The 56,894-nt window shown below is 41.3% G+C and carries 47 protein-coding genes, 2 pseudogenes and 1 other annotated feature (1 of these 50 only partly in view); of the genes and pseudogenes, 19 read left to right on the top strand and 30 right to left on the bottom strand.

The features are described 5' to 3' along the window. Positions 1 to 224: 224 nt before the first annotated feature. From KDJ85_RS09790 to KDJ85_RS09760, 6 genes and pseudogenes are all read right to left on the bottom strand, one after another. Positions 225 to 2,381 (bottom strand): two-partner secretion domain-containing protein, encoded by a 2,157-nt coding sequence (locus KDJ85_RS09790; RefSeq protein WP_225819495.1) that lies wholly within the window; start codon positions 2,379 to 2,381, stop codon positions 225 to 227. Between the two features lie 504 nt (positions 2,382 to 2,885). After that, positions 2,886 to 3,692 (bottom strand): tryptophan synthase subunit alpha, encoded by an 807-nt coding sequence (gene trpA / locus KDJ85_RS09785; protein ID WP_225819494.1) that lies wholly within the window; start codon positions 3,690 to 3,692, stop codon positions 2,886 to 2,888. Next, positions 3,692 to 4,882: a tryptophan synthase subunit beta gene (gene trpB, locus KDJ85_RS09780; RefSeq protein ID WP_225819493.1), complete on the bottom strand. Its 1,191-nt coding sequence runs from the start codon at positions 4,880 to 4,882 to the stop codon at positions 3,692 to 3,694. The genes trpA and trpB overlap by 1 nt, the downstream gene beginning before the upstream one ends. A gap of 59 nt (positions 4,883 to 4,941) precedes the next feature. After that, complete coding sequence (trpCF, locus tag KDJ85_RS09775; RefSeq protein WP_225819492.1) at positions 4,942 to 6,318, bottom strand: bifunctional indole-3-glycerol-phosphate synthase TrpC/phosphoribosylanthranilate isomerase TrpF; 1,377 nt, start codon at positions 6,316 to 6,318, stop codon at positions 4,942 to 4,944. Between the two features lies 1 nt (position 6,319). After that, a pseudogene (gene trpD, locus KDJ85_RS19285) lies at positions 6,320 to 7,953 on the bottom strand (bifunctional anthranilate synthase glutamate amidotransferase component TrpG/anthranilate phosphoribosyltransferase TrpD). Next, positions 7,953 to 9,527, bottom strand: coding sequence for an anthranilate synthase component 1 (locus tag KDJ85_RS09760; RefSeq protein ID WP_225819490.1), 1,575 nt, complete (start codon positions 9,525 to 9,527; stop codon positions 7,953 to 7,955). The pseudogene trpD and the gene KDJ85_RS09760 overlap by 1 nt, the downstream one beginning before the upstream one ends. A gap of 27 nt (positions 9,528 to 9,554) precedes the next feature. Then, positions 9,555 to 9,657, bottom strand: a sequence feature (Trp leader region). Between the two features lie 141 nt (positions 9,658 to 9,798). Between KDJ85_RS09760 and rnm the strand changes: the two genes are divergently transcribed. The 4 genes from rnm to aphA all read left to right on the top strand — a co-directional run bounded on the left by rnm (position 9,799) and on the right by aphA (position 13,613). After that, positions 9,799 to 10,695 carry an RNase RNM gene (gene rnm / locus KDJ85_RS09755; protein ID WP_225819489.1) on the top strand — a complete coding sequence of 299 codons (897 nt, stop codon included), beginning with the start codon at positions 9,799 to 9,801 and terminating at the stop codon, positions 10,693 to 10,695. Between the two features lie 148 nt (positions 10,696 to 10,843). Continuing rightward, positions 10,844 to 11,464, top strand: coding sequence for an L-threonylcarbamoyladenylate synthase (locus KDJ85_RS09750; protein ID WP_206086105.1), 621 nt, complete (start codon positions 10,844 to 10,846; stop codon positions 11,462 to 11,464). 164 nt (positions 11,465 to 11,628) lie between these two features. After that, positions 11,629 to 12,546, top strand: a complete 918-nt coding sequence (gene rluB / locus KDJ85_RS09745) for a 23S rRNA pseudouridine(2605) synthase RluB (protein WP_225819488.1) — start codon at positions 11,629 to 11,631, stop codon at positions 12,544 to 12,546. A 353-nt stretch (positions 12,547 to 12,899) separates the two neighbouring features. After that, a complete protein-coding gene (aphA, locus tag KDJ85_RS09740; protein ID WP_225819487.1) occupies positions 12,900 to 13,613 on the top strand; it encodes an acid phosphatase AphA in 714 nt (237 codons plus the stop codon). Between the two features lie 61 nt (positions 13,614 to 13,674). Here the strand turns inward: aphA and KDJ85_RS09735 are convergent, their stop codons facing one another. The 3 genes from KDJ85_RS09735 to KDJ85_RS09725 form a co-directional block, all read right to left on the bottom strand. Continuing rightward, entirely contained in the window at positions 13,675 to 15,822 is a 2,148-nt protein-coding gene (locus tag KDJ85_RS09735; protein WP_225819486.1) for a two-partner secretion domain-containing protein, read from the bottom strand. A 481-nt stretch (positions 15,823 to 16,303) separates the two neighbouring features. Next, positions 16,304 to 16,894 carry a cob(I)yrinic acid a,c-diamide adenosyltransferase gene (cobO, locus tag KDJ85_RS09730; protein WP_225819485.1) on the bottom strand — a complete coding sequence of 197 codons (591 nt, stop codon included), beginning with the start codon at positions 16,892 to 16,894 and terminating at the stop codon, positions 16,304 to 16,306. 6 nt (positions 16,895 to 16,900) lie between these two features. Beyond that, positions 16,901 to 17,665 carry a YciK family oxidoreductase gene (locus tag KDJ85_RS09725; protein ID WP_225819484.1) on the bottom strand — a complete coding sequence of 255 codons (765 nt, stop codon included), beginning with the start codon at positions 17,663 to 17,665 and terminating at the stop codon, positions 16,901 to 16,903. A gap of 178 nt (positions 17,666 to 17,843) precedes the next feature. Between KDJ85_RS09725 and sohB the strand changes: the two genes are divergently transcribed. Beyond that, complete coding sequence (gene sohB / locus KDJ85_RS09720) at positions 17,844 to 18,890, top strand: protease SohB (RefSeq protein ID WP_225819483.1); 1,047 nt, start codon at positions 17,844 to 17,846, stop codon at positions 18,888 to 18,890. 92 nt (positions 18,891 to 18,982) lie between these two features. Here the strand turns inward: sohB and KDJ85_RS09715 are convergent, their stop codons facing one another. Continuing rightward, on the bottom strand, positions 18,983 to 19,240 hold the full coding sequence (locus KDJ85_RS09715; RefSeq protein ID WP_225819482.1) for a DUF2498 family protein: 258 nt from the start codon (positions 19,238 to 19,240) through the stop codon (positions 18,983 to 18,985). Between the two features lie 289 nt (positions 19,241 to 19,529). Between KDJ85_RS09715 and topA the strand changes: the two genes are divergently transcribed. After that, positions 19,530 to 22,136: a type I DNA topoisomerase gene (gene topA / locus KDJ85_RS09710; RefSeq protein WP_206086097.1), complete on the top strand. Its 2,607-nt coding sequence runs from the start codon at positions 19,530 to 19,532 to the stop codon at positions 22,134 to 22,136. Positions 22,137 to 22,205: 69 nt separating this feature from the next. On the opposite strand, the gene KDJ85_RS09705 is transcribed toward topA, so the two are convergent. Both KDJ85_RS09705 and KDJ85_RS09700 read right to left on the bottom strand, forming a co-directional pair. Then, positions 22,206 to 23,051, bottom strand: coding sequence for a phosphatidylinositol-specific phospholipase C domain-containing protein (locus KDJ85_RS09705; RefSeq protein WP_225819481.1), 846 nt, complete (start codon positions 23,049 to 23,051; stop codon positions 22,206 to 22,208). 77 nt (positions 23,052 to 23,128) lie between these two features. Beyond that, positions 23,129 to 24,481 carry an MFS transporter gene (locus KDJ85_RS09700; RefSeq protein WP_225819480.1) on the bottom strand — a complete coding sequence of 451 codons (1,353 nt, stop codon included), beginning with the start codon at positions 24,479 to 24,481 and terminating at the stop codon, positions 23,129 to 23,131. 512 nt (positions 24,482 to 24,993) lie between these two features. On the opposite strand from KDJ85_RS09700, the gene sodC reads away from it, so the two are divergent. Next, positions 24,994 to 25,518 (top strand): superoxide dismutase family protein, encoded by a 525-nt coding sequence (gene sodC, locus KDJ85_RS09695; RefSeq protein ID WP_225819479.1) that lies wholly within the window; start codon positions 24,994 to 24,996, stop codon positions 25,516 to 25,518. A 209-nt stretch (positions 25,519 to 25,727) separates the two neighbouring features. Here the strand turns inward: sodC and KDJ85_RS09690 are convergent, their stop codons facing one another. Continuing rightward, the gene (locus tag KDJ85_RS09690; RefSeq protein ID WP_225819478.1) at positions 25,728 to 27,761 is read right to left on the bottom strand and encodes a M13 family metallopeptidase; all 2,034 of its coding nucleotides are present in this window, start codon (positions 27,759 to 27,761) and stop codon (positions 25,728 to 25,730) included. 310 nt (positions 27,762 to 28,071) lie between these two features. Here KDJ85_RS09690 and cysB point away from each other — a divergent pair, with 310 nt between their 5' ends. The 5 genes from cysB (at position 28,072) to KDJ85_RS09665 (ending at position 33,638) form a co-directional block, all read left to right on the top strand. Next, positions 28,072 to 29,046 carry an HTH-type transcriptional regulator CysB gene (gene cysB, locus KDJ85_RS09685; RefSeq protein WP_206086092.1) on the top strand — a complete coding sequence of 325 codons (975 nt, stop codon included), beginning with the start codon at positions 28,072 to 28,074 and terminating at the stop codon, positions 29,044 to 29,046. Between the two features lie 182 nt (positions 29,047 to 29,228). Beyond that, positions 29,229 to 29,528: a type II toxin-antitoxin system TacA family antitoxin gene (locus KDJ85_RS09680; protein WP_225819477.1), complete on the top strand. Its 300-nt coding sequence runs from the start codon at positions 29,229 to 29,231 to the stop codon at positions 29,526 to 29,528. Next, positions 29,525 to 30,037, top strand: coding sequence for a GNAT family N-acetyltransferase (locus KDJ85_RS09675; RefSeq protein ID WP_225819476.1), 513 nt, complete (start codon positions 29,525 to 29,527; stop codon positions 30,035 to 30,037). The genes KDJ85_RS09680 and KDJ85_RS09675 overlap by 4 nt, the downstream gene beginning before the upstream one ends. Positions 30,038 to 30,251: 214 nt before the next feature. After that, positions 30,252 to 32,924 carry an aconitate hydratase AcnA gene (gene acnA, locus KDJ85_RS09670; RefSeq protein WP_225819475.1) on the top strand — a complete coding sequence of 891 codons (2,673 nt, stop codon included), beginning with the start codon at positions 30,252 to 30,254 and terminating at the stop codon, positions 32,922 to 32,924. A 270-nt stretch (positions 32,925 to 33,194) separates the two neighbouring features. Next, positions 33,195 to 33,638 carry a hypothetical protein gene (locus tag KDJ85_RS09665; protein ID WP_225819474.1) on the top strand — a complete coding sequence of 148 codons (444 nt, stop codon included), beginning with the start codon at positions 33,195 to 33,197 and terminating at the stop codon, positions 33,636 to 33,638. Between the two features lie 109 nt (positions 33,639 to 33,747). Here the strand turns inward: KDJ85_RS09665 and hemB are convergent, their stop codons facing one another. Continuing rightward, positions 33,748 to 34,725: a porphobilinogen synthase gene (gene hemB, locus KDJ85_RS09660; protein WP_206086087.1), complete on the bottom strand. Its 978-nt coding sequence runs from the start codon at positions 34,723 to 34,725 to the stop codon at positions 33,748 to 33,750. 182 nt (positions 34,726 to 34,907) lie between these two features. After that, positions 34,908 to 35,504: a GTP cyclohydrolase II gene (gene ribA / locus KDJ85_RS09655; RefSeq protein WP_206086203.1), complete on the bottom strand. Its 597-nt coding sequence runs from the start codon at positions 35,502 to 35,504 to the stop codon at positions 34,908 to 34,910. Between the two features lie 216 nt (positions 35,505 to 35,720). On the opposite strand from ribA, the gene KDJ85_RS09650 reads away from it, so the two are divergent. From KDJ85_RS09650 to yciH, 5 genes are all read left to right on the top strand, one after another. After that, positions 35,721 to 36,461, top strand: coding sequence for a phosphatase PAP2 family protein (locus tag KDJ85_RS09650; protein ID WP_225819473.1), 741 nt, complete (start codon positions 35,721 to 35,723; stop codon positions 36,459 to 36,461). Positions 36,462 to 36,588: 127 nt separating this feature from the next. Next, complete coding sequence (locus KDJ85_RS09645) at positions 36,589 to 36,906, top strand: LapA family protein (protein ID WP_225819472.1); 318 nt, start codon at positions 36,589 to 36,591, stop codon at positions 36,904 to 36,906. 6 nt (positions 36,907 to 36,912) lie between these two features. Further along, positions 36,913 to 38,085 carry a lipopolysaccharide assembly protein LapB gene (lapB, locus tag KDJ85_RS09640; protein ID WP_225819471.1) on the top strand — a complete coding sequence of 391 codons (1,173 nt, stop codon included), beginning with the start codon at positions 36,913 to 36,915 and terminating at the stop codon, positions 38,083 to 38,085. Positions 38,086 to 38,129: 44 nt separating this feature from the next. Further along, positions 38,130 to 38,855 (top strand): orotidine-5'-phosphate decarboxylase, encoded by a 726-nt coding sequence (pyrF, locus tag KDJ85_RS09635; RefSeq protein ID WP_225819470.1) that lies wholly within the window; start codon positions 38,130 to 38,132, stop codon positions 38,853 to 38,855. After that, a complete protein-coding gene (yciH, locus tag KDJ85_RS09630) occupies positions 38,852 to 39,178 on the top strand; it encodes a stress response translation initiation inhibitor YciH (RefSeq protein ID WP_225819469.1) in 327 nt (108 codons plus the stop codon). Before pyrF ends, yciH begins: the two co-directional genes overlap by 4 nt. 55 nt (positions 39,179 to 39,233) lie before the next feature. On the opposite strand, the gene nadS is transcribed toward yciH, so the two are convergent. From nadS to KDJ85_RS09570, 12 genes and pseudogenes are all read right to left on the bottom strand, one after another. Beyond that, the gene (gene nadS / locus KDJ85_RS09625; RefSeq protein ID WP_225819468.1) at positions 39,234 to 39,518 is read right to left on the bottom strand and encodes a NadS family protein; all 285 of its coding nucleotides are present in this window, start codon (positions 39,516 to 39,518) and stop codon (positions 39,234 to 39,236) included. Between the two features lies 1 nt (position 39,519). Next, positions 39,520 to 39,853: pseudogene (locus KDJ85_RS09620) on the bottom strand (type II toxin-antitoxin system RelE/ParE family toxin). Between the two features lie 155 nt (positions 39,854 to 40,008). Then, entirely contained in the window at positions 40,009 to 40,227 is a 219-nt protein-coding gene (osmB, locus tag KDJ85_RS09615) for an osmotically-inducible lipoprotein OsmB (protein WP_225819467.1), read from the bottom strand. Positions 40,228 to 40,427: 200 nt separating this feature from the next. Beyond that, entirely contained in the window at positions 40,428 to 42,371 is a 1,944-nt protein-coding gene (locus tag KDJ85_RS09610; protein WP_225819466.1) for an exoribonuclease II, read from the bottom strand. Between the two features lie 134 nt (positions 42,372 to 42,505). Then, positions 42,506 to 43,147, bottom strand: coding sequence for an endonuclease III (nth, locus tag KDJ85_RS09605; RefSeq protein ID WP_206086079.1), 642 nt, complete (start codon positions 43,145 to 43,147; stop codon positions 42,506 to 42,508). Positions 43,148 to 43,167: 20 nt separating this feature from the next. Continuing rightward, positions 43,168 to 43,881, bottom strand: a complete 714-nt coding sequence (locus tag KDJ85_RS09600; protein WP_206086078.1) for an electron transport complex subunit E — start codon at positions 43,879 to 43,881, stop codon at positions 43,168 to 43,170. Then, on the bottom strand, positions 43,881 to 44,510 hold the full coding sequence (gene rsxG / locus KDJ85_RS09595) for an electron transport complex subunit RsxG (protein WP_225819465.1): 630 nt from the start codon (positions 44,508 to 44,510) through the stop codon (positions 43,881 to 43,883). The genes KDJ85_RS09600 and rsxG overlap by 1 nt, the downstream gene beginning before the upstream one ends. Before the next feature lie 9 nt (positions 44,511 to 44,519). Then, positions 44,520 to 45,599, bottom strand: coding sequence for an electron transport complex subunit RsxD (gene rsxD / locus KDJ85_RS09590; protein WP_225819464.1), 1,080 nt, complete (start codon positions 45,597 to 45,599; stop codon positions 44,520 to 44,522). Between the two features lie 11 nt (positions 45,600 to 45,610). After that, positions 45,611 to 48,145, bottom strand: a complete 2,535-nt coding sequence (gene rsxC / locus KDJ85_RS09585; RefSeq protein WP_225819463.1) for an electron transport complex subunit RsxC — start codon at positions 48,143 to 48,145, stop codon at positions 45,611 to 45,613. Next, positions 48,138 to 48,752 (bottom strand): electron transport complex subunit RsxB, encoded by a 615-nt coding sequence (rsxB, locus tag KDJ85_RS09580; protein ID WP_047757294.1) that lies wholly within the window; start codon positions 48,750 to 48,752, stop codon positions 48,138 to 48,140. Before rsxB ends, rsxC begins: the two co-directional genes overlap by 8 nt. Then, the gene (gene rsxA / locus KDJ85_RS09575; RefSeq protein WP_219247833.1) at positions 48,752 to 49,333 is read right to left on the bottom strand and encodes an electron transport complex subunit RsxA; all 582 of its coding nucleotides are present in this window, start codon (positions 49,331 to 49,333) and stop codon (positions 48,752 to 48,754) included. Before rsxA ends, rsxB begins: the two co-directional genes overlap by 1 nt. Before the next feature lie 88 nt (positions 49,334 to 49,421). Further along, positions 49,422 to 49,862, bottom strand: coding sequence for a DUF2569 domain-containing protein (locus KDJ85_RS09570; RefSeq protein WP_225819462.1), 441 nt, complete (start codon positions 49,860 to 49,862; stop codon positions 49,422 to 49,424). Positions 49,863 to 50,255: 393 nt separating this feature from the next. Here KDJ85_RS09570 and KDJ85_RS09565 point away from each other — a divergent pair, with 393 nt between their 5' ends. After that, the gene (locus KDJ85_RS09565) at positions 50,256 to 51,230 is read left to right on the top strand and encodes a bile acid:sodium symporter family protein (protein WP_225819509.1); all 975 of its coding nucleotides are present in this window, start codon (positions 50,256 to 50,258) and stop codon (positions 51,228 to 51,230) included. 237 nt (positions 51,231 to 51,467) lie between these two features. Here the strand turns inward: KDJ85_RS09565 and add are convergent, their stop codons facing one another. The 3 genes from add to manA all read right to left on the bottom strand — a co-directional run bounded on the left by add (position 51,468) and on the right by manA (position 55,593). Beyond that, complete coding sequence (gene add, locus KDJ85_RS09560; protein ID WP_225819461.1) at positions 51,468 to 52,469, bottom strand: adenosine deaminase; 1,002 nt, start codon at positions 52,467 to 52,469, stop codon at positions 51,468 to 51,470. A gap of 191 nt (positions 52,470 to 52,660) precedes the next feature. Beyond that, a complete protein-coding gene (locus KDJ85_RS09555) occupies positions 52,661 to 54,307 on the bottom strand; it encodes a YdgA family protein (RefSeq protein WP_225819460.1) in 1,647 nt (548 codons plus the stop codon). Positions 54,308 to 54,417: 110 nt separating this feature from the next. Then, positions 54,418 to 55,593: a mannose-6-phosphate isomerase gene (gene manA, locus KDJ85_RS09550; protein WP_225819459.1), complete on the bottom strand. Its 1,176-nt coding sequence runs from the start codon at positions 55,591 to 55,593 to the stop codon at positions 54,418 to 54,420. 179 nt (positions 55,594 to 55,772) lie between these two features. Between manA and fumC the strand changes: the two genes are divergently transcribed. Beyond that, positions 55,773 to 56,894, top strand: partial view of a class II fumarate hydratase gene (gene fumC / locus KDJ85_RS09545; protein WP_206086067.1) — the 5' portion only. The gene runs 276 nt beyond the window's last position; only the first 1,122 of its 1,398 coding nucleotides appear in the window; the start codon lies at positions 55,773 to 55,775; its stop codon lies beyond the right edge, outside the window.

The raw sequence follows: 56,894 nt of genomic DNA, 5'->3' as shown, positions 1-56,894 counted from the left end.
AGATGTGTATAAGAGACAGAAATATTAACTAGATACAATAAATCCCAAAATGGTGTATTTAGGTGTTTTTACTTGTTTTTTGGGTTTTTTAATTATGATTTATTTCAATGAGATATTAAATAGTTTTAACTAAATTTATATAGAGTAAGGAATAACAACTAATTAGATTGAAAGCGGTAAATTTAATATGAAAAGGAGGCTAATTAGCCTCCTTTGTGCCCTAATTAGTAATAATTAGGTGTGTTTAAAATGATCATGGAGCCTAAGATTTGTCCGTATGGGCTGTTATAAATTACAGGGCTTGTAATTTTAGTGGTTCCCATAGAACTTAAACGGCCATTATTATTATCAACACGAGTAAATGCATCAATGATTAAATCTTTACCAGCATCTACTAAGCCTGAATAAGTATTATTTAACTTGTTAACATCAAGTTTGACAGTATTTGTACCTTGAATTTTACCGTAACGGTTATCTAAGTCATTTCTCAATTTAATATTGATATCGCCTTTGATTCCCGCTTTTTGAGATGCATCCGCAGCAATAATACCTGAGTAGTTGTTCAAGCTATTTGCGTTAATGTTAACCGCGCCGTCTTCAGCATAGATTCCGCCTGTTCTACCTGCAACACCGAACTTACTGGCATAAGCATTGAAGCCGCTTGCATAGCTGTTATCCAGAGAAGTTGTATTGATAACAACATCGTTGTCAGCGGTAATCAGGCCACGATTATTTGTTACATTCGTTGCTTTAATATCTAGATTAGTTCCTTTGATGTAACCATATTGGTTGGTTAAGCTATAAACATTAAATTTAGATTTTCCTGCGTTAGAAACTAAAGAACCTTGGTTTTGAAGGATATTAGCCGTAATGTTTAGTGCTTTACCGCTATCTATAGCTGCATAACCATTGTTTATTAGGTTGTGAGACAACGTAATATTCGTTTGTCCATTGGTGGTTTTGATCAGTGAATTGCTGTTTTGCAATGTCTCTGCATCTATATCAATACGACGTTTAGCCACAATCTCACTGCTGTTTTCATTAGCAATTAAAGTACGTGCATTAATCGCAATATCACGGCCTGAAATTGTTGAGTTACTATTGACAACTTTACCCGCATTGATAGTTACGTTGTTTCCTGAACGGATCCCACGGTTATCTGTATTAATGACGTTATTACGTAAGTTATAATAGTTTTCAATGGTTCCCGTAGAACGAATATCGATATCACCACGGTTAGTTTTGATTGAGCCGTTAGTGTTATGCAAGTTAGTTGATACCAGATTAATATTTTGTTGTGCATCAACAATACCACTTCGGTTATCAATGTTTGATCCTGTGGTTAATGTAACACTACCGCCATTGGATTTAATCTGGCCATTCACATTACTTAAAATGCCATTGTTAGTATTGATATCAATATCATTGTTACTCACGATTGTGGAGTTGTTGTACAATCCTGAGTTAGTTTTGATATTAATTTTACCGTTGGCATTCATTTTGGCGTTTTGATTATAAACTAGGCCTTTTGAATCAATATTGATACCGCCAGAGCCTGCAACCATGCTGCCATAGTTGGATACACCAGTACCACTCTCTGTTGAAACTAATGTAATTTTATCGGCATACATACCCCCTAATGCGGACACATCAATACCGACTCGAGCTGTTGAACCTACGCCTTGTACATTAGTGACATAGTTACCCTTTGCATCAACAAAGTTATTACCTGCAACAATATTAATTTCTTTTGCATTAATATCACCACGGATCACCGCCGAGCGCGCAATAATGTCTGTTGGAGAATCAGACTGTAAGCGGCTATTGATGATGATCTGGCCTTTTTCTACGTTATAGCCAAGTACTTCTCCACCCGCAACAATAGGTTTACCTGTTGTTAGGGTAACGCGGTCGGTATTAATAAAACCACAGTTATTACATGTAATCCCAGATGCGTTAGCGACAATGACTTGTGCTTTCTGGCCTGCCACTTCAACCATACCGTTGAGGGTACTTGCTTTTGTGGAGTTAACTTCATTGAGAATCACTTTTGCAGGGCCGTTACCATTATTTAGGTTGAGGTTCCCATTGATTTGACCACCCAGAGTGGTATTCGTATTGGTTGCACTGTTATTGAGAATAACGCCTTTCTGATCAACATCAAATTGGCTATAGATGTTATGAGAAACGCCTTTATCGCTTGCACCTTTGATATGAACGATAGTCGGGCCATTATTTTGGTTCATTACTCCAGCGCCATTAATATTGGTGATTGCGGCTTGGGAGACTGAAACTGATCCTAAAATAACGCATACACTTAAGAACAGAGGTTTAATCTTCAGCGTAGGCTGGCTGATAGATTTATGATTAAGTTGTTTCATAAATATCCCTAAAATTGACTATAGATAAAATTAAAAATAGCTAATTAAAATTCCATTAAAGCTTAGGGATTATGCTTTATTATTATTTGTAATAAAATTTAATTGTACTTAAGTTGATTGGGTGAAACATGATAAGAACAAAATAGCCCTATATTTTTAATAATGGTCTTAAATATTATTTAAAATAAAAAACATGTATTAATCATTTAATTACATTTACTCTGTAATGGATGTTATAAGGAGTATTACGCGGGTAGTAACACGTAATCATGATGTTGCTTTATAAATTAATAATTTAGAGTTATTTATGTTTATTAAGAAAAGGTACTTAATGATATTATTTAAGTTAATATATTAGATGGTAGAAGGAAACTTTTATTTAAAAAATATAACAAATAAAAACAAATTAGATAGATAAATAATCAGTTAACCCTAATATTGCGTAGTTAATAATTTTTAAAAAAAACCACCCAATAAAATTGGGTGGATAAAATTTAAAATATATTATTTTTGTGTGGCTACTTTCATTTTACTTACAAACTCAGTTAATGCTTTTAGCATGACATCTGGCTTATCGAGGTTATTTTCAATAATTTTAACCACAGCAGAGCCTGAAATGGCACCAGCGGCACCATTTTTAATTGCCTCGGTGACTTGTTCTGGTTCAGAAATACCAAACCCTTGGAGTGCAGGAGCGGCTTGATATTGCTTAAGCTTATCGACCAAATGCGTTAATGGCATTTGAGCGCGTTGTTCAGTACCCGTCACACCAGCTCTTGATAATAAGTAAGTATACCCACGGCTATGTTCGCCGATTTGTTGTAATAAACCATCATCACCATTAGGAGGACAAATAAAAATAGGAGCAATATTATGGGCAAGGGCGGCTTCACGAAAAGGCTTTGATTCACTCATGGGAACATCTGCAACTAATACAGAATCAACGCCTGCTTTGTGGCAACGGATATAGAAATTTTCAATTCCATTGGTAAACACGAGGTTTGCATATACCAATAAACCGATTGGCATGGTTGGGTGTTTTGCTCGGATACGGCTTAATAATTCAAAGCAAATTGTGGGTGTAATTTCACTTTTAAATGCTCGCAGGTTTGCATTTTGAATTGTCGGGCCATCTGCCAGAGGATCGGAAAAGGGAATACCAATCTCTAGCGCATCAGCGCCACCTTCAATTAAAGCATCAATAATTTTCAATGATGTTTCAGCATCGGGATCACCTAATGTCACAAAGGGAACGAAAGCACCTTGATTTAGGCTGTTTAGACGCTCAAAAAGTTGGTTATAACGTTCCATTAAATTTCCCCTTTGCTAACTAAAATATCATGCACAGTAAAAATATCTTTATCGCCGCGGCCTGATAAATTCACAATTAATAATTGTTCTTTATTGGGTTCTTGCTCTGCCATTTTTAACGCATAAGCTAAAGCATGAGAAGATTCTAATGCAGGTATAATGCCTTCCTTGCGTGATAAAAGTTTAAAGGCATTTAATGCTTCATCATCGGTAATAGAGACATATTCAGCACGCCCGATGCTATTTAAATGGGCATGCTGTGGCCCAACAGAAGGGAAGTCTAAACCTGCAGATATTGAATAAGATTCTTCTATTTGTCCCTCGCGAGTTTGCATCATTGGGGATTTCATTCCAAAGTAGATACCCACGCGTCCATGTTTTAATGGGGCTCCATGTTGCCCTGACTCGATACCTAAACCTGCAGGTTCAACGCCAATAAGATTGACATTTTCTTCAGGGATAAAAGACGCAAACATGCCAATGGCATTGGACCCACCACCAATACACGCAATCACGGCATCGGGTAAACGGCCTTCTTTTTCAAGAATCTGCTGTTTTGCTTCATCACCAATCATGCGTTGAAATTCACGCACGATGGTTGGGTAAGGGTGCGGGCCTGCTGCGGTACCCAGTAGGTAGTGCGCTTTATCGTAGCTGCCAGACCAGTCTCGCAGTGCTTCATTACAAGCATCTTTTAGGGTGGCGGAACCACTGTGGACAGGGATAACTTCTGCGCCCATCAGTTTCATGCGAAATACGTTAGGGGATTGACGTTCAACGTCTTTAGCACCCATATAAATACGGCATTTCATGTTGAGAAGTGCACAAGCTAATGCTGTCGCAACACCATGTTGCCCCGCACCTGTTTCAGCAATAATCTCTGTTTTGCCCATACGTTTAGCCAGTAGCGCTTGGCCTAAGACTTGGTTTGTTTTGTGCGCCCCGCCATGAAGCAGGTCTTCACGCTTTAAATACAACTTTGTTTTGGTGCCTGCGGTAAGGTTTTTGCAGAGAGTCAACGCCGTCGGACGACCGGCATAGTTTTTAAGTAGGTCATGGAATTCTTTGATAAATTCTGCATCATCTTGCGCGGCAATAAAGGCATCTTCTAATTGATTGAGTGCAGGGATTAAAATCTCTGGCACATATTGCCCACCAAACTCACCGAAATACGGATCTAATTTGCTCATTATTTGTTATCCATCTCATCAGTTAAAACGTAATTATTGTTTAGCCTTATCTTATTGCTTTATTGGACTGTTGATTCAGCCCGCAACGTTGATAACACTAACTTAATTTTTTGCTCACTCTTAATACCAGGCTCAATTTCGACACCAGAATTAAAATCAAGCCCATTACACAGCAATTTCGCGGCCTGAAGGCAGTTTTGAGGATTTAATCCGCCCGCTATCATTAGCTTTTGCTTTGCAGTTGCTGGAATGGCTGACCAATCGAAGCTCTTTCCTGTTCCGCCTTGCCCGTTATCGAGTAATAGAACATCAATATCTTGAGTTTCGTATTCAGCTACATTTGGTTGCGACATATCCAGCGCTTTCCACACTTCACAATAACTTGGTAATTGAGAGCGAACTTCTTGAATATATTGTCGGTCTTCATTACCGTGTAGCTGCACGGCAAAGAGCGCTAACTTTTTCGCAATATGCGCGACAAAATCGGCCGATTGGTTACGAAATACACCAACATATTTTAGCGGGGCGGAATGGACAATACGCTCAGCTTGTGACAGTGTCACTTTTCGAGGGGAGGATTCTGCAAAGATTAATCCACCAAAACAAGCTCCCGCGTCGAAAGCGGCTTTTGCATCTTGTTCACGGGTTAAGCCACACACTTTATGTTCACCAACGAGCAATTTTTGTAGTGCCTTTGCAAGGTCATCTTGTTCCATTAAAGCACTACCAATCAGAAAACCGTTAGCATATTGGCTAAGAGATTGAATATGCTGATGTAAATAAATACCTGATTCACTGATCACAATCGTTTCTGGCGCTAAACGCGGCGCTAATTCGCGGGTGCGATTTAAATCAATGGATAAATCACGCAAGTCCCGGTTATTAATGCCGACCACTTTAGACTTTAATTTTATGGCTCGTTCTAATTCCTCTTCGTTACTGACTTCCGTTAGAACACCCATATTTAATTGGTGTGCAACATCCGCTAAGGCCACATATTCTTCGTCATTTAATACCGATAACATCAATAAGATAGCATCCGCTTGATAATGACGTGCAAGGTATACTTGGTATGGATCGATAATAAAATCTTTACATAAAACAGGTTGCTTAACCGTGTTACTGACAATCGTCAGATAATCCATATTGCCCTGAAAATATTTTTCGTCAGTGAGGACGGAAATCGCAGATGCGTAGGGTGCATAGGTCTTCGCAATCACTTCAGGGTCGAAATTTTCTCGAATTAACCCTTTTGAAGGAGACGCCTTTTTACATTCTAAAATAAACACTGGGCGCTTAGTGCTTAATGCATCATAGAAGCTGCGTTGACTTGGCTGTAATGTGTCTATGAAACTGTCTAAGGGCTGTTTAGCCTTACGTTCAACAAGGTAAACGGCTTTGTCATCAACAATCTTTTGTAATACAGTCGCTTTCATTTTACTGGTTCCTTGCCGCGAGCGCAGTGACTCGGTCGAATGATTTACCGCTGCGAATAATTGAGAGAGCATGTTCGCTATTTTGTTTTAAATCTTCATGGCCATTAATCCGCATTAGCATTGCCACATTAGCCGCGACTGCAGCCTCGTGAGCTGCTTTACCCTGGCCTTGTAATAACTGGGTCAATAGAATGCGGTTTTCATCAGGGGTGCCGCCTTCCAAATCACGTAATTGGTACGGTGTTAAGCCAAAATCGTCGGCGGTTAATTGGTAATGATGTAACACACCGTCTTTTAATTCAGCAACTTGGGTTGTGGCATGAAGTGAAACTTCATCCATCCCTCCACTGTGTACCACAGCTGCACGGGTAAAACCAAGCATATCTAAGGTTTCAGCGACGGGTTTTACCAGCGCTTCTTGATAAACACCGATTAACGCGATAGGTGGGCGAGCTGGGTTGATTAATGGCCCAAGAACGTTAAATAATGTTCTTGTTTTCAGTTGTGAACGAACAGGTGCTGCATGGCGAAAACCACTATGGTACTGAGGGGCAAATAAGAAACACACGCCTAAATCATCCAAAATGTCCCGAGCACTTTGAGCGCTTAAATCAAGTGCAATACCAAAGGCCGCTAATAAATCTGATGATCCAGAACGACTAGATACGCTGCGATTGCCATGTTTAGCGACTTTAATTCCAGCTTCAGCGGCTACAAATGCGCTAGCCGTTGAAATGTTAATACTGTTTGCGCCATCTCCCCCGGTACCTACAATGTCACTGAATTGATAATCAGGTCGAGGGAATGGTTGGGCATTTTCTAAGCAGGCAAGGGCGGCACCTGCAATTTCTTGAGGTTGTTCACCACGCATTTTCATGCTGATGAGTACGGCTGCCAGTTGCGATTCAGTTAATTCACCTTGAATAATGGCATTAAATAAATACTGGCTTTCTTGTTGTGTCAGTGGCTGTGCTTTGAATAATTTATCATAAATATTTTGCATAATTGGCTCTCTATATCCCGTTAGTGCGAATGAGTTGTGGTGCTTGCGTTGGGTGTAGAAAGAGCCCATGCCACAGTATTTTCTAACAACTGTTTACCCTGAGTGGTTAAGATAGATTCAGGGTGAAATTGGAATCCACACACTTTGTCTTGCTCATTTCGCACAGCCATGACCATTCCGTTGGATTGCGCATTGATAGTCAGAGTTTCAGGAATTTGGCTACCCACTAAAGAGTGGTAGCGCGCGACTGAAACAGGGTTTTCGAGATTAGCAAACATCGCTTGCCCATCGTGGGTAGCAAGTGATGCCTTACCATGTAATATTTCCCCCGCGGAAGAGACAACACCACCGTAAGCCTCAACAATGGCCTGATGGCCTAAACAAATACCAATCACAGGAATTTTGCCGATAACCTGTTTTAAGACCTCAGGCATAGAGCCTGCTTCACTCGGTTTTCCTGGCCCTGGCGATAACACTAAAATTGGTGAGTTCATTTGGTTTAATACAGATAAAATATGCTCTGAGCTCACGGTATTACGGTAAATAACGACTTGGTGGCCATTGGCACGCAGTTGGTCGACCAAGTTGTAAGTGAAAGAATCCACATTATCGAGCAGTAAAATATTCGCCATTAGAATAACTCCTTCACTTGGTGGGCTTGGGCAATCGCACGGATCACGGCGCGTGCTTTATTGCGCGTTTCATCTGCTTCAGCTTGAGGTGATGAATCCAATACGACGCCACCACCAGCTTGTACAGTCGCAATGCCATCTTCTACATAAGCTGAGCGGATCACGATACAAGTATCGAAATCACCTCTGCCGTTGAAATAACCCACCGCACCGCCATAGGAGCCACGACGCTGTTGTTCATACTGTGCAATTAATTGCATGGCTTTCACTTTGGGGGCTCCCGTTAATGTGCCCATATTCATACAGGCTTGATAAGCATGAAAAATGTCTAAATCGTGACGTAATGTTCCCACAACATGGGAAACGAGATGCATCACAAAGGAATAACGATCGACTTTGGTTAAGTCAGCTACATAGCGGGTGCCTGCTTCACAGATACGGGCTAGGTCATTACGCGCAAGGTCAACAAGCATGATGTGCTCTGCTAGCTCTTTTTCATCTGTACGCATTGATAGTTCAATGCGACTGTCTAAATCGAGGTCGATATCCCCTTGAGCATCACGGCCGCGTGGGCGAGTACCCGCGATAGGGTAAATTTCCACCTTCCGGTCGCTGGTGGCATATTTCAATGCACTTTCGGGGGATGCACCAAATAGCGTAAAATCCTGATCTTGCATATAAAACATATAAGGGCTTGGGTTTTGTGCCTTAAGTTTTTGATAGGCAATCAGTGGATGTGAACAAGGCATGGTGAATTTTCGTGAGGGTACTACTTGGAAGATATCTCCACGATAAATCGCCTCTTTTAATGAGGTGACTATGGCGCCATATTCTTGGTCGTTTTTGCTCAGTGTAACTTGGAAGTTAGGCTCGCTTTGCAAAGGGAGTGCCGGTAAAAATGGGCGGCAAGATGCAATAATTTCATTGTGACGTTGTTTAACCGCATCCAGTGTTTGTTCGTTTTGACTGAAAATACAGCTTTTAATGCGAGCTGCTTGGTTTTGATGGTCGATCACTAAATAGTGTTCTGCGACGAAGAAACAATAATCAGGACACTGATTGACAGTTTTAACGTCAGGGATGGACTCAAAGTTTGCCACAAGGTCATAGGCAAATAAGCCGCCCACAAATACCGTTTCTGGCTTAGTCGAATAAGTTTGAGCTAAGACAGGTAATGCACGTAACACGTCTAAGCATGATGCCGCTTTTAAACGGCTGTCTTCATCTAACGCAGGGTTAGGTTGCTCGAAGGTAACAACTAATAATGCCGTTTCAATGGTATGGGTGGAAATTACCCCTGAAAGTTGCGCTAACAACAATGGCAGCAAGGCTTGGCCGTTTAATGTTAACGCTTCAATTTCGACGCGTTGGCCAAAAGCGCGAATGCGTAATGCGCTGTTAACAATCAATAAACTTTGTAAATTAGCTTTGTTATTGATTTCAGCGGACTCAAGCAACATTGTTGAGGGAATCGCATGGCATAAGTGGTTGAATAACAGCGTTGGATCTGGCTGATAGTTAATTGGGCTATCCAGATACGTAAAATGTGCTAATGTGGTGTTTTGTTTGTTCATTTTTGTTGCCTTACGCTAATTTTTGACATTAAAAAACCCGCCGTATGAAGGGCGGGTTTGGCACTGAGGCATGGTTTAACTATGCGCGTGCGGCTTCCGCCCAATTTGGGAAGTCACGCCACCAACGATTTGTTAAGTTAATTAAAGCCATAATGTGCCTCACTGGATAAACTGAATGTTATTGGCTGCAAGCCATCTTGCGTACTAGTAAACTGGATCGCATTTGAAGTGTCAAGTATTTTGTTAATTTATTAGGAAAAAATAGCTATTTATGGAAATTGGAGACGATATCACCTTGCAACCTGTGTCTACACCGCTACTGACTCGCTATGACTTACACAGCCATACGACAGCTTCTGATGGGGATTTAACGCCAGAAGAATTGATAGAGCGAGCCATTGAAAAAGGCGTCAATGTCCTAGCGATCACTGACCACGATACGTGTGATGGCTTAATGCAGGCAAGACAGTATGTACGCGATAACGAAAAGCCGATTGAGTTAGTGAATGGTGTTGAGATCTCAACACTTTGGGAAAATATTGAAATCCATATCGTCGGTTTAAATTTCACTTCTGAACACCCTGCAATGGTTGCATTACTTACGGAGCAATCGGCTCGTCGTGAAGCGCGGGGGATTGAGATAGGTCGTCGTTTACAAAAAGCGGGCATTGATGATGCGTGGGAGAACGCCCAAAGTATATCGGGTGGGGGGCAAGTTACCCGAGCGCATTTTGCGCAATATATCGTGAAAATAGGCAAAGAAAAAACCATCAATAATGTATTCAAACGCTATTTGTCTAAAGGCAAAACAGGTTATGTGCCCGCAACATGGTGTAGCATTGAAGCGTCCATTGCGGCGATTCATGCCGCTGGTGGCGTGGCTGTTTTAGCGCATCCATCTAAATATCAGCTTTCAAATAAATGGCTAAAACGTGTGATTGCTTATTTTAAAGAACATGGGGGCGATGCGATGGAGATTTCCCATTGCCAGCAACCTCCTAATGAAAAACAATATTTAGCTGAATTGGCTAAAATGGCGGATTTACGAACTTCTGTGGGGTCTGATTTTCACCGTCCTTGTTCTTGGATTGAATTGGGGCGAAACCTATGGTTACCAAATGATGAGCAAGCAGTTTGGACATTGTGGCAGGACGTAAAAAATCGCTAATTTATTGATGTATTGGTCGGTCGGTGTAAAATAATACTATATATAGAGTGATTAGATTAAAATCAATCATTCGATTGAGTAAAGAGATAGTGCCATTTTTAGGTATTTTGCCGGGTGATGCTGTCGATACCAAATTGTTGAGGTATATATGAGCCAGTTTTTTTATGTCCATCCGGATAACCCGCAAGCTCGGTTAATCAGTCAAAGTGTTGAAATTCTAAATAAAGGCGGTGTGGTTGTTTATCCTACTGATTCAGGGTATGCCATAGGATGTCGTTTAGAAGAAAAAGATGCATTGCAGCGAATTTGTCGTATCCGTCAGTTAGATACTAACCACAATTTTACATTAATGTGCCGTGATCTTTCTGAGCTTTCTAACTATGCACACGTAGATAATACGGTTTTTCGTTTAATTAAGAATAATACCCCAGGTAATTATACATTTATCTTAAAAGCCACCAAAGAAGTTCCTCGTCGTTTAATGAATGAAAAGCGTAAGACAATCGGCCTGCGCGTACCATCAAATCCAATTGCACGAGATTTACTTGAAGCGGTTGGTGAACCACTGATGTCAACGAGTTTAATTATGCCTGGTGATGATTTTACCCAATCTGATCCAGAAGAAATTCGTGATTTATTAGATAAACAAGTGGATTTAGTGATCCACGGTGGTTATATCGGACAGAAACCGACCACAGTCATTGATTTTACTGATGATACACCTGTTGTAGCCCGTGTTGGCACGGGGGATCCATCCCCCTTTGAATAAATAGGCTATTTAGGTATCGAATGTGCGATAAGGTGATAAAAGATAGGGGTTCAGGGGAAACCTGTGTATAATGCGCGGGTTTTCAAATTTATGACTTTTTGCACTTGTTTTTTTACTTGGTGAAAAGTTATTTGACGCCTGTGAAGGCGACAGTAGAGGGTTACATGAGCGCTAAACCGCAAAATACAGAGAAATTACAAAAAATCCTTGCTCGTTCAGGGCATGGTTCACGTCGTGAAATCGAAACCTTCCTGCAAGCAGGTCGGATCAGCGTAGACGGTAAAATCGCCACTTTGGGTGACCGTGTCGAAGTCAAAGCATCAACCAAAATTCGTTTAGATGGTCGTTTATTAGCGATTAAAGAAGCGGAAAAAGAAATTTGCCGTGTGATGGCCTATTACAAACCTGAAGGTGAATTGTGTACTCGCCACGATCCTGAAGGGCGTCCAACCGTTTTTACGCGTTTGCCAAAACTGACAGGGGCAAGGTGGATTGCAGTAGGTCGCCTTGATGTGAATACTAGTGGGTTACTGTTATTCACAACTGATGGTGAGTTAGCGAACCGTTTAATGCATCCAAGCCGTGAAGTTGAGCGTGAATACGCAGTGCGGGTTTTTGGTGAAATTAACGATGCAAAAATTCGCCAGTTGACCCAAGGCGTTCAACTTGAAGATGGTCCAGCGTCCTTTAAAACAGTCTCTTATCGTGGTGGTGAAGGGATGAACCAATGGTTCAATGTTACGTTAACAGAAGGGCGTAATCGTGAAGTCCGTCGTTTGTGGGAATCGGTTGGTGTACAAGTTAGCCGTTTGATCCGAGTGCGTTATGGTGATATCGATTTGCCAAAAGGGCTACCGCGCGGTGGTTGGACTGAGCTGGGTTTAGAGCAAACTAACTATTTGCGTGAATTAGTTGAGCTGCCAGCTGAAACAGAAAGTAAAGTGGCAGTTGAACGTGATCAACGTAGAATCAAAGCGAATCAAATTCGTCGTGCTGTGAAACGTCATACTCAAGTGGCATCACGTCCTGCATCTAAGCGCCAATCTTCAGGCCCGACAGCGAAGCGTCGTACACGCATCTAATTTACTGCATTATCATTATTTAATAAGCGATGGCATAACACCATCGCTTTTTTATTTCCTAAAAATTACAGCTTACTGTTTGTATGTGTCTGTGAATTGCGGGTTTAGGTCACAGAATCACAAAACCTATCTGTAATAGATAATTAAAATGAGATTTAAGTCTCATTTTAATGTAACAAAAAAACTTAACATCAAGCCCTATGTGGGATTTAACTCACATAATTGCTGCAAAATGTACTTATAAACAGCTAAACACGATAAGCAGCAACGTCTATTACTTACAGATAAAAATGTAGTTTATCCAAGTGAATAAAGAATGGTTTCTAAGTGGGTAAACTCGATAAGGATAAAAGATGAAAAAAATAACCCTGACGCTGAGTGCAGTTGCATTAGCTTTAACGTTTACGGCAACGTCTCAAGCCAAAATACCAATGCCAGAAACTGTCAGCCCAGGCGTTACCGTTGTTGAATTAGCGCAACAGCAACCTATTCATTGGGTTTCTATTGAACAAATTAAACAAAGTCTAGAAGGTAAAGCGCCAATGGCAGTTGGCTTTGATATCGATGATACAGTGTTATTTTCTAGCCCAGGTTTTTATCGCGGTAAACTCGAATTTTCCCCAAATGATTTTAGTTATTTGAAAAACCAGCAGTTTTGGGAAAAAATGAATAATGAGTGGGACAAATTCAGTATGCCAAAACAAGTGGGTATTGATTTAGTCAAAATGCACTTAGACCGAGGAGACACCGTTTATTTTATTACTGGCCGTACTAAAACGAAAACTGAAACTGTGACTAAGTACGTTCAAGAAGGCTTGGCGATCCCAGCCGATAAAATGCAACCTGTTATTTTTGCGGGTGATGAGCCTGGGCAAAATAATAAAGTAAGTTGGATGCGTGACCATAAATTAACTATTTATTATGGAGATGCAGATGCGGATATTGCAGCGGCTCATGAACTAGGTATTCGTGGCGTTCGTATTTTACGTGCAGCCAACTCATCTTACCAACCGCTGCCAAAAGCAGGGCGTTTTGGTGAAGAAGTGGTGATTAATTCTGAATTCTAATTGAATTTTGAATATGAAAAAGGCGACTTGAAGGTCGCCTTTTTTAATACATGAATGACAGTTAGTTATTTACAATTGCGTCAATAACAACACGGTTACCCGTGATAGAACCTGTTGTTCCACTTGTTACAATTGGACTAGTGACCTTCGTCGTATTGTTAGAGCTAATAGTTCCATATTGGTTATTCACGCGATTTTTAGCTTCAATGGTCATGTTTTTGCCAGATACCATTTTTCCTGCATAATTATCGAGTGTAGCAGTACTCACATTATGGTTATTAATCCCCGTAATTTGGCCATAATTATTGTTCAGTGTTGCTTTTGTTTTAATATCAATATCGCTGCGAGAGGCAACGTTATTATTCGCATTAGCTACGATTGAACCATATACGTTATAAAGGTTATCACTTTTAACTTTGATAGTACCATCATTGGTTTGCAAACCACCATTTTGGTCTGTTAAACCAAATTGTGCGTTTACGTTTTTAAAATCAGCACTATAGTTATTGTTTAAATGGCTAGTTTCAATATCTAAGTTGCTTTCAGCGTTAATTAAACCAGATTGGTTATCAATATTATGCGCAGTTATTGTTAAGTTTTTACCTTTAATATAACCAGAACGATTACTGAGTATATTGGATTTTATTTCTGTTTTGCCATTATCAGAAATAATCGAACCTGAGTTTGTTAATTGGTTTGCATTGATATTCAGTAATTTACCACTATGAATTTTTGAACGAGGGTCATTAGTCAATGCGACAGAAGCATCAAGATCCATACGGCCTTTAACAGCATTTAACTCTGAGTTAGATTGTGTTAAATACATGGTATTCACCTCAGCACGTCGCTGTGCCACAATCTTACTGTTAGCCATGTTTTCGATAGAGTTTTGCGCGTTTAAGGTGATATCACGACCCGCAGTGATGTTGGAGTTCTCATTCACAATACGAACGGCATCAATAGTGATATCTTGACCAGCAATAAAGCCTTTCGCTGGGTCATTTGGATTTCCCATATTATCGCGGTTATAGATCACATTGGTAGAATGGACGTTGAGGCTGCCTCGGGTAGCTTTAAATGATCCATTATCATTAACGATAGTATCAGATAACGTGGTCACATTTTGTTGGGCTTCAATGGTTCCGTTGTTATTTGACAAAGTACCTAATGTCGTTAAATTTACATCGTTATTCAGGGACGAAATGTGTCCACGGTCGTTATTAATTGCACCTGTGCCTGCAGCCTGAATGTTGACACTTTTTGCTGCGGAAATAGTGCCGCTATTTGTCAGCCCAGTCGCATTAATCGAGAGGGTATTTGCTGAGTGAATGTTGCCATTATTATTATTGACAGTGCCTGCGCTATCAATGGTAATTGCACCATTATGTGAAGCGATATCACCTGCGTTAGATACACCAACACCTGTTTCGGTCGCCATTAACGAAATTTTATTCGCATACATGCCGCCTAAGGCGGAAACGTCGATACCAATACTTGGTTTTGCACCAATGGCGGTTGTCGTACCAATAACATCACCAGCGGAATTCACACGGTTATTCCCTGCAACAACGTTTAGGCGTTGAGCTGTAACAGCGCCGTTAATCGCGACAGAGCGTGCAATTATATCAGTAGGGGAGTTTGCATTGAAACTACCATTGATGGCAATTTTTCCTTGTTGCACATTGTAGTCATTGACTAAGTTATTGCCATCTAAGGAAACTTTACCCGTAGTTAATGTGGTACGGTTGGTATTAATAAATCCGCAGTTATTACAGGTGATACCTGATGCATTTGCAACAATCACTTGTGCTTTACCGCCAGCGACCTCAATTATGCCATTTAATGTTGTTGCCGTATTGGAATTGACCTCATTTAGGATTACTTTTGCGCGGTTACCTGCGACATTGCCATTACCGCCAATTTTGCCCCCTATTGTGGTATTCGAAAGGCCAGCACTATTGTTTAAAATAACACCTTTTTGGTCAACATCAAACTGGCTGTAAATGTTGTGAGAAACACCACTTTCAGACGGTTTATTAATATAAACAATGGTTGGACCATTACCTTGAACCATTACTCCTGCACCATTTGTTGGCGTAATGGCAGCTTGAGCAACCGTTGTTGAACCGACAATCATTGAAACACACAGAAATAAAGGTTTAAATTTCAATTTAGGTACATTGAAGGTATTCATTAAAACGTTTTGCATATATATCCCTTAAATTAAAATAGACAATATCTAAAATAACTAACAATCCATTATTGCAATTTAATTATGCGGAAATATAAAATTAAATAAAATTAATAATGTTAACATGGGTTAAGTTGTTATTCGGTATTGAATAATAACCTAGTATGAATAAAGCTAGAATAAATGCGTTATTTTATATTTAAGTTGTTTTTTATCAGTGGGTTAAGTTTCTTTCTGTATTGCGATTTTCGGTATGTTTACTCAAGGGGTAACACGTAGTGGTTTATATTAAATAGGGAAACGATAAGTTTAATCATTAGAATAATTTATGGTCTGAATTTATATTGTAAAAATGGTCGATATAATTAAAGCCGAATTGGGAATAAATGCGAATGATTAAATTCACACACAAGATGATTTGATTAAACTTATCATGTATAAAAAGAGAACTTAGCAATAGTCTTATTTTAGCTTATATTGCTAAGTTAATTTTTATCGTTTACCAGTCAATACCTTTTTGCGCTTTAATACCAACATCAAACGCATGTTTAACAGGGCGCATTTCAGTGACTGTATCCGCTAAATTAATTAAATCACGGTGGCATCCTCTACCTGTAATGATGACGGATTGGTTGGCAGGACGACCCTGTAAGGCTTGTATAACGTCGTCTAACCTAAGGTAATGATAGCTGACCATATAGGTTAGCTCATCTAAGACAACCAAATCATATTGAGGATCGCTTAAAAGTCGTTTTGCATGATGCCAGGTTTCAAGGCAGGCAAGTGTGTCCGTCTCTTTATTTTGTGTTTCCCACGTGAAGCCAGTGGACATCACAAAAAAAGGCGCGCCAAGCGGCTCTAAGAGTTCACGTTCACCATTATCCCAGCTTCCTTTAATAAATTGCACAACAGCCGCTTTTTTACCATGACCGATGGCTCGACAGACTGTACCAAATGCGGCGGTCGTCTTGCCTTTGCCGTTACCAGTGAAGATGATAATAATCCCACGTTCAATTTGAGCAGCTTCAATACGCGCATCGACTTTTTCTTTTAAGCGTTGTTGACGTTCTTCATGTCGACTTTGTGACATAATAAATTACTCCGCTGCACCTGGTTTACGGCCTGGTTGTGCATCATAACTGCTACCTGTTTTGCGGATGCTGTCATCACCCATTAAATAAACATAAATAGGCATAATATCCGCTGGGGTTTTGAGTTTTTGAGGGTCTTCTTCAGGGAATGCGCTGGCACGCATACTGGTACGGGTTCCTCCAGGATTAATGCAGTTAACGCGTAAATGACTATTTTTATATTCCTCAGCAAGCACTTGCATTAGGCCTTCTGTTGCAAATTTAGAGACAGCGTAAGCTCCCCAACCAGCACGGCCTTGCTTCCCAACACTCGAACTTGTGAAAACTAATGATGGATTTGGCGCTTTCAAGAGTAAAGGGAGTAGGGATTGCGTAAGCATAAAGGTCGCATTGACGTTGATCTGCATCACATCATGCCATAGTTGGGGCGGTTGTTCTGAAATGGGGGCGACAACACCAAGAATCCCCGCATTATGCAAGACGCCATCCAGATAAGGAACAGTGTTAGATATTTGCGTGGCTAATGATTGGCAGTTTTCATTGGTTGCTGTCAATAAATCCAAAACATAACATGGCGATTTCTTGCCTGAAATTGCAGTGATTTCTTGGCTAACAGCGTCTAATTTGTGTTGAGTTCTTCCGACAAGAACCAATGATGCACCGAATCGGGCATAGGTCAGGGCGGCTTCACGACCAATGCCATCGCCTGCGCCAGTTATGAGTATCGTTTTGCCTTTCAATAGGTCTTGTCTAGGCTGATATTGAAGCATAATCTTTCCTATGATTGTGAATTAAATGTAACGGTATCATCGCACTGATTTGTTTTTTTGGCTAATCTAACATAGAAATCTACGTAGTTTATGGTGTGAAATACGATTTTTTCTGGTTGTTTACCCATAATCGTGAGATTATTTTTGTGTTGAAGATAAATATCAGAAGGATCATGTTGTGGAGTATTTCTCTTTGTATGGATTATTTTTAGCAAAAGTGGTCACTATCGTGGTGGCTATCGTTTTGTTAGCTGTTTTTGTCTTTGGTGTAGGTATGCGTCGCCAAAGTGCTAAAGGTTCGTTAAAACTCACTGATTTGGGTGAAAATTATCGCGAACGCCAGCGTCAGATGCAGCAAGTGAAAATGAATGAATCTGAGCATAAAGCATGGCTCAAAGCATTCAAAAAACAGCAAAAAGCAAAATCAAAAAGTGAGAAATCAGGGGCTAAACTTGGGCAAACATCCATTAAAAAGCCCTGTTTATATGTCTTAGACTTTAAAGGCAGCATGGATGCACGCGAAGTGGCATCTTTGAGGGAGGAAATCAGTGCAGTTCTGGCTGTTGCTGATACGCAAGATGAAGTTTTACTACGTTTGGAGAGCCCTGGCGGTATGGTTCATGGTTATGGGCTTGCTGCATCACAATTACGTCGTTTAAAAGAAAAGAATATTCCGTTGACAGTTGCTGTTGATAAAGTGGCAGCAAGTGGTGGCTATATGATGGCCTGTATTGCAGATAAAATTGTTGCTGCACCATTTTCTATTATTGGCTCAATTGGTGTTGTGGCACAAATTCCTAATATTCATCGCTTATTAAAAAAACATGATGTTGATGTTGAACTTCATACTGCTGGTGAATATAAAAGAACGCTGACATTGCTTGGGGAAAACACTGAGCAAGGCCGTAAAAAGTTTGTGGAAGATTTAAATTCAACGCATGATCTTTTCAAGCAATTTGTTCATCAAAATCGTCCGTCATTAGATATTGATAAGGTTGCAACGGGTGAATACTGGTACGGGGCACAGGCGTTAGAAAAAGGGCTTGTGGATAGCATTGGCGTCAGTGATGACATTATTATTGATGCAGTTGATGCTAAAGAAATTGTTGGTGTCCGTTATGTTCTGAGTAAAAAAATGGTGGATAAAGTCATGGGAAGCGCAGCAAATAGTGTTGATAACCTTTTATTGCGTTGGTGGCAGCGTGGCCAAAAACCAATGTTATAAATGAATAGTCGCCTCGCAAATATTCTGTTTTAATTCTACTATTAATTACCGGCACTAAGGCCGGTAATTTTTTATCAATTATTGAATGTTAATTAATCATTTTCACGTAATTGGTATTGTTCTGAAAGAACATGGGCAAGATGTTTGTACATATTAAAAGCAGCGGTACTTTTTAATGTTGGGATACCATTTTCATCGAGAAAGAATTCTCCTTTAAAAACCAGCGTACCACGATGCTGCTCTACGGTGTCTACAAACATACCGTGAATATATTCGTCATGTTTCTTTATGATATCGTTAGCTTTTTCAAGTAACTCTGTTTTTGTAATGTACGGTAGATCGTCTTGCATAATAGGGCTCCCTTGAAAAAATAATTGGTTGCTTCTCGCATTTTATCAGGTAGAGTGTGTGGTTTTCAATTATGGCTTAATGCCTTTATATGGTTAAAATCAGTCAGCTAGAAGACTTTCATGACTTGTAGAATAACGTGATTGAGATTATAAGTTTTGTTTCAACACAAATAATTGATTGAAAATATATTGATATATTGTGATTGTGTCGCAATATAAAAAACAGATTCTCATTTTACGCATTTTAATGTAAAAGTGCGTCATAGTTGATATTTAGGTAAAGGTAAATATGGGTAAAGCTCTTGTTATCGTGGAGTCCCCGGCAAAAGCCAAGACGATTAATAAGTATCTTGGCAGTGGCTACGTTGTGAAAAGCAGCGTCGGCCATATTCGTGATCTGCCGAAAAGCGGCTCTGGTTCACAAACCGGCTCACAAAAGAGTACAGGCTCATCTACCGAGAAAACAAAGAAAGTTAAAAAAGATCCACGCGATGCATTAGTGAATCGCATGGGTATCGACCCTTATCATGGGTGGAAGGCGAATTATCAAATTCTACCGGGTAAGGAAAAGGTGGTTTCTGAGCTGAAATCTCTGGCTGCGGATGCCGATCACATCTACCTCGCAACGGACTTGGACCGCGAAGGGGAAGCGATCGCATGGCATTTACGTGAAGTGATTGGCGGTGATGATTCGCGTTTTAGTCGTGTTGTGTTTAACGAAATTACGAAAAACGCCATCACCCAAGCATTTGATAGCCCAGGTGAGCTAAATATTGATCGGGTTAACGCTCAGCAAGCACGTCGCTTTATGGATCGCGTTGTGGGATACATGGTATCACCATTATTGTGGAAAAAAGTGGCTAGAGGTTTGTCTGCGGGGCGTGTTCAATCTGTTGCAGTGAAACTGATTGTTGAGCGCGAGCGGGAAATTAAAGCGTTTGTTCCTGAAGAGTATTGGGAATTACACGCGGATTTAGCAGATAAAGATATTGCAAATTTACGCATGGAAGTGACGTCGCAAGCAGGCAAATCGTTCAAACCTGTTAATAAAGCGCAAACTACCGCTGCGGTAAAATTACTTGAAAAAGCGCGCTTTGAGGTTATTGACCGTGAAGACCGCCCTACATCAAGTAAACCAAGTGCACCTTATATCACTTCAACATTGCAACAAGCGGCAAGTACGCGTTTAGGCTTTGGGGTGAAGAAAACCATGATGATGGCCCAGCGTCTGTATGAAGCGGGTTACATTACTTATATGCGTACTGACTCAACTAACTTGAGCCAAGATGCGTTGGATATGGTTCGTGGTTATATCAATGACAACTTTGGGGCGAAATATCTGCCGAAAGATGCCAATGTATATAGCAGCAAAGATAATTCCCAAGAGGCGCATGAAGCTATCCGTCCTTCTAGTGTTGATGTATTACCTGATTCGCTAAAAGATATGGAAAATGACGCAAAACGGTTGTACCAATTAATTTGGAATCAATTTGTTGCGTGTCAAATGACGCCAGCGAAATATGACTCTACGACCTTAACAGTGAAAGCGGGAGACTTTGAACTGAAAGCCAAAGGGCGTACGTTACGTTTTGATGGTTGGACGAAAGTCATGCCTGCACTGCGCAAAAACGATGAAGATAAAACCTTACCGCCAATTCAAGTGGGTACGGAACTATCATTAATTGAATTATTGCCAAGTCAGCACTTTACTAAGCCGCCTGCACGTTTTAGTGAAGCGTCACTGGTTAAAGAACTCGAAAAGCGTGGAATTGGTCGTCCTTCAACTTATGCGGCAATTATTTCGACTATCCAAGATAGAGGATATGTCAAAGTTGAAAACCGCCGCTTCTATGCAGAAAAAATGGGGGAAATCGTTACCGATCGTTTAGAAGAAAACTTCAACGATTTGATGAACTACGATTTTACCGCACGTATGGAAAACCAGCTCGACCATGTTGCAAATCATGATGCCGAGTGGAAAGCGGTTCTTGATGAATTCTTCTCTGATTTTAGTACCCAGCTTGATGTTGCGGAAAAAGATCCAGAAGAAGGGGGAATGCGTACCAATCCGATGGTTATAACATCAATAACCTGTCCTGATTGTGAACGCCATATGGGTATTCGCACTGCATCTACAGGGGTATTCTTGGGGTGTAGTGGCTATGCATTGCCACCAAAAGAACGCTGTAAAAAAACCATCAACCTGATCCCTGAAGATGAAGTACTTAATATTCTTGAAGGGGATGATGCGGAAACTAACGCGTTAAGAGCAAAACGACGTTGCCCTAAATGTGGTACAGCGATGGATAGCTACTTGATTGATAACCAACGTAAATTACATGTTTGTGGTAATAACCCTGCGTGTGAAGGTTATGAAATCGAAGAAGGCGAATTCCGTATTAAAGGCTATGATGGCCCTGTCATTGAATGTGACAAATGTGGCTCTGAAATGCACCTAAAAATGGGGCGTTTTGGTAAATACATGGGTTGCACCAATGAAGAATGTAAAAACACACGTAAAATCCTAAGAAGTGGTGAAGTTGCGCCTCCGAAAGAAGATCCGGTTCCGCTGCCTGAATTACCGTGTGAAAAATCTGACGCTTACTTTGTGTTGCGTGATGGTGCCGCTGGGGTGTTCCTTGCCGCCAATACTTTCCCGAAATCGAGAGAAACACGTGCGCCATTAGTGGCTGAGTTACAACGCTTTAAGGACAGACTACCTGAAAAGCTTGCCTACTTGGCAGAAGCACCTGCTGAAGATGCTGAAGGTAACCCAACAGTTGTTCGTTTTAGCCGTAAAACCAAGCAACAATATGTTTCTTCGGAAAAAGACGGTAAAGCAACAGGTTGGAGTGCTTTTTACGTTGATGGTAAATGGGAAGTAAAAGAGAAATAATTCGTTAAGGTTATTTTTCAGGTTAAAATAGAAATGCCAATCTGTTATTGATTGGCATTTTTTTTTGCGTTAAGCAGATTGTAATTGATTCACTTTAATCGTTTTCTTTGCTAAATCTTCATCAATAAAATCAAAGATTAATATGCCTTTTGGCGTAGCCTGATCTAATGTAACTAGTTTATCGCGAATAATAGGGTTAATGATGTCTGCATACGCGATTGGGCTGCCCAGATGACCATTCGTTGCACTAATATGATTGAGTATGAGTTGCTGGTCATTGGAATCATCATCACCGTGAATTAAAGCCAGGATGTCATCAATTTTTTCCTGAACCTCGGGGCCATTCCAATTATCTTGTAATGAAATCAAGGGATTCTGATGCCAATTATGTGCCCAACGAGTGCCATCCTTTAACGTTGATACATGCAATTCTGGAGGTGCACATTCAATCACCAAGATTTTGCCTCTTAACTGTTTTACACTGGGCCACTTGAATGTGTTTTCATCAATTAGCTCAGGCAGTAAAAGGTGCTTTAGGTAAGGCTCAATAAATGGGATAAGAGCCTGTTTATAGGCCTCAAAGTCATCTTTTTTCTCATTGGCATTTTGAATACGTAAAATGACAAATTCAGTAGGGTGTGTATCAAGGAAAGAAATAAAGCAGTGAAGAAGGTCTTCTGCCATGATGTCGCTATGCCATTCACGGTGTGCAATATTTAGATTGCGAGTTAGCCTTAAATCAAAAAAACGCACACCGCAGTTAAGCTGCTCCACTAGGGATAATGTCTGGGTTTGGTAATAAGGCAGATCACAGGTTGATGTGATGGCATCATGAGTCCCAGGGATCAATAAATCAGTTACGGATAATTCATCTGCAACATATTTGAGCCAATCAATATAATTATTATTTTGCATAGTACTTACCTAGTCCATTTTCTAAATAGACAATAAGCCGTTATTACAACGGCTTATGTCGTCATAATATCAATGTGTTATTGCGCTTTTTTCATTTTAATAACGGTCCAAGACAGTAAAGCGGCGATGAGTGTTAAGACAGATAACCCAATAAAAACATTACCAATAATATTGGTTGGAGTCAGAATTTCTTTGATGACTTGCCCTTGTTCATTTAATTGTGGACTAAAAATGATTTTACCTAAAATTAATGGCGCCAGTAGTGCAGGTAGGTAACCAATTGTGATAGCTAAAGACATTGCTGCGGAAGCATGCTTTTTATCAATCCCAAACTCACCGATCGGGGCATAGTAGACGCCCCGGATCATAAAGCAGCATGCAGAGGCACATAACATCAGGATCATTATAGTGTTACGAACTGCAGGGCTAATGATATTGTCAGGCGCTTGGCCTGCCATAAATTCCGTGATAGAAGCTGGGTTCATATAGAACAAAATACCAATAGCGGCGAGTAGGAGCACTAAAACGAATGACATAAAACGCATAAAGTGGGCGGTGGATTTAAACGCTAATGTGACTAGCAATGTGGATAATAACGGTAACATTCGCAGTGCAATTACCACGGAAACAAATACCGCAGCGACGGTTGCAGATGCACCATAACCTGCTTGTAAGAAACGAGCAAAGTAGGTACCTGCTGCAACAAAGGTACCGTAAATACAGAAAACGTTGAGGCCTGTAACCCAAACAATCGGTAATTTGATAACTTTTAATACGCCAAGCAGAGCTTCTTTCACTGAGTTTACGGTATCAGCGTCCTCACTAACTCGCGCGTCCTTCGGTACAGCTAAGAAAATCAATATCGCAGTAGCGAGCACAATAATGGATGATGTGATCATCATGGTGCGGCTACTTGCTTCGTAATAAACCATTGCAGCCCATAATAGACTCATCAAAAATGCTAATAAACCTCGTCCAAATTCAAACATACCAAAAGCAACACCTTGGTGCTCTTTGGTGGTAGATAAACTCACCGCTTTAAAGTTAGCGGGTTTAAATAACACTTCACTGAGTAATAACATGGAGAAAAAACACAGCAATAAAGTTGGCATGCTTAACCCTGGTGAGTTTAAGGCGATAAAGAGAGAAATAAAGCCAACGCCGAGTGTGGTGATTAACATAATCACACGGACTTTAAATCTATCACCGACCCAACCCAGAGCGAGAGTACCTAATAAGATAACTAAGCCTTGCATGGAATAGAGCTGGCCTGCTTGCGCATCAGTGATCCCCATTGCGACAGGAAAGCCAAGGGGCAAGGAGTTCCGCAAGTCCCAAAAGGCATACAATAGCTGGGCGTTTGCAGTGATAAATATCAGTTGAATAATGGTGTGTGCTGAAAAACCAAACTTTTTGGCAAGAGTATTCATAGTCTATTTTCCACTTATTATAAAATTAAAGAAAACATAGTGTTATAGTTTGTTGACTTGTTTTTGTAAGGTACAGCCAATCTTTTGAACGTTATTTTGTTGGGTGGGACTTGGTGAAATTTTTATTTCCTATTTATTTCATGTGAAATGAATAGTCTGAAATGTAGGCGAAATAAAAATAATATACTGTGATCATTTTCACAGCATGTTAACATTTTTATCAAAGAGTTATTTTACGTAAATATACTGAAATAAAATTTTTATGATAAACCTATAACGGCATGAATATTCTTAATTGAGTCATTTTTGAGGATTAAGTTAATAATATTGATTGTGATATAACTATCATTTATTAACTAAAGCTAAATGCAGCACCAAAGTGATAACAAATTTGTGTTAACTTAAGTACAGTCATTGGTACTAATGAAACAACAGTAATCGTTCTTACCTTGTTTATCATAAGGTAAGTGGATGGAATAATTGATAAATAAATGTTATCCACTGGAGGCAATATGAAGTTAAAGATGTGCTTATTCGCTGCATTACTGACTGCGGGCACTGCCTATGCAGCACAATCCACTGTGGTATTAAAAGAAGCTACGCCAACGGGTGAGGGTAAAACGATTGGTGAAGTTGTTATCTCTGAAACTGAGTATGGATTACTGTTCACGCCAAAACTTTCAGGCTTACAATCGGGTATTCATGGCTTCCATGTTCACGAAAACCCAAGCTGCGAGCCAGGGGAAAAAGATGGTAAATCGGTTCCTGCACTAAAAGCAGGTGGGCATTTAGACCCAGCAAAAACGGCTGTTCACAAAGGGCCATATGATAATACTGGGCACTTGGGGGATTTACCGGGTCTCGTTGCAGATAGCCAAGGTAATGCCGATTATGCGGTTCTAGCGCCACGTTTAAAAACACTGAAAGATGTGCAAAACCGTGCATTAATGGTGCATGTGGGGGGGGATAACTATTCAGACACCCCAGAAGCGCTAGGTGGTGGTGGGGCAAGGATGGCCTGTGGTGTCATCAAATAACTTTGATCGTCATATTTTATGTTGTGGCGTTGTTGGCTGTGCTTGCTAACCCTAGTCACATACTGGTGTATGCTCCTAGGGCTTAACTTCACTTGCCGCCTAGCCACAACGCAAACTATTTAGAGCAAGGCCTAAACTGTTAAGGGGAAGTCCTTAACTGACTACACGGTTTAAAAGCTCGGAAAATATACCGAGCTTTTTTTCACCCATCACCAAATACGAATACGTTTTTCAGGTTCCAAATAGAGGGCGTTGTCTTTATCGACACCAAAGGTTTGGTACCAATCATCAATATTACGCACAACACCATTGGCACGGAATTGGTTTGGGCTGTGTGGGTCGGTCATAATCTTATTGCGCTCAGACTCTTTATTCGATAATTCTTGCCATGTGCGAGCCCATGCAATGAAAAAGCGTTGTAAACCCGTTGTGCCGTCAATAATCGGTGGTTCACCATTCGGATAATTTTCTTTGGCAAATTGTTTATAGGCACTCAGCGCGATATTTAACCCACCTAAATCGCCAATATTTTCGCCTAGGGTTAATTGCCCATTAACCTTTAAACCATCCACTTCAAACGTATTGTATTGATCAACCAACTTTTCAGTTTTTTCTTTGAAATGGTTTTTAGCACTTTCACTCCACCAATTGCGCAGCTGCCCTGTACCATCATATAAACTGCCTTGGTCATCAAAACCATGGCCCATTTCATGGCCTATCACTGCACCAATTGCCCCGTAGTTATAAGCGGGGTCAACGTTAGGGTCAAAGAATGGAGCTTGTAAAATCGCCGCAGGGAACACGATTTCATTTTGTACAGGGTTGAAATAGGCGTTCACCGTTTGTGGTGTCATTCCCCATTCCCATTTACGAACAGGTTGGCCCATTTTGCTAATCATGTCGTTGTAAGACCATGCAACAACTTGTTTGTAGTTATCAAACAGCGAATCTGGTTTTAAATTAATGTCACTGAAATCATTCCACTTGTCAGGATAGCCCACTTTTACGGTGAACTGTTCCAGTTTTTTCAGGGCTTCTTGACGTGTGCTATCATCCATCCAATCGTTGTCTTTTAAACGTGAATTAAATGTACCTCTGACATAGCTCACTAAATCTTGAATTTTTTCTTTGGATTGCGGGTCGAAATATTTTTCAACATAGATTTGCCCTAATGCTTCGCCCTGAAGGGAGTTTACTGTTTGTAACGCACGTTCTTGGCGGGTACGTTGTTTTTCGACACCGTTGAGTTTTTTCGAATAAAAATCAAAGTTGGCATCAGAAACAGCTTTATTTAAATAGCGGGCATGGTCGCTAATATATTGAAACGTTAAATAATCTTTTAAGGTTGAAACAGGCGTTTGCGCGAAAATTTTTGCGGTTTGTTCAACGGCGCTGTCTGTTTCTACTACCACTTTTTCAAGTTGCTTATCGGTGAGTTTGTAGCGGCTGATAAAACTGCTCCAATCAAAGCCTTTGGTATAATTTTTCATTTCAGCTAATGACATAGCATGGTAGTTTTTGATGGTGTCACGGCGCGCTTCAGGGCTCCAATGTACAGTTGCAATGGCTTTTTCTAAATCAAATATTTTTTGCGCTTTTTGTTCAACGTCTTTTTCACCTGCCAGCTTCAGCATCGTCGCAATATAAGCGATATAACTTTTTCGTATATCTTGCATTTGTGGGGTGTCATCGAGGTAATAAGTTCGATTAGGTAACCCTAAACCCCCTTGGCCAATATACAACACATACGTTTCAGGGGATTTTGCATCTAAATCTACCCAATAAGAAATCAATGAATTGAAATCAGGGTTAGTCATTAGCTGACTGATATCCTGGTGGTTTTTTGCTTTTGCAATCTCAGCTAAATCTTGTTTGATAGGTGATAGTCCAGCTTTTTCGATGGCGTCTTCATTGAGAAAACTTTGGTACAAATGACGAATATTGCGTTGATTATGGTTTAGTTCGCTTTCTGGTTTTTTCTGTAGTTCATCAATGATAGCTTGAGTCTGTTTTTCGGTATTTAAATATAAATCAACAAAAGAGTTAATGCGGGGCATACCCGTTGGGATTTTTGCCTTGTTTATCCAATCCTCATTCACATAGCGGTAGAAATCATTACCAGGGTTAATTGTGTCAGATAAAACAATTTTCTGTTGTCCGTAAGTCACTTCCTTTGCAAGTAGTTGAGGTGCAAAGGAAACCGTGGACATACCAATAAGCAGTGCCAAAATATTTATACGCATGTAAAAACCTCTCTTCGTTGAGAATCTATAACTCCACTTTTTTAAGCTTATACTGAAGTGGAAATCCTTCAAATTACGTTTTATTCATTGAAACATATCACGAATTAAAGATAACCCGTCTTTGCAATACATTACGCCGTTGAGGCAGAAAAAATTCACCTTAGATGAAATTTTGTCATCATACTGTTTATTCTCGTTAGAATAATGTTATATTGGTTATATCGATTCTATTGTATATAATTTTTAGTTATAACTAATGTTTTTTAGCTATAGCGACTCTATCGTGATCCAGTAAGGGGTAGGCAGAAATATGAAATTGCAGCAATTACGTTATATTGTTGAAGTTGTTAATCATGACTTAAATGTCTCCTCTACGGCGGAGGGGCTTTTTACTTCGCAACCGGGTATCAGTAAACAAGTGCGGATGCTAGAAGATGAGCTAGGTATTCAGATTTTTGCTCGCAGCGGTAAACACTTAACGCATGTCACCCCTGCGGGGGAAGAGGTCGTTCGCATTTCAAGAGAAGTGTTGTCGAAGATTGAAGCCATACGTTCAGTTGCGGGGGAGCACACCTACCCAGATCGTGGTACGTTAAATATCGCAACCACTCACACGCAAGCGCGTTATGCATTACCGCCAGTTATTAAAGGCTTTATTGAACGCTACCCACATGTGTCTTTGCATATGCAGCAAGGCACACCAACCCAAATAGCGGAAGAGGTATGCAAGGGGAACAGTGATTTTGCAATCGCCACGGAAGCACTCCATCTGTATAGCGACTTAATTATGCTACCTTGCTACCATTGGAACCGTTGTGTGGTGGTGCAAAAAGACCATCCGTTGGCGACGAAAAAGAATGTGACCATTGAAGATATTGCGGAATATCAAATTGTGACATACACCCATGGCTTTACTGGGCGTTCAGAACTGGATGTCGCTTTTCAAAAAATAGGCCTAGAGCCGAAGATCATTTTTACAGCAACAGATGCGGATGTGATTAAAACTTACGTCAGACTGGGATTGGGTATTGGTATTATCGCTAGTATGGCGGTTGATGCGGTAAATGATTCTGACCTTGTTGTCATTGATATGCGTGATAAGTTCAGTTATAGCACCACGAAAATAGGTTTTAAACGCACCAGTTTCTTGCGTAGCTATATGTATGATTTCTTATGGCGTTTTGCCCCACATTTAACGCGTGATGTGGTGGATAAGGCGATTGCCATTCGCAACAATGATGAAATTGAAGCTTTCTTTAAAGATATTCAGTTACCGATTATTTGATTTTTGTATTATTGCCTGCCCATCTATTGGTAGCCACATAATGAACAGTGGCTACCATTAATCATCTATTCACCGCAATGCGGATAAAACTGTGTGCTATATGTTCTCCTTTTTCACCTGTAATGACTTTGTCATTACAATGCTGTATGCTTAAAAAATAAGTCATCAGTTAGGAGTTAACCATGGCGATGCAAAATACATGTGATAATGATACGGTGCCTACACGTTCATCATTGAATTTACGAATTAAATTAGAAGATAAAATACTGATTGACCGAGCTGCTAACGCTGTTGGGAAAAATCGTACTGAGTTTGTACTCGAAGCGGCTCGTCGTGCTGCGGAAGAAACATTAGCCGATCTCCGTGTGATTAATGTGAGCCCTGAAGTTTATCAGGAGTTTGTTGCTCAATTAGATGCCTCGCCGAGCAATAATGAGGCGCTCAGAAAAACCATGATGTCCAAATCTCCGTGGGAGAAATGACATTGAACCTGACAGCTCCTGAGCCCCTCAATTTAAACCACCGTCTGGATGTATTCTCTTCGGGTGAAGAAACGTTGGATCATTGGTTAAAAAACCGCGCGATGGGAAATCAGAAAACAGGTGCATCCCGCACTTTTGTCACTGCATCTGATAATACGGTGATGGGGTATTATGCACTTTCTACAGGCATTATAACTACCAGCCAAGCGGTGGGTAAATTTCGGCGAAATATGCCAACAGATATTCCTGTTGTTTTACTTGGTCGCCTAGCAGTGGATGTAAACGTGAAAGGATTCGGTGTTGGCAGGGCGCTCGTAAAGGATGCGGCGCTGAGAGTTATCCAAGCATCAGGGCTTGTCGGTATTCGGGGAATGGTTGTTCATGCGCTTTCAGTTGATGCTAAACGGTTTTATGAACACGTTGGGTTTGTATCTTCACCTCTAGACTCAATGATGCTAATGGTTACTTTAGCTGATCTTCAGCTCGCAATCGGCGCTTATCCAAACTGAAAATAACTGTCATCCCCCAAACTTTTTACCTTCATTTACGCTTATCCTTTCCCTTCTTATCTTAAATTTCCTATGATAAATAGGTCTAAACTGCAAATTTGGCACAAAATCTATAAATCAAATTTATAAAGCAACTATGATTACAATTGGTTAACAAAAAATAATGGTGGTAAATAAACATTATTGCCATAGCCATAAAAACCAAGGAGGAGTTATGTCGTTGAGTCTAAAAACAACGAGTGCCTCAACACTCGCTGTCGGAAACAAGCAGTATAATTACTTCAGTTTGGCGCTTGCCGCGAATAAAATCGGCGATGGTTCAAAGCTGCCAAAATCCCTCAAAGTGTTACTTGAAAACCTGTTACGCCATATCGATGGCACTTCTGTTGTTGAACAAGACTTACAAGCCATTATTGATTGGCAAAAAAACGCCCATGCAGATAGGGAAATTGCCTATCGTCCTGCCCGTGTGCTGATGCAAGATTTTACTGGCGTCCCTGCAGTTGTTGACCTAGCAGCAATGCGTGAAGCCGTGAAATCGTTAGGGGGCAATGTCAATCAAGTCAACCCATTATCACCTGTTGATCTGGTGATTGACCACTCGGTGATGGTGGATGAATTTGCCACACAATCTGCGTTTGGTGAAAACGTGGAAATTGAAATGGAACGTAACCACGAACGCTATTTATTCCTGCGTTGGGGGCAAAAAGCGTTTAACCGTTTCCAAGTTGTGCCACCAGGCACTGGGATTTGCCATCAGGTTAACTTAGAGTACCTTGGAAAAGCAGTTTGGCATGAGGAAATCGATGGAAAATTATATGCTTATCCAGATACGCTAGTGGGTACCGATTCTCACACAACCATGATCAATGGGCTTGGTGTGCTGGGTTGGGGAGTGGGTGGAATAGAGGCTGAAGCGGCGATGTTAGGTCAGCCTGTTTCGATGCTTATCCCTGATGTGGTTGGGTTTAAGTTAACCGGCAAATTATCGGAAGGTATTACAGCAACTGACCTTGTATTAACCGTCACACAAATGCTGCGTAAACACGGCGTAGTTGGTAAGTTTGTAGAATTCTACGGTGATGGTTTGGCGGATTTACCCTTAGCTGACCGTGCTACCATCGCCAATATGTCACCTGAATATGGTGCAACCTGTGGGTTCTTCCCCATCGATGATATTACGTTGTCCTATATGCGGCTAACAGGACGTAGCGACGATGAAGTAGCGCTGGTGGAAGCGTATAGTAAAGAGCAGGGCTTATGGCGTCACGCAGGTGATGAACCTATCTTTACCAGTACCCTTGAATTGGATATGTCGACGGTTGAATCTAGCTTAGCTGGGCCAAAACGTCCACAGGATAGAGTGGAGCTGAGCCAAGTACCAAAAGCGTTCCGAGGTGCGGTTGAACTCGAAGTGAATAAACAAGATAAAAACGCACACCCAGAAGTGAAATATCAAAATCAAACCTTTGAACTCACCGATGGTGCGGTCGTGATTGCGGCGATTACATCTTGTACCAATACCTCAAACCCAAGTGTTTTGATGGCGGCGGGGCTGTTAGCGAAAAAAGCCGTTGAAAAAGGGTTATCGCGTCAACCCTGGGTTAAATCATCCCTTGCACCAGGGTCTAAAGTGGTCACGGATTACCTCGCCGTTGCGGGTTTAACACCTTATTTAGATAAACTCGGCTTTAACCTTGTCGGGTATGGATGTACCACCTGTATTGGTAACTCTGGCCCATTACCAGAACCAATAGAAGCGGCGATTAAGCAAACCGATTTAACCGTTGGTGCTGTGCTTTCGGGGAACCGAAACTTTGAAGGGCGAATTCATCCTCTAGTGAAAACTAACTGGTTGGCATCTCCGCCGTTAGTTGTGGCCTATGCCCTTGCAGGAAATATGAATATTAACTTGAAAAATGAACCGCTTGGTGTAGATAAACAGGGTAATGATGTTTATCTGAAAGATATTTGGCCAACCAGTGCTGAAATTGCCCAAGCTGTACAACAAGTTAAAACAGAGATGTTCCGCAAAGAATATAATGCCGTATTTGAAGGTGACGATGCGTGGCGTGCTCTCGAGGTTGAAAGCTCATCAACTTATCATTGGCAGGCGGATTCGACCTACATTCGCCATCCACCATTCTTTGAGGGCATGCAAGCCCAGCCTGCGCCAGTTAAAGATATTCATGGTGCCAATATTTTGGCTATCCTTGGTGATTCAGTCACTACTGACCATATTTCTCCTGCGGGGAATATCAAAAAAGACAGTCCCGCAGGGCGCTACCTTCAAGAGCATGGTGTTGCTGTTGCAGACTTTAACTCTTATGGCTCACGACGAGGTAACCATGAAGTGATGATGCGCGGCACCTTTGCCAATATTCGTATTCGTAATGAAATGGTACCAGGTGTTGAAGGTGGTTATACCTTACATATTCCAACAGGGCAGCAAATGGCTATCTATGATGCAGCAATGTTGTATCAGCAAGAAAAACGCCCATTAGCGATTATTGCAGGTAAGGAATATGGTTCAGGTTCGAGTCGTGACTGGGCTGCAAAAGGAACTAATTTGTTAGGTGTTCGAGTGGTGATTGCAGAGTCTTATGAACGTATTCATCGTTCAAATTTAATTGGTATGGGGGTCGTACCTCTGGAGTTTAAAGATGGTATGTCTCGCAAAACTCTTGGATTAAAAGGAGACGAACGCATTGACGTTGTTGGCCTGCAATCCCTGACGCCAGGGCAAGACTTGAAGGTGAATATTACTCTTGGTAATGGCGAGGTTAAGGAGATCACTACCCGTTGTCGTATTGATACAGGCACCGAAATGGAGTATTACCGCCATGGCGGTATCTTGCATTATGTCATTCGACAAATGCTTCATTAACACACGTTAACTAAAAACGTCTGTTTGGTTAATCCAGCAGACGTTTTTTAATTCCTATCTTATTTCTTAATCTTGTTTTTTCTCAATATTTTCGATGTAGATCTACGTTATGGTGTTAGGTAGATGGTTAAATATAGGGGAGAAGACCATTCTTTATTCAGTGAGTACTGAGTGAAGTTCGCCATAAATCAGTTTCTTTGTTTGAATTAGTATCCATGTAATGGATTCGGACTCGCTAAATTTATCGAAAACAACGTAAAGGAAATATATATGGCAGATATCAATGAAACCGATTTCTATAAAGGGGCATTGTGGGCAGCAGATATCTTATTAACAACTTCTCATTTCGATGGTTCGAATGAAGAGGTTCGCGATATTTTAGAACATATTCCTAATTTGTATTCTATTGTGATGAGAACACCTGAAACGGAAGTTCACGACTTGCGTCTCTATGCGGACAAAGAATTCCCACTTGGCTTAAATGCTGATTACACTGCAATTACTATCGCACCATTAAAAGAGTATTTTGATATTGTGCCTATTCCGGATCAAAACCCAGAGAGTATTACTTTTGAGGTGGAATTTTGGGGCGTTGTTGCCAAGACGACGGCAGGTAAAGACGATTTATTGATAGCGGGCTTACCTTCAGCAGAAGTTGCTCAGCATTATGCAAAAACATTAACGCATCAGCTTGAAATTCAGCGTGGCAAATAGCCGATTGGATTATTTTTAATCTGGTTTAGCTTGTTTTTTAATCTTAAATGCCAAAAAACCGCAACACTGTGTTTATATCCAGTATTGCGGTTTTTCTATAAGTTAAAAATTATAAAGCCTTACTTTCAGCCAGTTGTAAGGCAAAGTAAGTGAAGATAAGGTCAGCACCTGCACGTTTAATTGAACCTAATGTTTCCAGCGCCACACGAGTTTCATCAATCGCACCCGCTTGTGCTGCAAATTTGATTTGCGCATATTCGCCACTAACTTGATACGCACCAATCGGTAATTGTGTGTGTTCACGTAAATCACGAATGATATCAAGATAAGCCCCAGCAGGTTTGATCATCAGCGCATCTGCGCCTTCGCGCTCATCAATCAGCGACTCATGCAGCGCTTCGCGGCGGTTCATTGGATTCATTTGGTAAGTTTTTCTGTCACCTTTTAAACATGAGCCAGCTGCATCACGGAATGGGCCATATAATGCGGATGCAAATTTTGTGGAGTAGGACATAATGGCCGTATCCGTAAAACCTGCTTCATCTAGTGCTCGGCGGATCGCCGCAACTTGTCCATCCATTGCAGCGGAAGGGGCGATAAAATCTGCACCTGCACGGGCAGCAGCAACCGCCTGCAGACCTAAATTGTGAATAGTGGCATCATTATCAACAACATGGTCATGCATCACCCCGCAGTGACCATGGGAGGTATATTCACAAAAACAGGTATCTGACATCACAATCATTTCAGGAACTGTGTCTTTACAGATACGGGACATTCGAGCAACTAAGCCATTTTCCTGCCATGCATCACTGCCATTATCATCAAGGTGGTGGGAAACGCCAAATGTCATGACAGACTTAATGCCCGCATTTGCGATGCGTTCAATTTCATACGCTAAGCGTTTTTCAGGAATACGCATAACACCAGGCATGCTATTGATCGGCATATAATCGTCGAGTTCTTCTTCAACGAAAATGGGTAAACAAAGGTCATTAATCGATAAATGAGTTTCTTGGAATAAAGTGCGGAGTTTTTCAGTTTTACGCAGTCTTCTCATGCGTTGAATAGAATGCAGGTTGTTCACAATATCTCCTTGTAGTTTGATGAATAAGCAAAAGATAAAGGTCATTCATCAAAGTCATAATATTGAGAACAGTATAAACCTTATAGAAAGAAAGTGAATATAACCATCAAGAAATGGCACACATTGAGAGGATATTTGAGAGAAAAGGGAAGAACGTAGAAACTCCTCCCTTATTGCGTAGCTTACTGGTGTTTAAACAGCATATGACCCATCTTTTGTGCTTTAACATCCAAATAATGTTCATTACTTGGATTACGGCCAACAATCAGAGGCACGCGTTCAACTACATTTATACCCGCTTCACGCATGATATCGATTTTTTTCGGGTTATTCGTTAGCAAACGAACTTCGTTGATCCCCAGTAATTTGTACATATCTGAGCAGAGGGTAAAATCACGCTCATCGGCTTTAAAACCCAGTTTTAAATTTGCCTCGACAGTGTCTAAACCTTGGTCTTGTAGCGCATATGCACGGATTTTATTTAGCAAGCCAATATTGCGGCCTTCTTGGCGATGGTAAAGTAACACCCCGCGGCCTTCTTTACTAATCTGAGAAAGCGCGGCTTCTAATTGGAAACCACAATCGCAACGTAAGCTAAATAGCGCATCACCCGTTAAACATTCAGAGTGAATACGGCTAAGAACGGGGGTATCCCCAGATATATCGCCAAAGATTAACGCGACATGGTCATGACCCGTTGCAATTTCTTCAAAACCTACCATCAGAAATTCACCGAACGGTGTTGGGAGTTTTGCTTGAGCAACACGTTTTAGCTGCATATTTTCATTCATTAGTTAAAGTAACTCTTGCTTAATGTAATAACGTAAATCGATATAAGGTACATCAGTATAATATATCGAAGCTATATGACGTTTTGCATATAGAGGCTGGTAATCTTTGCACACAACCAACACTGTATTACTATAACAGAGTTAATCGTGAGTGAATGGAATATTTCTTTATAAGGCGGAATTAATATTTATGGAATGCATTGAATGAGAAAGACTATTTTCGTCGTTAGTCTGTTTGCTTTTTTATTAGCATTACCGCCCATGATAATGCTAATTTCAGGGTGGCAATGGACGCCTGAAAGCCAATTTAAATCAATGAAATGGCTGCTATGGCTGACCGATACAGCAGGCGCACCATACAGTATTATTACGTCATTAGCATTTATGGGGATAATCATATTCAGACTACGTGCAGAAAAAAGCATGGTCTTAAAGATTGTGATTATTGTTGCTAGCGCTTTGCTACTGCAACAAGGAACCAAAACATTACTTAAAAACCATTTTCAAGAGCCTCGACCTTATGTGGTTTGGCTCGAAGAACAATATGATGTGACGCATTCGGATTTTTATGAATTAACACGAACAGCTCGAGCCAAGTTGATTAAAACGGTTGTTAAACAACATGATGATATTGCTAAGTGGCAAAGAAAGCATTGGCAAGCAGAAACAGGGTACTCATTTCCATCAGGCCATATGTTATTTGCTGCTGGCTGGGCCCTCTTGTTTATCGCCTTTTTTTGGCAAAGAGGCTATTATGGCTTTTCGATTGGCCTAGCACTCTGGGCTGAGGGGATCGCATTTAGCCGCATGTTATTAGGTATGCATTGGCCAATTGATGTCATTACGTCAGTATTTATCAGTGCCATTTTTGCTATTTTGGCTTACGGTGTATTTCTGTTTCTTAAGCGGAAAAAAAAGTCGGTTAATCTTCCGTCAAGAGAGTGATTGTTGCGACAAACTCTGTGAATTTTCGCATTTGTATAAAATAAATTGCTTTGTCTGGATGCGCGGGAAATGCTACCTTATCAGGTAGATATTATTGAATGGATAAGAACTGATAACGGGAACAAATGTGAAATACTTTCTGATTTTATTACTGGCGGTCGCATTTTTTATTATTTCGATTACGCTAGGTTCAAGCAATGATCAGGTTATTACATTTAACTACCTGATTGCAAAAGGGGATTTTTCTTTATCAACCCTTCTTGCATCACTTTTTGGTGTCGGTTTTGTGCTGGGATGGCTGGTGTGTGCAGCATTTTATTTACGTACAATCGTTAGCCTGAAAAACGCACGTCGTAAAATTAGACGTTTAGAATCACAATTAGGTGATGGAGAAAGTAATATTTCTGACTCAACCTCATTAGTGACGACTCAGAACAAGGAATAATCCTGTATGTTCGAGTTGCTGTTTCTGTTGCTTCCTGTGGCTGCCGCTTATGGTTGGTATATGGGGCGCAGAAGTGCTCAACAAGATAAGCAACTACATGCTAACCGCTTGTCCCGTGATTATGTGACAGGCGTGAACTTTCTTTTGTCAAATCAGCAAGATAAAGCAGTTGATTTGTTTCTAGACATGCTTAAAAATTATGATAGCTCTGCATTTGAAGCACATCTAACCTTAGGGAATTTATTTCGTTCTCGAGGTGAAGTTGAACGTGCTATTCGCATTCACCAATCGCTGGTGGAAAGTGCATCGTTATCCTTCGAGCAACGCCTCCTTGCAACTCAACAACTTGGCCGTGATTACATGACCGCAGGGGTATACGATCGCGCCGAAAATATGTTCCAGCAACTCACTGATGAAGTGGATTTCAAGCAAAGTGCTTTACAATCTTTATTAAATATTTACCAGTTAACCAGTGAATGGTCGAAAGCTATCGATGTTGCAGGTAAACTAGTTAAATTAGGCCATAACGAATTACGCGAGCAAATTGCACACTTTTACTGTGAGCTTGCGGTACAACAATTGGCGAGTGATGATCTTGATGATGCACAAGCCTTATTAAATAAAGCAGAACAAGCCGATAAAAACTGTGCGCGCGTTTCGATTATGAAAGGGCGTATTTTTATTGAGCAAGGCGCTTATGAAAAGGCTATTCATGTTTTAAAGCAAGTGTATGATCAAGATAGAGAATTGGTTACTGAAACGCTGCCACTGCTCCATGATTGCTATCAACGTACAGGTCAATTGGATGAATGGGAAGATTACTTGCGCCAATGTGTCGCGGGTAATTCAGGTGCAATTGCAGAGCTGTATCTTGCTGATATTATTGTTGAAAAACAAAATCATGAAGCAGCTGCAAACTATATTAATGACCAAATCCAACGTCACCCAACCATGCGACTGTTTTATCGTTTAATGGATTACCACCTTGAAGAAGCCGAAGAGGGCCGTGCAAAAGAAAGTTTGATTTTGCTAAGAAAAATGGTGGGTGAACAAATCCGAACAAAGCCTGATTACCGTTGCCATAAATGTGGCTTTACTTCTCGTTCATTATATTGGCACTGCCCATCTTGTCGTTCTTGGGATACGATTAAACCCATTCGCGGGTTAGATGGCCAGTGACAACGTCACTTTTAACCTCATAACAACTCATTAAAGGCTATGAAATGATTTCCTCAACTGAGAACCAGACACACTCGCCAATCATTGTGGCACTTGACTATGAAGATGCTAATGCTGCACTGGCGTTTGTTGACCGCATTGACCCGCGTGATTGCCGCCTTAAAGTCGGCAAAGAAATGTTCACGTTCAATGGTCCTCAATTTGTCAAATCACTCCATGATCGCGGCTTTGATGTTTTCCTTGATTTAAAATTTCATGATATTCCAAACACGGTTGCTCGTGCCGTCGCTGCTTCTGCTGAAATGGGCGTGTGGATGGTGAATGTGCATGCGGGTGGTGGGGCTCGAATGATGGAAGCGGCTCGCCAATCACTCGAAGTTTATGGTAAAGATGCGCCTTTATTAACGGCAGTAACTGTTTTAACTAGCATGGATGGGACAGATCTAGTGGGCGTGGGGATCCAAGACTCTCCTGCGGTTCATGCAGAACGCCTTGCATTGCTGACCAAACAGTGTGGTCTCGATGGCGTTGTATGTTCTGCCCATGAAGCAAAACGCTTAAAAAGTTTATGTGGCAAAGATTTTAAACTGGTCACACCAGGTATTCGCCCAGAAGGTAGTGATGTTGGCGATCAACGCCGTATCATGACACCACAAGATGCTGTCAAAGCAGGGGTTGACTATATGGTGATTGGGCGCCCGATCACGCGTAGCGAAAACCCAACGTTAACATTACAGCAAATTAACCAATCTATTAAAGGTCTCTCATGAGTGATTCAAATAGCCGTCTAGTATATAGCACAGACATCGGGCGTATTGATGAAGAAAAACTGAAGGTAGAAAGGCCAAAAGGTGATGGCATCGTTAGAATCCGTCGTGAAACATCAGGTCGTAAAGGAAAAGGGGTTTGTATCGTGACGGGCCTTGATCTTGATGATGTTGAGCTCATAAAACTTGCCGCTGAACTGAAAAAGAAATGTGGTTGCGGCGGTGCAGTAAAGGATGGAAACATTGAAATTCAAGGGGATAAGCGGGATGTGATTAAGCAACTCCTTGAAGCAAAAGGCATGCAGGTAAAATTAGCTGGCGGCTGATTAAAATGATTAAAGAAAAACGGTGGTTGCAGATGTAATCACCGTTTTTTATGGTTTAAATTGCTGCGAGTTCTTTGAATAATTCAGGGTTTCTTTTTATCGCCACTAATACTTTAGCTGCTAACCCTGTTGGGTTACGTCGTTTGAGTTCCCAGCTTTTAATGGTATCAACGCTAGTTCCTAACACATTAGCTAATTCGCTTTGTGAAACATTGAGTTGCTCTCTAATCGCTTTTACATCAGCCACTTCATAACGTGTGATTTTAGCGGCTTTTTTTGTACCATTCTTGATTTCAACGGCTTCTTCTAAAGAGGCTTTTAATTCATTGAAAATGCTCATCTTATACCTCTCCTTTTAGTATCGTTGTGAGTTTTTTTAATTCTGCTTTTTCTTTGTCAGTGAGCGTGTCTTTCTCACTTTTAGCATAAGCCATTATAAAATATATAATTTCTTTAGTCGCTAAAAAATAAATAACCCTTGCACTGCTACTTTTTCCTTGATTACCCATTGCCATTCTAATTTTTGCGTAGCCCACCGGTTCCTTGGATGAGGTCGCCTTTATCTGGCCATGCGATGAGTTGGTTTTGTAGCGCCCTAAGTTCTTCCGCTGTGGCAACGGTTTGTATCTGTTTGGTGAAAAAAGTGGTTTCAATAAATTCAATGGCATGGCTCATAGGGCTCCCTCCCTAAAGTCGATTTAATTAGTGTACTTTGTACACTTTTGGTGGTCAAGCATTATTTCAGGTGGGGTTAGCGTTAGAACACTGAAAATAAAATAGCGCCAAATGGATGGCGCTATTTAGAGAATAGGGGCGTAGATTATTGTCGGTTATTTGCCAATTTGGTGGCCAATGATCCCGCCAACGGCGGCACCGCCTACCGTACCAAGTGAACTACCCCCAGTAAGCACGGCACCACCGACGGCACCGACACCAGCACCAATGGCAGTATTTTTATCGCGCTTAGACATGTTGGAACAGGCACTCACGCTAATAGCGACGGTTGCGATAACCATAAATGATAAAATGCGTTTGCTGACAGTATTCATTTTTTAATCCTTAACACGTATTAAACAAATCATAAATTAGCATGATAGGTAAATTTACGAATAAGAATAATCAGGAAAAAATAGCGAATAGCGTATAAATTTTAACGTAAAATGCGAATTAACCACGACTGATTAAGTTGCGAACGAAGAAAAGACCATAAGCATTAACTTATGGTCTTTTAAAGATAGCACAACAAGTATTATTCTGCAGGGCGAGCAACGATATTACGTGTTTCCATACGGACTTCAGCAATGGTGACATTAATAATATCATTGAGTTGATATACTTTTTCGCCTTTAACTAGAACACTGCCAGTTTCTTGGCTACACTGAATTTCATCGCGAACACTGTGAATAAATGGTGCGGGAACAAATGCCACCGCGCCATTATCTACGAGGCGTACACGTATACCGCCACGGGTAATATCAATAATTTCTGCGGGGAATTTAGTGTCAGTACCTTCAAACGGTTTTAAGTAACGTGAATAAAGCCAATCACCCACGTCACGTTCCGCCATACGGTTTGCTCGGCGGCGTTCTGCTAATTTAATGGAAAGCGCTTCAGTGGGTTTATCTGTTGAAGGCTTGCCCGCAATAATAGATTTTAATAACCGATGGTTAACGATATCGGTGTATTTACGAATCGGGGATGTCCATGTTGCGTAAGCGTCAAAACCAAGGCCGAAGTGAGGACCAGGATCGGCTTTAACTTCGGCAAATGTTTGGTAACGACGAATTCGGCTATCTAAGAACTGAGTAGGTTCTGCATCAAGCTTACGACGTAATTGACGGAAACCTTCCAGCGATAACAGCGATTCTGCGGTGGTTTCAATACCATTGTCTTTTAAGGTTTGAACAACCTGGTCAATTTGCAATGGCTCAAAGCCCATATGCACGTTGAAAACGCCGAAGCCGAGTTTTTCTTTTAACACGCTGGCTGCACAAAGGTTAGCAGTGATCATCGCCTCTTCAACAATGCGGTTAGAACTGCGGCGGCTTTCTGAGACAATATCAACGACATTGCCTTTATCATCAAGCACAAAGCGGTAATCAGGGCGGTCTTTAAAGACTAATGCATGAGTTTCGCGCCAATGTAAGCGTTTATCCGCCATTTCTTTTAACAGCAATATTTGTTGTTTGTCTGTATCATTGGCGGGTTGCCAATTCCCAATTTCCTCAAGCCAATCAGAAACTTCGTCATACACTAATTTGGTTTTTGATTCGACCCAAGCACTGAAAAACTCAATGTGACTATCAAGGCTGCCATCTGCATGAATTTGCGCCACACACACTAAAGCAGGGCGACGTTCATTTGGGCGCAAGGAGCATAAATCATCTGACAATTGACGCGGTAACATTGGGATATTGAAACCAGGTAAATAGTTAGTATAAGAACGCGCAAGTGCCAGTTTATCTAATTTACTGCCTTCTTGGATATAGCTGGTTGGGTCAGCAATAGCGATGAATAATTTGAGATTGCCTTCAGCGGTTTTCTCAACATACAACGCATCATCCATATCTTCAGTGCTAGCGCTATCGATGGTCACAAAATGTAAGTCAGTTAAATCAACTCGTTCAATGCCTTGATCATCACGCTCGCTTTCCACCATTTGAGGTTCATCACGGTCTAATTGGTGACGGCGTAACGTTACCCACCATGGTGCAAAGTGATCATCGCCTTCAGTGATGTATTCTGTAATATCTGCGTAAAAGTTTTTATCGCCTTTTAAGGGATGACGGCGCATTTCGGCGACGACCCAATCATCTTGTTTAAATTCATGGGTAATACCATTCACAGGACGACATAAAATCATGTCTTTGAGTAACGGGTGATCGGGGATAACAAATAAGCGATTGTCGTTTTCTTTTTTCTGAATTTTACCGACAAATCTCTCTAAAAAAGGCTCGACAAGCTCTTCTGGCTCAGCGAATTCACGGTCTTTATCTGTATGTACTGCGGCGATGACACGATCACCGTGCATCACTTTTTTCATCTGAGGAGGCGGAATGAAATAGCTTTTTTGGCCATCAACTTCTAAAAAGCCAAAACCTTTTTCAGTGCTTTTTACTAACCCTTCAACACGAGGTGTTTGGGCATGTAATGTCTGTTTTAGTTGTGCGAGCAGTGGGTTGTCTTGAAACATACTTACCGTTTTATTAAGTTTGAGTTTGGCTCTATTGTTACGTAAGACAAAGTCTTAGAGCAAGGAAAAAATGCGTTGTGCTTATGATTAGCACGATGAGCTATCTTTTTTATCATCAAAAGCACGATATATAGTTAATCCTCTGGGTAGACTTTGTCTTTAAATTCACAGAGGTCTTCGATGATGCATGAACCACAGCGGGGTTTGCGTGCAATACAAGTATAACGCCCATGTAGAATAAACCAGTGATGGCAATCGACTTTAAATTCAGCAGGGACGACTTTCAGTAACTTTTCTTCAACCGCGACAACGTCTTTACCTGGGGCAAAGTTGGTACGATTACATACGCGGAATATATGAGTATCGACGGCAATAGTTGGCCAACCAAAGGCCGTATTAAGAACGACATTGGCTGTTTTACGGCCAACGCCTGGAAGCGCTTCAAGGGCTTCACGGTTTTCGGGAACTTGGCTATTGTGCTTTTCAATCAGTATCTTACAAGTTTTATAAACACTTTCTGCCTTAGTATTAAATAAGCCAATTGTTTTAATGTATTCTTTAATTCCATCAACACCCAGCGCCATAATTGTTTCAGGTGTGTTTGCTACGGGGTAAAGCTTTGCCGTGGCTTTATTAACGCTGACATCCGTCGCTTGGGCGGAGAGTAACACAGAAATTAATAGCTCAAACGGGGAGCTAAATTCTAGCTCCGTTGTTGGGTGGGGATTGTTGTCCCGTAAGCGAGTTAAAATTTCAATACGTTTTGATTTATTCATTGCTCACATTAATTTGTTTATTAAGAAAGATGACCGCCACAACCTTGTTGTTTTTCATATTCGCGTACTGACTGATGATCAGCTTGCAAAGCTGCTCTTTTTTTCATTTTTTCATCAATTAAATATTTTGCAGCCAACAATAGGGCAAGGCCAATAAAGGCACCTGGTGGTAGCATAGCGAGTAAAAATGGAGAATCAAGGTGAATAACTTCAATGCGTAATGAGGTAGCCCATGAGCCTAACAGTAAATCAGCGCCATCAAATAAGGTACCGTTACCTAAAATTTCACGAATTGACCCCAAAACAAACAATGTCGCGGTTGCCCCTAAGCCCATCGCTAAGCCATCTAATGCTGATAACGAAACGGGGTTGCGAGATGCGTAGGCTTCTGCACGGCCAATGACGATGCAGTTTGTCACAATCAACGGAATAAAAATCCCGAGCGATTCATATAAACCAAAAGCATAGGCGTTGATTAGCATTTGTACCGCACTCACAACCGATGCAATGATCATCACATAAATTGGGATACGAATTTCAGAGGGCACCCAGCGGCGAAGGGCAGAAACAGCTACGTTAGTGCATATCAGCACAAGTGTTGTAGCAAGGCCAAGCCCGAGTGCATTCGTTGCTGTAGAAGACACAGCCAATAGCGGGCAAAGCCCTAACAGCTGGACTAATGCAGAGTTATTTTTCCATAACCCTTGGACTAATAAATCTTTAGATTCACTCATTATTCTTCCCCACAATTTGGGTAAGTTGCTAATTCTTGCGGAATAGTTTGCATAAAGACCGCAGTTCGTTTGGTGGCATTGACCACCGCTCTTGGTGTGATGGTGGCGCCAGTGAATTGGTCAAACTCGCCACCATCTTTTTTTACAGCCCATTTGGGGTCATTTTCCGATTCGATTTGCTTCCCGCTTAAATGGGTGATCCAATCTGAAATACGCGTTTCAATTTTATCACCAAGCCCAGGTGTTTCATGGTGTTCAGTCACACGGACACCTAAAACAGTGCCGTTAAAATCAGCGCCTACCAACAAGTGGATAGCCCCTGAGTAACCATCTAATGCCGTGGTTTCTAACGCCGCAGCAACGGGTTCACCATTTTTACGGGCTATATATAAACGCCGTGGCTGTTTGTTACCTAATATAGCCTCATTGGTGACTAGATAACATTCTTTAGTCAAATCATTATCATAGAGTTCATTGGGGACGACTTGGTCGAGCAATTTTTTCTGCACAATGGCGGCTTGTTCTGCAATAATGTCTTTCGTTAAAGTATAGACCGCTGCGCTCAATGCCGTGGTCCCTGCGGCAAATATGGCAAGGATAGTTCCGTGACGTCGCATTGTATTTAACATGTTGGCTCCTTATTTGTGTCCATATGCACGCGGTTGAGTGTAATAATCAATTAACGGCACGGTGATGTTTGCCAATAATACAGCAAAGGCAACGGCATCAGGGTATCCGCCATAAACACGGATCACCCACACTAAGAAACCAATAATCACTCCAAAAATAATTCGCCCTTTTGGTGTTGTTGAAGCGGTAACAGGGTCGGTTGCGATAAAGAACGCACCCAACATGGTGGCACCTGACAGTAACTGAACCAATGGCGGCGCATAACGGCTATCATCAATCAAGTAGCTGATTATGGAGAAAACAGCTAATGTTCCTAAGAATGACAACGGAATATGCCAGCTAATAATACGGCGGTTAATCATAATTAAGCCACCAATAAGATAAGCAATATTTACCCACTGCCAGCCAATCCCAGCTAATGAGCCTTGTAAAATAGGTTGCTGTAATACGTCAGAAATAGAGTGTGTTAGTAAGCCTGTTTTAAAGCTATCCAGCGGTGTCGCTTGGCTCATCCCATCTATACCTGTTCGTAACTGTTCAAGCGTCACCCCGGAAGAAGTCTGCCCACTGAAGATCACAGACAAGCTATCAATGGCAGAGATATGCATGTTTTGCAATTCTTGTGGTGGCAGCCAGTTGGTCATATGTACAGGAAAGGATATTAATAATACAACATAGCCAACCATTGCTGGGTTGAATGGGTTTTGCCCTAATCCACCATAACATTGTTTAGCGATGGTAATGGCAAAGAATGTCCCTAATACAATCAACCACCAAGGTGATAACGGGGGTAAGCTGATCCCGAGTAATAGGGCAGTAACAATAGCAGAATTATCTTTAAGTACAGGAACTACAGGCTGCTTGCGTAAGCGTATGGAAACCGCTTCAGTGACAACCGCTGTGAGTATCGCTAGAACAATTTGATAGAGCGTACCTATACCAAAAAAGTAAATTTGTGCTGCTATTCCTGGAATGGCAGCGAGAAGCACCCAAAACATCACTAAGCTGGTGCTTTGGTTATTATGAGTAAATGGTGCGCTTGCAATTTTTAGTCGGCGATTTTTCGCATCAATTGGCCTAAATTTCATTTCGTTATCACTTACTCTGTTATCGTTTGTTCATTGTGCTTTTCAGCTTGTTTTGCTTTGACGCGGGCAATCGCAGCAGCAACTGCAATTTTCCTAGGGTCGGTCTCTTCATCTATGGGTTGCTCAGCCGCAGGCGATAACTCATCAATTGTTGCTTGTTTCTGCGCCGCTTTCTTGGCTTTCGCACGGGCAATGGCAGCAGCAACCGCGGCTTTGCGTGGGTCGACTTCCGTTTCTTGTTGAGTGTCAACGACAGGAGCTGTTGACTCTTGTGCCGCTTTCTTGGCTTTCGCACGGGCAATGGCGGCAGCAACTGCAGCTTTGCGTGGGTCGACTTCTGTTTCCTGTTGAGCGTTAACCACAGGAGCTGTTGGCTCTTGTGCCGCTTTCTTGGCTTTCGCACGGGCAATGGCTGCAGAAACTGCAGCTTTGCGTGGGTCGACTTCTATTTCCTGTTGAGCGTCAACGACAGGAGCCGTTGGCTCTTGTGCCGCTTTCTTGGCTTTCGCACGGGCAATGGCAGCAGCAACCGCGGCTTTGCGTGGGTCGACTTCCGTTTCTTGTTGAGCGTTAACCACAGGAGCCGTTGGCTCTTGCGCCGCTTTCTTGGCTTTCGCACGGGCAATGGCGGCAGCAACCGCGGCTTTGCGTGGGTCGACTTCTGTTTCTTGTTGAGTGTCAACGACAGGAGCCGTTGGCTCTTGTGCCGCTTTCTTGGCTTTCGCACGGGCAATAGCAGCAGCAACCGCAGCTTTGCGTGGGTCGACTTCTACTTCCTGTTGAGCGTCAATGACAGGAGCCGTTGGCTCTTGCGCCGCTTTCTTGGCTTTCGCACGGGCAATGGCAGCAGCAACAGCGGCTTTGCGTGGGTCATCATCAGATCCGCTAACAGGAGCATTAGCTTGCACATTAGCCAATTTCTCAGCTTGTTTCGCACGTGCTTGGGCTTTTCGTGTTTCACGTGCCGCAATAACTGCGCTGTTGTCAGGTAATTCGCCAGAAACAATTTTAATCGGCTCTTGGCTTGCAGTTTGTTTTGCCTTCACTCTTGCTAATGCTGCATTTACTGCGTCTTTATCGGCACTTTCAACTTGAACAGCCGCTTTCTTATGGCGCTCTTCACGGGCCAGTTTATCGCGCTCCATTCGTTGCTGTTTCGCTTCAAAGCGCAACTTCGCTTCTGCGGCGCGGCGCTCTTCTTGTGCGATTTCACGAATTTCTGCTTTTTCTTGGCGATAATATTGCACTAACGGGATATTGCTTGGACAAACATACGCACAGGCACCGCACTCAATACAATCGAATAAATTGTGTTTTTGCGCTTTTTCGTGCTCGTCACCCTTACTGAACCAGTAAAGTTGCTGCGGTAATAAAGCTGCTGGGCAGGCATCGACGCATAATCCACAACGAATACATGCTTCTTCGAGGGCTTTTGGCCCCATTTCTTCCATTGTAGGAACTAAAAGACAGTTACAAATTTTGACGACAGGAACATTGAGGTCGGGTAGGGTAAAGCCCATCAATGGCCCCCCCATGATCACCATTTGTTCAGGTTCTGGGTTGAATCCAGATTGTTGCAGTAAGTGTCTTACTGGGGTACCTAAACGTGCCCAGAAATTTCCTGGTTGGGAAATCGCTTCACCTGTTACAGTGACAACACGTTCAATTAAAGGTTGTCCATCAATAACAGCACGTTTAATTGCCACAACAGTGCCCACGTTTTGCATCAACACGCCTATTTGGGATGAGCGGGCACCCGATGGCACTTCTTGACCTGTTAAAATTTTAGTCAGTTGTTTGGCCCCACCTGAAGGGTATTTAGTTGGGATAACGCGGACGAAAATGTTTGGGTCTTGTTGAGTAATGGCTTTATTCAGTGCTTGAATGGCTTCTGGCTTATTATCTTCAATGCCAATTAATACTTGGTCCGGATTTAATAAATGCTGTAAGACGCGGCAGCCTTCAATCACTTCTTGGGCGTGCTCTTGCATTAACCTATCATCAGCGGTGATATAAGGTTCACACTCAGCCGCATTGATAATCAATGTTTTAATCGCATCTTTACCTCCCGCCAATTTAGAGGCGGTAGGGAAGCCCGCTCCACCTAAGCCTGCAATCCCAGCTTGCTCAATTTTGTGTAATAAATCTGGTTTGGCTAATTGATGATAATCAGGGGTTGGTTCTAATGGGCACCAAGTATCTTTACCATCAGATTGAATACGTACACATAATTCTTTTAAACCCGATGGATGTGCAGTTACCATCGGTTCAATTGCAGTAATCGTTCCAGAGGTTGAAGCATGTACTGGTACAGTACGACCAAGACCACGCGTTAACGGCTGGCCTTTGAGCACAGAATCACCGACTTGAACGATAAGTTCACCTTCAGGGCCTAAATGCTGCTGCAACGGGATAATCAGCTCATTAGGTATAGTTGCAACCCGCATAGGGGTACGGCTGGATTGTAACTTCATTTCAGGCGGGTGGATACCACCATCAAAGTCCCAGATATTGTCTTTTTTCAACCATTTAAATAACTTAAGCATGGGAGTTCTCCCTTGCCTTCACTTCAGTTTTTTCAATAGGTTCAACAGAAATATTTTTCACAGGAATGGTGTTTAAATCCCATTTCCAATTGGCGGTTGTGGTTTTCACGGGGACAAGTTCAATACAGTCAGTTGGGCAGGGGGCGACGCATAAATCGCACCCAGTACATAAATCTTCAATTACGGTATGCATTGCACGGGTGGCACCGACAATGGCATCAACAGGGCAAGCTTGGATACATTTTGTGCAACCGATACAGTTTTCTTCATCGATAATGGCAACTTTACGAACAGGGTTCTGCGCCGCTTCATCACCATCAATAGGTTGCGGGTCAACATTCAGCAATTCAGCTATCTTTAGCATGACTTGCTCGCCACCAGGGGCACATTTATTGATCATTTCACCATTATTAGCGACCGCTTCTGCGTAAGGGCGGCAACCTGGATAGCTACACTGGCCACATTGACTCTGAGGTAAAATAGCTTCGACTTGCTCGACAATTGGGTCAGCTTCGACTTTAAAGCGTAACGACGCGTAGCCTAAAATTAGGCCGAAAATCAAACCAAATACGGCTAATATACCGATGGCAATCCATACAGACATCATTAGAATTTCACCAAACCACTAAAGCCCATAAATGCGAGGGACATCAGCCCTGCGGTGATCAGGCCAATGGAAGAACCACGGAATGGGGCAGGGACATTGGCAACAGCGAGTCGTTCACGGATAGCTGCGAACAGGACCATAACAAGAGAAAAGCCCACTGAAGCACCAAACCCATACACCGCTGATTGTAAGAAGCTGTGGGACATATTGATGTTTAACAGTGCGACACCTAATACCGCGCAGTTCGTCGTGATCAGCGGTAAGAAAATACCTAATAATCGGTATAAGGTAGGGCTCGTTTTCCGTACAACCATTTCTGTAAATTGCACCACAACGGCTATCGCAAGGATAAAGCTCAATGTACGCAGATAGAGAAGGTCAAGGGGAACCAAGATTAACGTATCAATTAACCATGAACTTATGGAGGCCAACGTCATAACAAACGCAGTTGCAAGCCCCATGCCAATGGCGGGCTCAAGTTTTTTTGAGACGCCCATAAAGGGGCATAATCCGAGGAATTTCACAAGGACGAAGTTGTTAACCAGCACCGTACCAATAAAGAGTAGTAGATAATCAGTCATGCTATTGCCTGAAATGAAAATATAAAGAACAAAAACTGGCCGAAGCCAGCTAAACAGCCATTATGATATCAAGCAATTTTTGTGATGCTTATCGATCTTGTGTGAAAGTCATTTTAACTCGTTGAGAACGTTTTAAATAAGGAACAAAGAACCCTGCGCCTAATAGTGGCCAAGCAAGGACTTGCAGAGCCGTTTTGTCATCAATGGGTGAAAATGCAAATGTTTTTAGTCCTAATAATAATAAAATAAGTAACCAAATCGTAAAGCGGCGAGGGAAGTGCTTTGAACGAGAAAACATTAATTGAAGCACATGAACACTAAATATTGTCATACCAATCGAGATTGCAAATGACAAATACCATGCGGCAGGAATAAAACTTGTCCAACCCTCTACCGTGGTGATGATTTCATACAGCTTGATGCAATACATCACCGTCATACTACAAACAGCCAAGAAAGTGAGTAGCAAGTAGATTGCAGGAACCAAAAGCCAACCCGTCAGGCGGTTAGCGTCATAAACTGAACTCATAAATAATTATCCATTTTTAGCCAATCGCAATAGATTTAATAATTCTATCATAGATTTATTTGCCAACTCATTCCTTCTAATGCTACTTTTCGATGCTTATTTATATCTACAGTAATAAAAAAGCTTAGGCATAACGACGATTAACCCATGATCGATTAAGATCTAGTGAGGATCTTCATAATAACTGGCTATTTTACACTGTAAACAGGCTTTTTTAGCGAACTTATTAAATAACCGTCGTTAATTGATAACATGGAGTGACACTGTCACTTTAATAATCTTCAGGGATGCTGAGATTTTTTCCATTGAAAAATGAATTATTACGGCTATCTTTTAAGGCTAAAACCGATTTTAAGGCCAATTAAAGCTCTGGCTTTTGTTATGGATAAGCAAATGAACTTACTTGCAAAATTAAGAATTGACCCTTTTTTACTGATCATGATTTGTGTTGTGGTCGTGGCAAGCCTATTTCCTTGTGAAGGAGATATTAAGACCGGCTTCCAATACCTAACAACTGCGGCGATTGCTCTCTTGTTTTTTATGCATGGAGCTAAGCTATCACGTGAGTCAATAATGGCAGGGATAGGGCACTGGCGATTACATTTACTGGTATTTGCAAGTACATTTATATTATTCCCCATTATAGGTCTCGGCTTAGCCGTTATTGTGCCTGCATGGATGTCGCCGACGGTTTATATGGGCTTCCTCTATCTATGTGCATTACCAGCAACCGTCCAATCTGCCATTGCATTTACCTCTGTTGCAGGTGGAAATATCGCTGCCGCGATTTGTAGTGCCTCCGCTTCAAGTATTTTAGGTGTTTTTCTATCACCTATCTTGGTGGGGTTGTTGATGGATGCTGATGGTAGCCAAGCGATGGATACACTTAATGCAATTGGTTCCATTCTTATGCAGTTAATGTTGCCTTTTGTTGTGGGGCATTTATCTCGCCCATTAATTGCTAATTGGATTAATCGCCATCGTAAGTTAGTCAATATCACTGACCGATCTTCAATATTACTTGTTGTTTATGTGGCATTTAGTGAAGCAGTGGTAGAGGGAATTTGGCAGAAAATTGATGCTTATTCATTATTGATGATTGTTGTTGTGACATGCATTATTTTATTTGTTGTGATAGTGGTAAACACGTTAGCGGCTCGTTTACTTGGCTTTAGCAAAGAAGATGAAATCACGATTGTTTTTTGTGGTTCAAAGAAAAGCTTAGCAAATGGTGTTCCAATGGCGAATGTGTTATTTCCAGCAGCCACGGTAGGCGTGATTTTATTGCCTCTGATGATTTTCCACCAAGTCCAATTGATGGTGAGCGCGGTATTGGCACAGCGTTATGCAAAACGCTTAGTGAAGTAATCGTTTTATCGAATAGCTTGAATAATATGCTTATTTAAGCTGTTTTTGTTATTTACAGTTTGTCTTGTTTTTAGTTACAACATGCTGTGCGTTATCATTAAATAACGCACCTTAGCATTGAAATTAATATGTTAGCAGTTAGTAGCTTGACAGGGATGATTGAAAATAATGTGAGTTTGTCTGGAAGAAAGAACTGAAGGAAAAGGGCATTATTCTATGCCCTCAATAATTCACTGATTAACGGTTGGCCGCTTTTTGGGTTAACGCGACTTTTTCGCTATCGGATAAAAATGCCATTGTTAAGCCGTTACGCTGTGCTTGTTCTATCTCTGTAACGCTCAAACCTGCTTGTGGTGCGGCGACTTCATATTCATGGCGTAATTCAATGCCTTGAACAGCAGGATCGTCAGTATTAATTGATGCTAACACACCTTGTTGCAAAAAGGTTTTGAGTGGGTGCTCAGCCAGTGAAGGCACTGTGCTAGTTTGGATATTCGATGTTAAACAACTTTCCATGCCAATTTGATGTTGAACTAAATATTCAATCAAAGCAGGGTCTTCAATAGCTTTTACACCATGACCAATACGTTGCGCGCCTAATACTTTAATTGCATGCCAGATACTGGCAGCACCAGCGGCTTCTCCTGCATGTACGGTAATGTTTAAACCTGTATCACGAGCTTTAATAAAATGCTCTTCAAATAGCTCACCAGGGAAACCTAACTCATCACCTGCAAGGTCTAAAGCACACAATTGGTTGCGATGTGCAAGCAAGCCTTGTAATTCAGTGGTACACGCTTTTTGTCCAAACGTACGGCTCAAGATACCAATCAGATTGATTCTAATATCATATTGGCGACAACCTGCTTGTACACCATCAATTATTGCTTCCACGACACCTTCAACGGGTAATTGGTGCTTCATTGCCATGTAATAAGGTGAAAAGCGCAATTCTGCATAATCGATACCTGCATTGAAGGCATCTTCAACGTTTTCAAACGCAACACGACGACATGCATCTAAATCAGCAAGAACCGCCACACCCCAATCTAATTTTGTTAAGAAACCCACTAAGTCGGCTTCTTGGCCTATAATTTGCACATGAGGGCGAAGAGCTTCAAGTTCCGTGGCGGGTAGCTGAATATTGTGTTCTTTAGCTAAAGAAAGAATGGTTTCTGGACGGATATTACCATCAAGGTGGCGATGTAAATCGGTTAAAGGGAGATTTGTTTTTATCACGGAATGTTCCTTTATCTATTTTCTTCCCTTATTTTGGCGGTTATAACGCCAAAAGCAAATTCAAATCACGAAAAATGTGAAACGTATTTGATTATTACATTTATAGTGTGATCTAAATCACATTTAATGTGCAGAAATAAAAAAAACGCCAATCAAATTGACTGGCGCTTTTAATTTTTAGGTAACAGAAATTAGTTAGCTGGTGCTTCTTGCGGAGCAGGGGCTAATTCTGGCGCTTCCATTTCTGGAGCAGGCTCTGCATCCGGCGCTGGAATAGCTTCGTACTCTAAAGCATCATCTGGATTCGACATAATTTTCATCTTAGTCAGGAATTCAGCTAATGTGTATTTATCATTGTTGAATGTGAGGTCATTACCTGCAAACTTGATAGTCATTGTTAAATCATTTTCACTATCAATCATCCACGGTGATTTTTTCTGTTTTGCTTTTTCAGTACGTTCTTCATCTGTCATGAACATTTCTTCGAATGGGGAAGAGAACATGTCAGATGTTAACATTTGCTGCACGCCTTCGAACTCAGACGTTACCATGCCTTTCATTTCTTTCTTTGTATCAGCATCAACTGGCGTACCTTGGTCAATGATCATGGCTTGCGTCATAGATTCGATTAACATTGGTTTGTTCAGTTTCAGGTTGAAGTCGAAAGATGAAATCAATTGCTTAACAGCTTCATCAACTTTGTTAGACATTGCTAAGGCTGTGATTTCGTCTTGGTTCCATTTGTTAAACGTAATGTTCAAGTCAACAGAGCTTTGACCCGCTTCGTTTTTCCAGTAGAACGGGCTAACAGTGAAAACAGGTTTGCTTTTCATCAGCTCAGGTAATGTAGTAGACATCATTTCCATCGCTAAACGTTCTGTTGCTTCAGTTGGATCGCCATTTGCTAAGCCTTGTGCCAATGCTTCGTTGTACTGCTCAACAAATTTGCCCAATGCTTTTGCATCTAACTTTTCAATTGCAACAGTTAATTCGCCCGAACCTAAGTTTTGCTCTAATGCTTTTAAGTCAGCGATACTGTAAGAGATATTCCCTTTAACATCTTCACCTGTGATAGCGGTATCACTTGAGATTTTGAAATCCTTAAATGAGAATTTGGTATCAGGGATGTTAAAGTCAGTGTCTGCGATAACAAACGATTGTTTACCTGTATAGAAACCGTACTGAGATTTTGTCACATTAGAGACTAATTTTAAGCCTTTTAATGTCATGGATTCAGTTTTATCTTTCTTACCGATAATTAAACTGTCAGTAATTAAAGACGCATCAACCGCAGCAAGGTCAGCCGTTGTTGAAATATCAAACTTAGAGCCACTGAAAGAAACGGTAGCATCATCCTTAGAGTATTCAACAGGGATTAACTCTAAATTAGTATCAATGCTTTTGCTGTAGCCGATAACAGCATTACCATGAATGAATGGCTTCCCTTTGGTTGCTTCAAATAATTCTTTAGTTGTAGCATTATTGGCTAATTCAACTTGGGTCGCTGCTAATTTAGGCATTAAATTAAATTTAGCAACCTGTGAAATAGGGAATGGGCCATGGTCGATATTTGCTTTAAATACGATTGATTCATCAGGTGTAGTCGAATCTGCTGACGTAATTACGATATCAGCTTGTGAAGAGAAAACGCCTTTTTTGTAGTTTTCTAATTTAAAGTTCACACCTGACTCAGGTACATTTACAGCAAAAAAATCGTTGGTTTTCAGGATGACTCTATCAAGTTCATCTTTAACTTTAGAACCTGTGTACCATGATGCACCGGTCCACACTGCGCCCAGAGCAACGATAACACCAACCGCGACTAATGACTTTTTCATTATAAACATCCATCCTTTCAGTACGTTTCTAACGCACTTATAAATTTGTATAAGTTTTATATAACCGTCTTAATGCTGCGTAAGAAAGACGGTTAATACAGAATATGACACTAAAGATTAAACACTCGAGCAAGTTTACCATTACCTTTAATGGAAACATGTTTCTCATACGCAGGCAGAAAAATAGACTCACCAGAATCAATGCTAATTTCTTTATCGCCTGAGTTTAAAACTAACTCGCCTTCAATACAGAATAAAATTGAGGCTGTATCGTTAGTTAGGGTAACCCCCGAGTGATTAATAGAATATATATTAAATGAAAAATCTTCTACTGGAATATGATATTTCCAGATATTTCCAGATTTTTCGGGAATATTTAACAAATCATGCGCGGGCGTGGGGTTGAAATCAATATTCGCAATTAACTCAGGTATATCGATATGCTTATTTGTCAGGCCTGCGCGTAGCACATTATCGGAGTTGGCCATCACTTCTAAACCGACACCCTCTAAATAAGCATGTGGTGTTCTCGCATATAAAAACATTGCTTCGCCAGGTTGCAATTCAATGATATTTAAAAGAAGAGGGGTAAATAAGCCATTATCTTCAGGATATAAGCTAACCATTTGTTTTATTGAGTCCCAAGGTTCTCCCTGACGGCTATTTAAGGCCGCCTTTAATACCCCTAGAGCCAATTCTTTTTGTGCGCCAGTTAGATTCAGAAGTTGTGCAAACAATCGAGAAAGCTTCTCTTCAGAAGGAGATTGAACAAATAACTGAATATCGGGATGAGCTGCGGAAACAAAATCAAGTAAAGCCGCAATTTCATTCAGGGGACGAAACGCATTCATCGCCTTGAAAGGCGTTAATGCATAGATTAATTCGGGTTTATGATTATCGTCTTTGTAATTACGCAAAGGGGAATCGAGTGGTATACCTGCCGCATTTTCTTTGGCAAAGCCAACTTCAGCATATTTCTTATTGGGATGAACTTGAACCGACAGAGGCTGAGCTGCACAAAGCACTTTGAAAAGATAAGGCAATCGGTGGTAAGTTTGCGCAACCTTTTTTCCTAAATACAATTCAGGATGGCTATCAATCAATGTATTTAACGGAGTAATTTGATTATTTTGGCTATCGATAACGTCGGAGCTAGCTTTAGGATGCGCTCCCATCCAAAGTTCAGCCATTGGCAAATTCTCTGGATTTGCGATTCCATACAGCTGTGTTAGGGCATTTTTACTTCCCCAATCATAATTTTGGACTTTGTTTATCATTTTAAGCATAGCAAAATTCTCTTTTTTGTAAAAATCAACTCATTTCCTTAACATCAGGGTACAATAAGCTCGACCAAGTCTCATAAATTAAATTCAATTTGTGGCATTATACTGCTCGGTTATTTGCTTACCTGCAAGCAGATGATTCTAAAATTAATTATTCTGTGTATGTACCTAAGGAGATAGTAATGGCAGCCACTCGCATTGAAAAAGACTCAATGGGGCCTATCGAAGTACCTGCTGACCAGTTGTGGGGCGCGCAAACGCAGCGTTCTTTAGAACATTTCCGTATATCTGTAGAAAAAATGCCAGTCGCGCTTATCCACGCACTTGCGATTACTAAAAAAGCGGCAGCAAGTGTGAATATGGATTTGGGACTACTCGTTAAAGAACGTGGCGATGCAATTATTGCCGCTGCTGACGAAGTTTTAGCGGGTAAACACCCAACAGAATTCCCTTTAGCTATTTGGCAAACGGGTTCTGGTACACAAAGTAACATGAACATGAATGAAGTGTTAGCAAATCGTGGTAGTGAAATTTTAGGTGGTCAAAGAGGTAATGACCGTCTGATCCACCCAAACGATGACGTTAACAAAAGCCAAAGTTCGAATGATGTCTTCCCAACTGCGATGCACGTAGCTGCTGTTGTAGCAATTCGTGAACATCTGCTCCCAGAACTGAAAATTTTGCATAAAACTCTAGATGCAAAAGCAAAAGAATTTAAAGACATTGTTAAAATTGGCCGCACTCACTTACAAGATGCAACACCGCTGACTTTAGGCCAAGAAATTTCGGGTTGGGCTGCGATGTTAGCTCACAGCGAAAAACACATTGAGAACGCAGTTCCTCATGTTTGTGAATTAGCATTAGGCGGTACTGCAGTCGGTACAGGTCTGAATACTCATCCTGAGTATGCAGTTCGTGTTGCGAAAAAAATTGCAGAATTAACAGGGCAACCATTCATCACTGCACCGAATAAATTCGAAGCATTAGCAACATGCGATAGCTTAGTCCATGCTCACGGTGCGTTAAAAGGCTTAGCGGCATCATTAATGAAAATCGCTAATGATGTGAGATGGTTAGCGTCTGGTCCTCGTTGTGGTATTGGTGAAATTTCAATTCCAGAAAACGAACCAGGCAGTTCAATCATGCCAGGTAAAGTTAACCCAACACAATGTGAAGCATTAACCATGCTGTGTGCACAAGTCATGGGTAATGATGTTGCTGTGAATATCGGTGGTGCTTCGGGGAACTTTGAATTAAACGTTTTCCGTCCAATGTTAATCGATAACTTCCTGCAATCAGTACGT

Source organism: Providencia vermicola, assembly GCF_020381325.1.
Taxonomy (GTDB): Bacteria; Pseudomonadota; Gammaproteobacteria; order Enterobacterales; family Enterobacteriaceae; genus Providencia; species Providencia vermicola.
The sequence above is the reverse complement of the archived record's forward strand: the minus strand, read 5'-3'. Positions and strand labels throughout refer to the sequence as shown.

Bases quoted from the DNA above. Each gene is read 5' to 3' on its own strand.
- KDJ85_RS09705 (WP_225819481.1), bottom strand. From the start codon at position 23,051: ATGCAAAATAATAATTATATTGATTGGCTCAAATATGTTGCAGATGAA.
- KDJ85_RS09565 (WP_225819509.1), top strand. From the start codon at position 50,256: ATGAACTTACTTGCAAAATTAAGAATTGACCCTTTTTTACTGATCATG.
- osmB (WP_225819467.1), bottom strand. From the start codon at position 40,227: ATGAATACTGTCAGCAAACGCATTTTATCATTTATGGTTATCGCAACC.
- KDJ85_RS09610 (WP_225819466.1), bottom strand. From the start codon at position 42,371: ATGTTTCAAGACAACCCACTGCTCGCACAACTAAAACAGACATTACAT.
- acnA (WP_225819475.1), top strand. From the start codon at position 30,252: ATGTCGTTGAGTCTAAAAACAACGAGTGCCTCAACACTCGCTGTCGGA.
- KDJ85_RS09715 (WP_225819482.1), bottom strand. From the start codon at position 19,240: ATGCAAGACGATCTACCGTACATTACAAAAACAGAGTTACTTGAAAAA.
- KDJ85_RS09790 (WP_225819495.1), bottom strand. From the start codon at position 2,381: ATGAAACAACTTAATCATAAATCTATCAGCCAGCCTACGCTGAAGATT.
- trpA (WP_225819494.1), bottom strand. From the start codon at position 3,692: ATGGAACGTTATAACCAACTTTTTGAGCGTCTAAACAGCCTAAATCAA.
- KDJ85_RS09690 (WP_225819478.1), bottom strand. From the start codon at position 27,761: ATGCGTATAAATATTTTGGCACTGCTTATTGGTATGTCCACGGTTTCC.
- KDJ85_RS09680 (WP_225819477.1), top strand. From the start codon at position 29,229: ATGGCGATGCAAAATACATGTGATAATGATACGGTGCCTACACGTTCA.
- KDJ85_RS09700 (WP_225819480.1), bottom strand. From the start codon at position 24,481: ATGAATACTCTTGCCAAAAAGTTTGGTTTTTCAGCACACACCATTATT.
- cobO (WP_225819485.1), bottom strand. From the start codon at position 16,894: ATGTCACAAAGTCGACATGAAGAACGTCAACAACGCTTAAAAGAAAAA.
- rsxB (WP_047757294.1), bottom strand. From the start codon at position 48,752: ATGATGTCTGTATGGATTGCCATCGGTATATTAGCCGTATTTGGTTTG.
- KDJ85_RS09760 (WP_225819490.1), bottom strand. From the start codon at position 9,527: ATGAACAAACAAAACACCACATTAGCACATTTTACGTATCTGGATAGC.
- trpCF (WP_225819492.1), bottom strand. From the start codon at position 6,318: ATGAAAGCGACTGTATTACAAAAGATTGTTGATGACAAAGCCGTTTAC.
- yciH (WP_225819469.1), top strand. From the start codon at position 38,852: ATGAGTGATTCAAATAGCCGTCTAGTATATAGCACAGACATCGGGCGT.
- rsxD (WP_225819464.1), bottom strand. From the start codon at position 45,599: ATGAAATTTAGGCCAATTGATGCGAAAAATCGCCGACTAAAAATTGCA.
- nth (WP_206086079.1), bottom strand. From the start codon at position 43,147: ATGAATAAATCAAAACGTATTGAAATTTTAACTCGCTTACGGGACAAC.
- manA (WP_225819459.1), bottom strand. From the start codon at position 55,593: ATGCTTAAAATGATAAACAAAGTCCAAAATTATGATTGGGGAAGTAAA.
- rsxC (WP_225819463.1), bottom strand. From the start codon at position 48,145: ATGCTTAAGTTATTTAAATGGTTGAAAAAAGACAATATCTGGGACTTT.
- KDJ85_RS09650 (WP_225819473.1), top strand. From the start codon at position 35,721: ATGAGAAAGACTATTTTCGTCGTTAGTCTGTTTGCTTTTTTATTAGCA.
- nadS (WP_225819468.1), bottom strand. From the start codon at position 39,518: ATGAGCATTTTCAATGAATTAAAAGCCTCTTTAGAAGAAGCCGTTGAA.
- sodC (WP_225819479.1), top strand. From the start codon at position 24,994: ATGAAGTTAAAGATGTGCTTATTCGCTGCATTACTGACTGCGGGCACT.
- rsxA (WP_219247833.1), bottom strand. From the start codon at position 49,333: ATGACTGATTATCTACTACTCTTTATTGGTACGGTGCTGGTTAACAAC.
- ribA (WP_206086203.1), bottom strand. From the start codon at position 35,504: ATGCAGCTAAAACGTGTTGCTCAAGCAAAACTCCCAACACCGTTCGGT.
- rnm (WP_225819489.1), top strand. From the start codon at position 9,799: ATGGAAATTGGAGACGATATCACCTTGCAACCTGTGTCTACACCGCTA.
- rsxG (WP_225819465.1), bottom strand. From the start codon at position 44,510: ATGTTAAATACAATGCGACGTCACGGAACTATCCTTGCCATATTTGCC.
- topA (WP_206086097.1), top strand. From the start codon at position 19,530: ATGGGTAAAGCTCTTGTTATCGTGGAGTCCCCGGCAAAAGCCAAGACG.
- pyrF (WP_225819470.1), top strand. From the start codon at position 38,130: ATGATTTCCTCAACTGAGAACCAGACACACTCGCCAATCATTGTGGCA.
- KDJ85_RS09735 (WP_225819486.1), bottom strand. From the start codon at position 15,822: ATGCAAAACGTTTTAATGAATACCTTCAATGTACCTAAATTGAAATTT.
- KDJ85_RS09555 (WP_225819460.1), bottom strand. From the start codon at position 54,307: ATGAAAAAGTCATTAGTCGCGGTTGGTGTTATCGTTGCTCTGGGCGCA.
- aphA (WP_225819487.1), top strand. From the start codon at position 12,900: ATGAAAAAAATAACCCTGACGCTGAGTGCAGTTGCATTAGCTTTAACG.
- KDJ85_RS09675 (WP_225819476.1), top strand. From the start codon at position 29,525: ATGACATTGAACCTGACAGCTCCTGAGCCCCTCAATTTAAACCACCGT.
- KDJ85_RS09665 (WP_225819474.1), top strand. From the start codon at position 33,195: ATGGCAGATATCAATGAAACCGATTTCTATAAAGGGGCATTGTGGGCA.
- rluB (WP_225819488.1), top strand. From the start codon at position 11,629: ATGAGCGCTAAACCGCAAAATACAGAGAAATTACAAAAAATCCTTGCT.
- cysB (WP_206086092.1), top strand. From the start codon at position 28,072: ATGAAATTGCAGCAATTACGTTATATTGTTGAAGTTGTTAATCATGAC.
- lapB (WP_225819471.1), top strand. From the start codon at position 36,913: ATGTTCGAGTTGCTGTTTCTGTTGCTTCCTGTGGCTGCCGCTTATGGT.
- KDJ85_RS09600 (WP_206086078.1), bottom strand. From the start codon at position 43,881: ATGAGTGAATCTAAAGATTTATTAGTCCAAGGGTTATGGAAAAATAAC.
- KDJ85_RS09725 (WP_225819484.1), bottom strand. From the start codon at position 17,665: ATGCTTCAATATCAGCCTAGACAAGACCTATTGAAAGGCAAAACGATA.
- trpB (WP_225819493.1), bottom strand. From the start codon at position 4,882: ATGAGCAAATTAGATCCGTATTTCGGTGAGTTTGGTGGGCAATATGTG.
- KDJ85_RS09570 (WP_225819462.1), bottom strand. From the start codon at position 49,862: ATGAGTTCAGTTTATGACGCTAACCGCCTGACGGGTTGGCTTTTGGTT.
- KDJ85_RS09750 (WP_206086105.1), top strand. From the start codon at position 10,844: ATGAGCCAGTTTTTTTATGTCCATCCGGATAACCCGCAAGCTCGGTTA.